The 53,923-nt window shown below is 64.2% G+C and carries 64 protein-coding genes and 3 pseudogenes (1 of these 67 cut by a window edge); 38 read left to right on the top strand and 29 right to left on the bottom strand.

Annotated elements, in window-relative coordinates:
- On the top strand, positions 1 to 85 hold the end of the coding sequence (locus DC31_RS00325) for a hypothetical protein (RefSeq protein ID WP_036275724.1). 914 nt of this gene lie to the left of the window's left edge; only the last 85 of its 999 coding nucleotides appear in the window; its start codon lies beyond the left edge, outside the window; the stop codon is at positions 83 to 85.
- Between the two features lie 28 nt (positions 86 to 113).
- Here DC31_RS00325 and DC31_RS00320 read toward each other — a convergent pair whose 3' ends face one another.
- The 6 genes from DC31_RS00320 to DC31_RS16685 all read right to left on the bottom strand — a co-directional run bounded on the left by DC31_RS00320 (position 114) and on the right by DC31_RS16685 (position 5,333).
- On the bottom strand, positions 114 to 1,853 hold the full coding sequence (locus DC31_RS00320) for an SIR2 family protein (RefSeq protein ID WP_051606264.1): 1,740 nt from the start codon (positions 1,851 to 1,853) through the stop codon (positions 114 to 116).
- A gap of 121 nt (positions 1,854 to 1,974) precedes the next feature.
- Positions 1,975 to 2,241, bottom strand: coding sequence for a hypothetical protein (locus DC31_RS00315; protein ID WP_036275723.1), 267 nt, complete (start codon positions 2,239 to 2,241; stop codon positions 1,975 to 1,977).
- Positions 2,238 to 2,690, bottom strand: a complete 453-nt coding sequence (locus tag DC31_RS00310) for a hypothetical protein (protein WP_036275722.1) — start codon at positions 2,688 to 2,690, stop codon at positions 2,238 to 2,240. The genes DC31_RS00315 and DC31_RS00310 overlap by 4 nt, the downstream gene beginning before the upstream one ends.
- Before the next feature lie 200 nt (positions 2,691 to 2,890).
- The gene (locus DC31_RS00305) at positions 2,891 to 3,172 is read right to left on the bottom strand and encodes a hypothetical protein (RefSeq protein WP_036275721.1); all 282 of its coding nucleotides are present in this window, start codon (positions 3,170 to 3,172) and stop codon (positions 2,891 to 2,893) included.
- Positions 3,169 to 3,360, bottom strand: coding sequence for a hypothetical protein (locus DC31_RS00300; RefSeq protein ID WP_036275718.1), 192 nt, complete (start codon positions 3,358 to 3,360; stop codon positions 3,169 to 3,171). Before DC31_RS00300 ends, DC31_RS00305 begins: the two co-directional genes overlap by 4 nt.
- Positions 3,361 to 3,371: 11 nt before the next feature.
- On the bottom strand, positions 3,372 to 5,333 hold the full coding sequence (locus DC31_RS16685) for an FtsK/SpoIIIE domain-containing protein (RefSeq protein WP_160173183.1): 1,962 nt from the start codon (positions 5,331 to 5,333) through the stop codon (positions 3,372 to 3,374).
- Between the two features lie 169 nt (positions 5,334 to 5,502).
- Here DC31_RS16685 and DC31_RS18320 point away from each other — a divergent pair, with 169 nt between their 5' ends.
- The gene (locus DC31_RS18320) at positions 5,503 to 5,853 is read left to right on the top strand and encodes a hypothetical protein (RefSeq protein ID WP_036275713.1); all 351 of its coding nucleotides are present in this window, start codon (positions 5,503 to 5,505) and stop codon (positions 5,851 to 5,853) included.
- 426 nt (positions 5,854 to 6,279) lie between these two features.
- On the opposite strand, the gene DC31_RS17925 is transcribed toward DC31_RS18320, so the two are convergent.
- From DC31_RS17925 to DC31_RS00235, 9 genes are all read right to left on the bottom strand, one after another.
- A protein-coding gene (locus tag DC31_RS17925; RefSeq protein WP_442921823.1) for an IS5 family transposase occupies positions 6,280 to 7,144 on the bottom strand; the annotation gives its coding sequence in 2 pieces (ribosomal slippage) (positions 6,280 to 6,798 and positions 6,800 to 7,144; 864 coding nt in all).
- Between the two features lie 61 nt (positions 7,145 to 7,205).
- The gene (locus DC31_RS00270) at positions 7,206 to 7,787 is read right to left on the bottom strand and encodes a hypothetical protein (protein ID WP_152545292.1); all 582 of its coding nucleotides are present in this window, start codon (positions 7,785 to 7,787) and stop codon (positions 7,206 to 7,208) included.
- Between the two features lie 91 nt (positions 7,788 to 7,878).
- Positions 7,879 to 9,141 carry a M23 family metallopeptidase gene (locus DC31_RS00265; protein ID WP_051606262.1) on the bottom strand — a complete coding sequence of 421 codons (1,263 nt, stop codon included), beginning with the start codon at positions 9,139 to 9,141 and terminating at the stop codon, positions 7,879 to 7,881.
- Positions 9,141 to 11,093: a hypothetical protein gene (locus tag DC31_RS00260; protein ID WP_036275710.1), complete on the bottom strand. Its 1,953-nt coding sequence runs from the start codon at positions 11,091 to 11,093 to the stop codon at positions 9,141 to 9,143. Before DC31_RS00260 ends, DC31_RS00265 begins: the two co-directional genes overlap by 1 nt.
- Positions 11,090 to 13,612, bottom strand: coding sequence for an ATP-binding protein (locus DC31_RS00255; protein ID WP_036275709.1), 2,523 nt, complete (start codon positions 13,610 to 13,612; stop codon positions 11,090 to 11,092). The genes DC31_RS00260 and DC31_RS00255 overlap by 4 nt, the downstream gene beginning before the upstream one ends.
- Before the next feature lie 11 nt (positions 13,613 to 13,623).
- On the bottom strand, positions 13,624 to 14,136 hold the full coding sequence (locus tag DC31_RS16680) for a hypothetical protein (protein ID WP_152545291.1): 513 nt from the start codon (positions 14,134 to 14,136) through the stop codon (positions 13,624 to 13,626).
- 69 nt (positions 14,137 to 14,205) lie between these two features.
- Positions 14,206 to 14,481, bottom strand: a complete 276-nt coding sequence (locus DC31_RS00245; RefSeq protein WP_036275708.1) for a hypothetical protein — start codon at positions 14,479 to 14,481, stop codon at positions 14,206 to 14,208.
- Positions 14,482 to 14,510: 29 nt separating this feature from the next.
- A complete protein-coding gene (locus DC31_RS00240) occupies positions 14,511 to 15,467 on the bottom strand; it encodes a conjugal transfer protein (protein WP_036275707.1) in 957 nt (318 codons plus the stop codon).
- The gene (locus DC31_RS00235) at positions 15,467 to 15,688 is read right to left on the bottom strand and encodes a hypothetical protein (RefSeq protein ID WP_036275706.1); all 222 of its coding nucleotides are present in this window, start codon (positions 15,686 to 15,688) and stop codon (positions 15,467 to 15,469) included. The genes DC31_RS00240 and DC31_RS00235 overlap by 1 nt, the downstream gene beginning before the upstream one ends.
- Positions 15,689 to 15,999: 311 nt before the next feature.
- On the opposite strand from DC31_RS00235, the gene DC31_RS00230 reads away from it, so the two are divergent.
- From DC31_RS00230 to DC31_RS00170, 13 genes are all read left to right on the top strand, one after another.
- A complete protein-coding gene (locus DC31_RS00230) occupies positions 16,000 to 16,224 on the top strand; it encodes a hypothetical protein (protein ID WP_036275705.1) in 225 nt (74 codons plus the stop codon).
- A complete protein-coding gene (locus tag DC31_RS00225) occupies positions 16,224 to 16,769 on the top strand; it encodes a hypothetical protein (RefSeq protein WP_036275701.1) in 546 nt (181 codons plus the stop codon). The genes DC31_RS00230 and DC31_RS00225 overlap by 1 nt, the downstream gene beginning before the upstream one ends.
- Positions 16,770 to 17,494: 725 nt before the next feature.
- Complete coding sequence (locus DC31_RS00220; protein WP_036275697.1) at positions 17,495 to 18,166, top strand: ParA family protein; 672 nt, start codon at positions 17,495 to 17,497, stop codon at positions 18,164 to 18,166.
- Positions 18,166 to 18,774, top strand: coding sequence for a hypothetical protein (locus DC31_RS18315; protein ID WP_051606260.1), 609 nt, complete (start codon positions 18,166 to 18,168; stop codon positions 18,772 to 18,774). The genes DC31_RS00220 and DC31_RS18315 overlap by 1 nt, the downstream gene beginning before the upstream one ends.
- A 3-nt stretch (positions 18,775 to 18,777) precedes the next feature.
- Complete coding sequence (locus DC31_RS00210) at positions 18,778 to 19,473, top strand: SAF domain-containing protein (RefSeq protein WP_051606259.1); 696 nt, start codon at positions 18,778 to 18,780, stop codon at positions 19,471 to 19,473.
- A gap of 5 nt (positions 19,474 to 19,478) precedes the next feature.
- Entirely contained in the window at positions 19,479 to 20,276 is a 798-nt protein-coding gene (locus DC31_RS00205; protein ID WP_036275686.1) for a hypothetical protein, read from the top strand.
- Between the two features lie 2 nt (positions 20,277 to 20,278).
- Positions 20,279 to 21,928 (top strand): CpaF family protein, encoded by a 1,650-nt coding sequence (locus DC31_RS00200; protein WP_051606258.1) that lies wholly within the window; start codon positions 20,279 to 20,281, stop codon positions 21,926 to 21,928.
- Entirely contained in the window at positions 21,925 to 22,797 is an 873-nt protein-coding gene (locus DC31_RS00195) for a type II secretion system F family protein (protein ID WP_036275685.1), read from the top strand. The genes DC31_RS00200 and DC31_RS00195 overlap by 4 nt, the downstream gene beginning before the upstream one ends.
- Positions 22,794 to 23,675, top strand: a complete 882-nt coding sequence (locus DC31_RS00190; protein ID WP_036275684.1) for a type II secretion system F family protein — start codon at positions 22,794 to 22,796, stop codon at positions 23,673 to 23,675. The genes DC31_RS00195 and DC31_RS00190 overlap by 4 nt, the downstream gene beginning before the upstream one ends.
- 103 nt (positions 23,676 to 23,778) lie before the next feature.
- The gene (locus tag DC31_RS18310; protein WP_036275683.1) at positions 23,779 to 23,979 is read left to right on the top strand and encodes a hypothetical protein; all 201 of its coding nucleotides are present in this window, start codon (positions 23,779 to 23,781) and stop codon (positions 23,977 to 23,979) included.
- A gap of 4 nt (positions 23,980 to 23,983) precedes the next feature.
- A complete protein-coding gene (locus DC31_RS00180; protein WP_160173182.1) occupies positions 23,984 to 24,400 on the top strand; it encodes a TadE/TadG family type IV pilus assembly protein in 417 nt (138 codons plus the stop codon).
- Positions 24,397 to 24,843: a hypothetical protein gene (locus DC31_RS00175; RefSeq protein WP_036276181.1), complete on the top strand. Its 447-nt coding sequence runs from the start codon at positions 24,397 to 24,399 to the stop codon at positions 24,841 to 24,843. The genes DC31_RS00180 and DC31_RS00175 overlap by 4 nt, the downstream gene beginning before the upstream one ends.
- Positions 24,844 to 24,845: 2 nt before the next feature.
- Positions 24,846 to 25,268, top strand: coding sequence for a pilus assembly protein TadG-related protein (locus DC31_RS00170; RefSeq protein WP_051606256.1), 423 nt, complete (start codon positions 24,846 to 24,848; stop codon positions 25,266 to 25,268).
- A gap of 17 nt (positions 25,269 to 25,285) precedes the next feature.
- Here the strand turns inward: DC31_RS00170 and DC31_RS00165 are convergent, their stop codons facing one another.
- Positions 25,286 to 25,465: a hypothetical protein gene (locus DC31_RS00165; protein ID WP_036275676.1), complete on the bottom strand. Its 180-nt coding sequence runs from the start codon at positions 25,463 to 25,465 to the stop codon at positions 25,286 to 25,288.
- A gap of 76 nt (positions 25,466 to 25,541) precedes the next feature.
- On the opposite strand from DC31_RS00165, the gene DC31_RS00160 reads away from it, so the two are divergent.
- The 7 genes from DC31_RS00160 to DC31_RS18880 all read left to right on the top strand — a co-directional run bounded on the left by DC31_RS00160 (position 25,542) and on the right by DC31_RS18880 (position 32,715).
- Entirely contained in the window at positions 25,542 to 25,889 is a 348-nt protein-coding gene (locus DC31_RS00160) for a hypothetical protein (protein ID WP_036275671.1), read from the top strand.
- Positions 25,883 to 26,914: a hypothetical protein gene (locus DC31_RS18885; protein ID WP_235201240.1), complete on the top strand. Its 1,032-nt coding sequence runs from the start codon at positions 25,883 to 25,885 to the stop codon at positions 26,912 to 26,914. Before DC31_RS00160 ends, DC31_RS18885 begins: the two co-directional genes overlap by 7 nt.
- A gap of 93 nt (positions 26,915 to 27,007) precedes the next feature.
- Positions 27,008 to 30,331, top strand: a complete 3,324-nt coding sequence (locus DC31_RS00150) for a LysM peptidoglycan-binding domain-containing protein (RefSeq protein ID WP_036275669.1) — start codon at positions 27,008 to 27,010, stop codon at positions 30,329 to 30,331.
- 207 nt (positions 30,332 to 30,538) lie between these two features.
- Positions 30,539 to 31,156 (top strand): prepilin peptidase, encoded by a 618-nt coding sequence (locus tag DC31_RS00145; protein ID WP_036275667.1) that lies wholly within the window; start codon positions 30,539 to 30,541, stop codon positions 31,154 to 31,156.
- Between the two features lie 120 nt (positions 31,157 to 31,276).
- Positions 31,277 to 31,849 (top strand): hypothetical protein, encoded by a 573-nt coding sequence (locus DC31_RS16670; RefSeq protein ID WP_051606255.1) that lies wholly within the window; start codon positions 31,277 to 31,279, stop codon positions 31,847 to 31,849.
- Between the two features lie 60 nt (positions 31,850 to 31,909).
- Positions 31,910 to 32,350, top strand: a complete 441-nt coding sequence (locus tag DC31_RS00135) for a LexA family protein (RefSeq protein ID WP_036275665.1) — start codon at positions 31,910 to 31,912, stop codon at positions 32,348 to 32,350.
- Positions 32,347 to 32,715: a Y-family DNA polymerase gene (locus DC31_RS18880; protein ID WP_081813639.1), complete on the top strand. Its 369-nt coding sequence runs from the start codon at positions 32,347 to 32,349 to the stop codon at positions 32,713 to 32,715. Before DC31_RS00135 ends, DC31_RS18880 begins: the two co-directional genes overlap by 4 nt.
- Here the strand turns inward: DC31_RS18880 and DC31_RS00130 are convergent.
- The gene (locus DC31_RS00130) at positions 32,694 to 33,083 is read right to left on the bottom strand and encodes a heavy metal-responsive transcriptional regulator (protein ID WP_036275658.1); all 390 of its coding nucleotides are present in this window, start codon (positions 33,081 to 33,083) and stop codon (positions 32,694 to 32,696) included. The two genes, DC31_RS18880 and DC31_RS00130, sit on opposite strands and share 22 nt — an antisense overlap.
- 104 nt (positions 33,084 to 33,187) lie before the next feature.
- Between DC31_RS00130 and merA the strand changes: the two are divergent.
- From merA to DC31_RS00105, 5 genes and pseudogenes are all read left to right on the top strand, one after another.
- Positions 33,188 to 34,608, top strand: a pseudogene (merA, locus tag DC31_RS00125) (mercury(II) reductase).
- A 51-nt stretch (positions 34,609 to 34,659) separates the two neighbouring features.
- On the top strand, positions 34,660 to 35,322 hold the full coding sequence (merB, locus tag DC31_RS00120) for an organomercurial lyase MerB (protein ID WP_036275655.1): 663 nt from the start codon (positions 34,660 to 34,662) through the stop codon (positions 35,320 to 35,322).
- Positions 35,323 to 35,643: 321 nt separating this feature from the next.
- A complete protein-coding gene (locus tag DC31_RS00115) occupies positions 35,644 to 36,171 on the top strand; it encodes a TlpA family protein disulfide reductase (protein ID WP_051606254.1) in 528 nt (175 codons plus the stop codon).
- 3 nt (positions 36,172 to 36,174) lie between these two features.
- Positions 36,175 to 37,092, top strand: a complete 918-nt coding sequence (locus tag DC31_RS00110) for a cytochrome c biogenesis CcdA family protein (RefSeq protein ID WP_036275654.1) — start codon at positions 36,175 to 36,177, stop codon at positions 37,090 to 37,092.
- 359 nt (positions 37,093 to 37,451) lie between these two features.
- Complete coding sequence (locus DC31_RS00105; RefSeq protein ID WP_200872836.1) at positions 37,452 to 38,429, top strand: arsenic resistance protein; 978 nt, start codon at positions 37,452 to 37,454, stop codon at positions 38,427 to 38,429.
- On the opposite strand, the gene DC31_RS16665 is transcribed toward DC31_RS00105, so the two are convergent.
- From DC31_RS16665 to DC31_RS00080, 5 genes are read right to left on the bottom strand one after another with little or no spacing between them, the layout of a single operon-like run.
- Entirely contained in the window at positions 38,398 to 38,955 is a 558-nt protein-coding gene (locus DC31_RS16665; RefSeq protein ID WP_152545290.1) for a hypothetical protein, read from the bottom strand. The two genes, DC31_RS00105 and DC31_RS16665, sit on opposite strands and share 32 nt — an antisense overlap.
- A gap of 5 nt (positions 38,956 to 38,960) precedes the next feature.
- Entirely contained in the window at positions 38,961 to 39,248 is a 288-nt protein-coding gene (locus DC31_RS00095; protein ID WP_036275649.1) for a hypothetical protein, read from the bottom strand.
- Positions 39,188 to 41,080 (bottom strand): hypothetical protein, encoded by a 1,893-nt coding sequence (locus DC31_RS00090; RefSeq protein WP_036275647.1) that lies wholly within the window; start codon positions 41,078 to 41,080, stop codon positions 39,188 to 39,190. The genes DC31_RS00095 and DC31_RS00090 overlap by 61 nt, the downstream gene beginning before the upstream one ends.
- Positions 41,073 to 41,429, bottom strand: a complete 357-nt coding sequence (locus tag DC31_RS00085) for a helix-turn-helix domain-containing protein (protein ID WP_036275645.1) — start codon at positions 41,427 to 41,429, stop codon at positions 41,073 to 41,075. Before DC31_RS00085 ends, DC31_RS00090 begins: the two co-directional genes overlap by 8 nt.
- Positions 41,426 to 42,544 carry a tyrosine-type recombinase/integrase gene (locus tag DC31_RS00080; RefSeq protein WP_051606252.1) on the bottom strand — a complete coding sequence of 373 codons (1,119 nt, stop codon included), beginning with the start codon at positions 42,542 to 42,544 and terminating at the stop codon, positions 41,426 to 41,428. Before DC31_RS00080 ends, DC31_RS00085 begins: the two co-directional genes overlap by 4 nt.
- Before the next feature lie 58 nt (positions 42,545 to 42,602).
- On the opposite strand from DC31_RS00080, the gene DC31_RS20045 reads away from it, so the two are divergent.
- The 6 genes and pseudogenes from DC31_RS20045 (at position 42,603) to DC31_RS16645 (ending at position 45,648) form a co-directional block, all read left to right on the top strand.
- The gene (locus DC31_RS20045) at positions 42,603 to 42,839 is read left to right on the top strand and encodes a Y-family DNA polymerase (RefSeq protein ID WP_081813638.1); all 237 of its coding nucleotides are present in this window, start codon (positions 42,603 to 42,605) and stop codon (positions 42,837 to 42,839) included.
- A gap of 34 nt (positions 42,840 to 42,873) precedes the next feature.
- A pseudogene (locus DC31_RS20040) lies at positions 42,874 to 43,524 on the top strand (DinB/UmuC family translesion DNA polymerase); the annotation flags it as partial.
- An 80-nt stretch (positions 43,525 to 43,604) separates the two neighbouring features.
- Positions 43,605 to 43,796 carry a DUF4113 domain-containing protein gene (locus DC31_RS16650; protein WP_160173180.1) on the top strand — a complete coding sequence of 64 codons (192 nt, stop codon included), beginning with the start codon at positions 43,605 to 43,607 and terminating at the stop codon, positions 43,794 to 43,796.
- A gap of 38 nt (positions 43,797 to 43,834) precedes the next feature.
- The gene (locus DC31_RS00070) at positions 43,835 to 44,266 is read left to right on the top strand and encodes an HD domain-containing protein (RefSeq protein ID WP_036275637.1); all 432 of its coding nucleotides are present in this window, start codon (positions 43,835 to 43,837) and stop codon (positions 44,264 to 44,266) included.
- Positions 44,267 to 44,366: 100 nt separating this feature from the next.
- Positions 44,367 to 44,984, top strand: coding sequence for a hypothetical protein (locus DC31_RS00065; RefSeq protein ID WP_036275634.1), 618 nt, complete (start codon positions 44,367 to 44,369; stop codon positions 44,982 to 44,984).
- Positions 44,985 to 45,111: 127 nt separating this feature from the next.
- The gene (locus DC31_RS16645) at positions 45,112 to 45,648 is read left to right on the top strand and encodes a hypothetical protein (RefSeq protein ID WP_051606248.1); all 537 of its coding nucleotides are present in this window, start codon (positions 45,112 to 45,114) and stop codon (positions 45,646 to 45,648) included.
- Positions 45,649 to 45,724: 76 nt separating this feature from the next.
- On the opposite strand, the gene DC31_RS00055 is transcribed toward DC31_RS16645, so the two are convergent.
- Together DC31_RS00055 and DC31_RS00050 are read right to left on the bottom strand one after the other, a co-directional pair.
- The gene (locus DC31_RS00055; protein ID WP_036275631.1) at positions 45,725 to 46,201 is read right to left on the bottom strand and encodes a DNA polymerase; all 477 of its coding nucleotides are present in this window, start codon (positions 46,199 to 46,201) and stop codon (positions 45,725 to 45,727) included.
- A gap of 213 nt (positions 46,202 to 46,414) precedes the next feature.
- Positions 46,415 to 46,726 carry a hypothetical protein gene (locus DC31_RS00050; protein WP_036275629.1) on the bottom strand — a complete coding sequence of 104 codons (312 nt, stop codon included), beginning with the start codon at positions 46,724 to 46,726 and terminating at the stop codon, positions 46,415 to 46,417.
- A gap of 50 nt (positions 46,727 to 46,776) precedes the next feature.
- Here DC31_RS00050 and DC31_RS18300 point away from each other — a divergent pair, with 50 nt between their 5' ends.
- Positions 46,777 to 46,938, top strand: a complete 162-nt coding sequence (locus DC31_RS18300) for a hypothetical protein (protein WP_160173179.1) — start codon at positions 46,777 to 46,779, stop codon at positions 46,936 to 46,938.
- 128 nt (positions 46,939 to 47,066) lie between these two features.
- Here the strand turns inward: DC31_RS18300 and DC31_RS00045 are convergent, their stop codons facing one another.
- The 4 genes from DC31_RS00045 to DC31_RS00030 form a co-directional block, all read right to left on the bottom strand.
- On the bottom strand, positions 47,067 to 47,657 hold the full coding sequence (locus DC31_RS00045) for a hypothetical protein (protein ID WP_036275628.1): 591 nt from the start codon (positions 47,655 to 47,657) through the stop codon (positions 47,067 to 47,069).
- Positions 47,654 to 48,232, bottom strand: coding sequence for a hypothetical protein (locus tag DC31_RS00040; protein ID WP_036275626.1), 579 nt, complete (start codon positions 48,230 to 48,232; stop codon positions 47,654 to 47,656). Before DC31_RS00040 ends, DC31_RS00045 begins: the two co-directional genes overlap by 4 nt.
- A gap of 283 nt (positions 48,233 to 48,515) precedes the next feature.
- A complete protein-coding gene (locus DC31_RS00035; RefSeq protein ID WP_036275619.1) occupies positions 48,516 to 48,707 on the bottom strand; it encodes a hypothetical protein in 192 nt (63 codons plus the stop codon).
- A gap of 133 nt (positions 48,708 to 48,840) precedes the next feature.
- On the bottom strand, positions 48,841 to 49,359 hold the full coding sequence (locus tag DC31_RS00030; protein ID WP_036275616.1) for a hypothetical protein: 519 nt from the start codon (positions 49,357 to 49,359) through the stop codon (positions 48,841 to 48,843).
- Between the two features lie 635 nt (positions 49,360 to 49,994).
- On the opposite strand from DC31_RS00030, the gene DC31_RS18570 reads away from it, so the two are divergent.
- Positions 49,995 to 50,303, top strand: a complete 309-nt coding sequence (locus DC31_RS18570; RefSeq protein WP_036275614.1) for a hypothetical protein — start codon at positions 49,995 to 49,997, stop codon at positions 50,301 to 50,303.
- Positions 50,304 to 50,306: 3 nt separating this feature from the next.
- Here DC31_RS18570 and DC31_RS00020 read toward each other — a convergent pair whose 3' ends face one another.
- Positions 50,307 to 51,143 (bottom strand): hypothetical protein, encoded by an 837-nt coding sequence (locus DC31_RS00020; RefSeq protein ID WP_036275611.1) that lies wholly within the window; start codon positions 51,141 to 51,143, stop codon positions 50,307 to 50,309.
- Positions 51,144 to 51,450: 307 nt separating this feature from the next.
- Here DC31_RS00020 and DC31_RS00015 point away from each other — a divergent pair, with 307 nt between their 5' ends.
- From DC31_RS00015 to DC31_RS00005, 3 genes and pseudogenes are all read left to right on the top strand, one after another.
- Positions 51,451 to 52,473 carry a hypothetical protein gene (locus DC31_RS00015; protein ID WP_152545288.1) on the top strand — a complete coding sequence of 341 codons (1,023 nt, stop codon included), beginning with the start codon at positions 51,451 to 51,453 and terminating at the stop codon, positions 52,471 to 52,473.
- 82 nt (positions 52,474 to 52,555) lie between these two features.
- On the top strand, positions 52,556 to 53,572 hold the full coding sequence (locus tag DC31_RS00010) for a hypothetical protein (protein ID WP_152545287.1): 1,017 nt from the start codon (positions 52,556 to 52,558) through the stop codon (positions 53,570 to 53,572).
- Between the two features lie 64 nt (positions 53,573 to 53,636).
- Positions 53,637 to 53,923, top strand: a pseudogene (locus tag DC31_RS00005) (helix-turn-helix domain-containing protein); the annotation flags it as partial.

Below are 53,923 nucleotides of genomic sequence, written 5' to 3'. Positions count from 1 at the left end.
CGCATGGCTCACATCAATCGGTATCAACTACGGCATCGATGACCAGGACCGCGAGTTCATCGCCTGGGAACGCGACCACTACTAAGCCCTCCCCAACGGGGATCAGCGGGACGTCACCACCGCTGGTATTGCTTCAAAATCGCGCGCTGGGCGATGAGCGCCTCATCGAGCGTGAGCTTGCCGTCCAACAGCGAGTCCCAGGGCGCCGCGTGACCGCGCTCGGCCTGCTTGCGCAACGCCAACTCGGCCTGCGGTTCCTCACCGCGCCACGCCCACTCGCCGACATACTCGCCGCTCATCGCGTGATGCCCGGGCGTGAACTCCTGGATCAGCCCGATCCGATACTCGAATCCGCGATACGCCGCCAGGAACTCTTCCTCATCCGGAATGAGATCCGTGAAGAAGCGACGGATCTCAGTCGTGAACAAGTGGCTCGTCGGATAGACCCAACCGTTCGTGCCCGCCCAGCGCGGCAGACTCTTCGCCCAATCGTCCGAGAAGAACCTCTGATAGTGAAGAAGCTGCGCGGCATTCGCCCGTTGCTCGAACCCGGCGTGGGTCTGGCCCTCCACCTCGGTCGCGATCGTGAGCAGCAGCCCCTCCCGATTTCGTCGCGTCGCCGTGATCGAGATGACCGCCACGGCCACCAACGCCGGAATCAGCCGGACCGAGCGCAGCGCCTGATTGAACTGAGGCGGAAACGCCGCACCGGCATCGACCAGTCGCTGCACCACATCGACCCACAGGCGGTCGTGCACCCCGTCGGAGTCATGCCGAACTCCTTCGATCAGCAACGGCGCGAGCTGATCCATCGAACGGACGTGAGCGTCGATCGCGTCGTCCACCGTCTGCCAGGTGACTTCCGCACCGTCCACCGAGGTCACCGGCTGCGCGGCGATCGAGTCGACCACACCGTCGACGACACCCATCACTAGGTCGTGCAGATCGATTCGCCTGACTGGGTCCGGCAGATACCGTTTCAGCCGCGCGACCGCCATCGCCGTCGTCAACGGCGGCGCCGACAACCGATCCAACGCCTCCAGACTCTCGACCAGCTCGCCGAACAGGTCGTCAGCGCTCGACGCGGGAAGCACGATCCCACCACGCCCCGCCAGCAACCGCTTCGCCGTCTCACCGCGACTGCTGCGCTGATCCCAATACAGCGGATATCGTCGCGACGTCGACTGCTCCAACGCGCCGACCAGAGCGACATCCCAGTCCGCGGACCAGCCCGACACGATCAGCCCGTACTCGTCAAACACTTGCTCCAGCAGACCCGTCCACTCCGCGGGATAGTCCGAAAGCTCGGACGGCGTGTTTCGGGTCCCCAGATCCCGGTAGTCACCATGCAGCTTGATGACCGTCGCGTTCGAATGCGCCAGCGGCGCCATCCCGTTGACCGCTTCCGGCCGTGAAATCACCTGAGGAGACACCCCCACCGCATCCAGGGCCTGTTCCATCAGACGGTCGAAGTTGGTCGTGACGATGACCTTCACCGACCCGCGGCGCACCAACTCCGCGATCGCGCGATGCGCCCTACTCGGCTGCCGCACCGGCGTCTCGTCATCTGAGCCGGGCTCGAAGAATCCCGCGAGCAACCCTTGCCGAGCCGCCGCGGACGGAGCCAGCTGCTCCAACAACGACGAATACCCCAAATCACCCTCGCCGTTCTCGCTCCACCACAACTCAGGGTCAGCCCGGGCAGCAGAAACGGCATCGGCATCACCCGGAGCCGAGGCAGCCGCGACACGAGCCACGAGCTCCGTCACCACACCCCAGCCGGTCAGCAGCCCGGCGCCGGTCGAGACACCGGAACCCAGCAGCACGGCATAGACACCTGGCTGCGAATGCATCGACGTCGCCAAAGACACCAGCGGGGACAAACCTCTACTCGCAACCATGCGGCAAGCCTGGCAGTCTCCGCCGACACCTGAGCACCGCGCTTCGGGCGCTAACCACCCTGACTGGAGCTAATCAGTCGTTCTCGACAAGCACAGCAGAGAAGCCGTCGCCGGTCTCAACCGCATGGACCGCCTCGAGCACAGCATCGAGGACATGCCACAGCGCGTCCACCTCAGCCTCGAGCAGCACCGCCCGACGATACGCGTCGAGATCCTCGCCGAGTTGCCCACGAGCATCCGCGCGCAGCTGGCGTATCTCTGATCGCCGAGCCTCGAGCGACTCATAGAGCGCGGCCGTGATCGGCGCTTTGCCGGGGTCCAGGACATCCTGCAGGTTCATGGCACGAACCTAGACGGAGGTTCGTCGGCATTCAGCCGCCCAGCGACGGCCTCAGCCACGTCCTTCATCGAGATCGGACTATCCGCGATGGCCACCCACACTGACGTCGCGTCGCCCTCCCGCGGCGCCGCAACCGCCAGCGCATAAAGCAGGCGCAGGAGCGTCTCGGCAGCATGGTGACGCACCGAGACCGCATCGACCGCGCGTTGACGTCCACGAGCACTATCGCTCGTTTCAAGCGGGTCAGGGTCCTCTGGAGGAATGCCAAGACGGCGCCGGAAAGATTGCACGGCTTCGCCGTCGTGATGCGGCTCTTGGTCACCGGCCGATAGGAGCTGCTCAATACGAGGCACAAAGTATTCGAGCGGCGATGACCGAAAGAACTCAGCATCCAAGCGAGATGCCTGATCGTCGCTCAGATTCAGACCCTGCGGACTAATCGTCAACATGGGAACCCCCTTCGTCGACCGATTCAACCGCGATTAACGCGGGAACGTTTACCTCGGCGACGGTCTCCCTCCCGACGCGGGCATGAGTTACACCGCAACTGAGAACCAACGAATAGTTCCCGCTGCCACAAAGCACTTGCACCAGACCGTGATGGTCATTTGCTCATCCTCCTCTCTTTATTCGTAGTTTGCGAGCAACATCAGACACGCTCGCGAGCGCGTCGACGGAACCAGACGCTCATCACGACGAGAGCGATGACCAGGCCGAGTGCAACGAGGATCTGCGCCCATCCGAAACCGATTCCGTCGACGAACGGAATGACCACCTGATCGTCGGTGGCGAGCAGGTGGTATTGCACCATCCATTCCCGCACTGGGTTGAAAAGCACACCGAACGAGAACATGCCCGTCGCCGCTCCACCGCAGAGCATGAACATCAACGTCAGGAGATCGTCTTCGTTCTGAGCGGCAGACTGCGTCATGAGAACCACACTTCCTCGGGCGTCGGATCGGCCAGATCGGGATATCGCACTTCATGAGCACGGTCCTCGAGAACGCACACGTAGTCATCAGCGAAAGCCTCGGCCGCAGTGGGGGAGCTCCCCTGGTCCTTTGCGAAGGAGAGAGCACCCGCACGGGCGAGCTCGATCCGTTCCTCCGTGTTCTGCATTGACGTTCCTTTCATGCTGCTTCGGGGTGCCGGTAGGTGAGTACTTCGTTATCGGCGACCGTCATGAGTCCTTCGTCGCCGGATTCGAGCTCGCGGTACTCGATCGCCAATGCGTCGTCGTCAACGATGTCCGGCTCCACCGATTCCACGACGACCCACAGGTCAAGGCTCGGATCGGTCAGCACCAGGTCTCCGACTTCCAACTCCCCCGCGGCACCCTCGCAGATCTCCCCATATCCGCCTTCGTCGACATCCGCAGCCGATTCCACGTCATCGGGCTCAGGCACGGGCTCGAACCGAACCGAGGCTTTGCGCGCGCCGAGGGCAACAACGTTGCTCGGGAGCACTACGGGTGGCGTCACGACAACAGAGTCCTCGATGCCGTCGAACAGGGTGATCCGCGTGCCGACCCAGTCGTCGTATGTGGGAGGGATCTCATCGTCGCCGGAGATCAGCGGACTCGCCTCTGTGATCATCTTGCGAGGGTGATCGGTCTCGGCCGGAGTGAGAGAGCGCAGATGCTCCCAATCGGCAGCGTCTGACTTGTCGAGCTTCGCCGGATCTGGGGTGTAGGCAGCCTGGATCTCGACGGGCAGGGAGTCCGCGCTCAGGGTGACGCCACGGCCTCGCTTGTTGCGCGGCAAGGCAACACCGATCGCAGGTGAGTCCCACATCATCATCGCGCCCTGGGGAGAGAGACGACCGAGCGAAAGACGTGCACCGAAGTTGTCGCGCATCTCACCACCCAGAAACTCAACGTCAGGGCGCTGGATGCCGAGGAGCATATGAATCTTCGCGCTACGGGCGAGGCGAGCCAGATCCGAGAGGAGCTCAAGAACCGGAGCCTGCGTCGGGGCACCCTTCGGCTTCACCGTCTTGTACCATCGCTGCACTCGCGCCTTGAACGTCGCGTACTCGTCGATGATCAGCGCGAGCGGCTCGAAGTCCTCGAGACGAGCGGTGCCGCGCTCGAGTTGGGTGTATCGCTGCTCCATCAACTCATGAGCAGCGTGCAGCATCCGCACCTGGTGCTCAACACGCGCAGCGACAAGCTCCACGTTGGGCCACGTCCGGAATCCCGCGAACTCGATCCGCTTGCCGTCAAGCACCCATACTCGCCACCGCGCCTGCGCCAGGTGAGTGAGCACTGTGTGCTGGAAAGACGTCTTTCCCGATCCGGTGCCACCGATCACGAGCATGTGCGGGGAGACCGAGGGCTGCCAGCACTGCATGGAGCCGTCCTCGTCGACACCGATCGGGATCTTGAACGACTTGTACTCCGAGTGCGTCAGCTGCTTCGTAGACGGCGCCGGCTCATGCAACACCATGTCAGGCATCGGTGGCCGGATCTCGAACGTGACCTCGTCACCTTCCAGATCCCAGTGCGCACGCCATCGGCCCGGCAACATCGACGAGATCACCTTCTCAACCTGCATCCGCCGGATGGGGATGGCCAGGCGTGGCCCCATGTCGTGCTTCACCTGCACTCGGCGAACTTCCCCGCTGTCAGGGTCGGTCGTGATGTCCACCTTGGAGCTTTCTCCGAGTAGCAGCTTCGCTACTTGCTCGGCACGTTGCCGCTCCCGAGAGACGGGGGTTGATGGCGGCGCGAGCTCGAGAGTGAGAACACACCGACGAGGGACATGCTTCAGCACCCGGTACTCCTCCCCCAGCCGGCGAGAGAACGACGTCACGATCTGTTCGACAAATCGAGGATCCTGATCGTCAATGTGCGAGGCGTACCGGATCACGACTCGGCGAGGCACGCCGACCCATCCTCGAGTCCAACGAGCAGCCCTCACCAGATCCCGTGACGGACGGGAAGCCCCCAGCGAAGGAAGCACCGCCTCGATGCCCGGATCGAGACGACCCTGCTTCTGGAACGCACGCACGCCGGAGATCAGGAGGGCCGCGGCGACTGCCATCGCCACCACCCACACCAGCGCGATCGCGTCTGTGAACTGAGCTTGCACGTTCACCCCACTCACGACGCCGCGGCCGCTAATGCCACGACAGCGGGAACCACCCCCGTCAGCTGACGGCGCGGCAACACACCCAGCGGGGAGAACGAGCCTGCTGCCGTACGTGCCGGCGACCGCACTACTCGAGTCGCCATCACAGCCCCCGCACCCGTCGACACAGATGCCCGAGCTTGACTCGACCACCACAGCGGTGGCAACGCACTCGCAGGAGATATCGGCAGCCGGGGCAGAAGTTCCATCGCGAATCGAAGCTCTCGCCGCACCCTGGGCATCCCTCGGTGCCAGCGCCGTCGCCATCGATCGACCGCCCCAGCAAGGTGCTCGCGTATTCGTCAATGACCGCAACGGGATCGACCGGGACCGATGCCTGTATGCCACCCGCCGCACCGACCGCGAACGGTCGCTCCCGATCTTTACGCGCGGCGCTCCGACTGTGGGGCATGCGCAAGATGCTGAGCTTCCTCATGATCCAGGCCTCCTGAGTTCGGATGCGGATCTCGCATCCTTCTGAGTCATATAGGCCGCACGGATCGGTCTTCGCGGACAGAGGCTCTGGAGATTCCTTCTCTGACGCACTTATGGTGTCCCCGGCATCGAGGGTGTTCAACGCGAGAGTTGGAGCTCTACCGATGTGGTGTTGCGCGCAGATCATCACCACATCGGCGCAATATCGCCGCCACCTCCGCACTTGACACCCGTGGTAGGCTGGCCCCGCCAAGCGACCAGCGGAAGCGGGAGCGGGGCCAGACCTCCCCCAGCTGTAAGTAATATCCAGGGGCGCTATATCCTCACAACACCGCAGCTAGAGCACCCGCGACATCGAGGGAACAACTCGATCCCTCGGACTTGCCGGTATTCCGCGGATCTAGTTGTGTAGCGCTGACCTGCCGCTATAGCTGTGCAGCATGAGCGGTGGCATGCCCACTAGGCCGTGTTGCTATATCCATTGGAGTGCTGCGGCGAGGTTGAGTCCGGCTGCGTATGAGGTGGCGGTCTTGTCGTAGCGTGACGCGAGTCCTCGCCACTGCTTGATGAAGCTGAAGCATCGTTCGACGACGTTGCGGCCCTTGTAGCGTTGCTGCTGCTCGAGGCCGAAGTTGATCGGGCGACCGGGTCGCTTGCGTCGGTGCGCGATCTGGTCGTCGCGCTCGGGGATCGTGGCCTTGATGCCGTGCTCGCGCAGCCACGCCCGGTTCTTCTTTGACGGGTAGCCCTTGTCCGCGAGCACCCGGTCGGGTCTCGTGCGTGCAGGGCCTCGGCCACGGACGTGGATCTCGTCGAGGGTGTCGGTGAACATGCTGGTGTCTGCGATCTGCCCGCCCGTGAGCACGAATGCCAACGCCCGCGCCTGCCCGTCGCAGACGAGGTGGATCTTCGTCGTCAAACCGCCTCGTGACCGGCCGATCGCGTGGTCAGGAGGTTCCGGCCCGTACTTCTTGTAGTTCGCCGGAGCCCCCCGTGTCGCGGGGCAGGGTCGCGCCGTGCTGGTGGACACGCGCGATCGAGGAGTCCACCGACACGACCCAGTCGATCTCGCCCTGCAGAGACGCCCGCTTCTGCACGTGGGTGAGGAGGTCTTCCCAGACACCGTCGGCCGCCCAGCGACGGAAGTTCTTGTACATCGTGTTCCAGTTCCCGAACCGCTCGGGCAGATCACGCCACGCCGTCCCCGTCCGGAACCGCCACGCGGTCGCCTCGACAACCATGCGTCGATCGACGGGAGGGCGACCACGCGTCCTCGCCGGCGGAAACACGTCCTTGATCAGCTCCCACGCCTCGTCTGTGATGACATCTCGCGACACGCTTCAAGGATCGCCCGCCAAGCGGAACAGGATTTAGCAACACGCCCTAGATCACTCACGCTCAAGAGTCGGTCGTCGCTTCTCCACGACGTGTCTCCCACTCTCGGCGCAACCACTCACCCTGCCGGCGGGCCGCTGCCACACTCACGCCACGAGCCGAGTCCGGCGCAGGTGAGAAGACCTCGCCTGCGTTATGGCTTCCCTCGAGTCGGCTCGCCTCCTCGACGAAGACTCGCTCGACGAGCGCCGACAGTGTCGGTGAGGTAGCGCTGCGCGTCGCCCACCATGCCGCTTTGAGCCGCGTGTGCAGGAGCGCGGGGAGGTAGTAGGCGACGTAGCGGTGATCCTCTGATGACGACCCTCGGTGCCCTTGAGCTCCACGCGGCGCCTCGGGAAACGGAGCTCCGGCGTTGTGCTCTTGCTCGAGTCGAGAAACCTCAGTGACGAAGATCCGCTCGACGAGCGCTGATAGCGTCGGCGCCCCGTCGACGAGATCGCGAGTCGCCCACCACGCGGCCTTGAGCCGCGCATGCAGGGATGCCGGGAGGAAATACGACACGGAACGATAGCCGGTTGCCGTTGTGCGTGCTTGCGCACTGTTCTGGGCCGGATCATTGACGTCGGGGGCGTCTGGATCGGTCACAATCACCGTCTGGATAATCAGAAAATCTTGCGGGTTTGGGGGTCTTTGTAGACTACCCGCTCGATGATCCCGGAAGCCTTGGTGGCAACAGCTATTTACAAGTGCCGGCGGGGCAAAGCTCGACTCCCCAGAGGGCGAAGAAGTCTTCCGGGTTGACGTAGTTGTAGTTCCAGGAGTCTCGCGCGGGTGGGATCCGCGTCTCATTCTGCGAGAGGATCAGTCCGGCTACATCCGGGTTGGTGTTGTTCTCGACATTGATCCGAAGATCTAGGTGGCATCCGCTCGACGGCTGCACGTTGCCTGTGACCCCGACCTGCTGGCCAGCCTCAACGGTGTCGCCGACGTCGACGAGACGCTGCGATTTGAACATGTGCAGGTAGGACACGACGTAGCCGTCTGCGTGCTCGATCGACAGCCAAAGGGCACTCGAAAGAACGACCTTCCCGGGCAAGATCGCGTAGACCGGATCTCCGCACGGGGCCGGCCAGCGCTGCAAGTCGATCGCGGCGTGCCAGCTGGAAGCACCAGCGACTCCCGCGTTGCGAGGGCCGTAGTCGCTGGTTTGGTTGTAGTCCGACTGCAGAGGCAGCGCGATCTCTCCGGTGACACCCCCGCTGCAGTCGGCAACGCCAGGTCCCAGCGTGCTCATCAGTTGCTCGGCCGCCGCCTCCCACTTGTCGTACGCATCCGGGAACGCACTCACTTGCACTGTCTGCGCGGCTTCGCCCGGATGCATGCTCTCCCAGCCGCTGACATCGAGCAAACCGCGTGGGGAGCCGCCGTTGGGTCCGTCTGGACCGCCGAAGAATGCCTTTATCGAGTAGTCGAGATTCATGAGTTCTGCAACGCTGCCCCATCCAGACGAGGGGCGTTGCTGGAAGGGATTCACGCTGTCGTGGTCACTGCCGACCCCGTCGTGGGGGTAGTCGAGGGACTCCGGTACTCGCGAGCTCGCCAGCATTCTCAGGCGTGATTCCTGCAGGGCAGTCATGAACGCGACCTTGATCCCCTTGTCTGAAACACGCAGCTGGCTGCCAATGGCGATGATCCGCGACGCGATCGCTAGTTGCTTTGCGTCGAGTGTCACTGTTCCGTTTTTCCCGTACGGGATCTCCATCGAGTCAGGTGCCGCGGCGGCTGATGCCTCAGATGAAATACCCGCCCACCCCGTCGTCGACTGCGGCACGCACTGGGTCTCATCGCCCACTGCACCGGCCGCTGCGGCGATAACGCCCATGAACACGGCGAAGAATCCACCGACCACAAGCACGAACACCGCTACGAGTACCAGGCCGATCGCAAGGAGCTTATTCCAGAGCGATCCGCTCTCTTCGTCGACGGCGTCGGTGGACATCAGTTGGCCAGCGCCTTGGGTCGGTATGCCTCAAGCTGCTGGCGTCGCTCGAGTGCTCGTGTTGAGGGTCGCTGCACCGGCCGTTGAGGCAGAGATGAGATGTTCTGGACCGGGCTCGTCGTCTTCCGGCGCGCCGTAGCCACGCCTCGGGAATCGACCTCGATCCGGCTTGGGGTGGACTCGGCGCTCTTGACCACTTTGAGCTCGCCGACATCAACCGGGGCTGCCTGTGGCGTCGTACGACGTACTAGGGCGTTCGTGGCTGCAGAGGCCGCCTTACCTGTTGCCTTCCTCGCAGCCGCTTTCCCGACGACCACCGCACCCGCGGTCGCGGCACCCGCCACTCCGCCTGTGGCGGCACCCCTGGCAACCGCTGTGGCTGCACCAGCGGCACCGAGAGCCCTGTGCGCACCGGTTGCACCGATTGCTGCCCTGGGAGCCCCTGCGCTGCCTCCGGAGCCTCCTGGGGGCGAGCCAGGGGTACGTACTTGTGTGAGGTTGATGGGCTCTTCCGGAACCGGCGTCTGTGGCAGCGGCTTGGCCTCGAGCCCGGGGCTCTTCGAGGGGAGCCGTTTGAGTAGACCGGATGCGGTGTTCGCCATGCTCGCGATCGCGCTCATCTTGAGTAGTGCGTTGGAGTCCTTCGGCATCGGACGCATGCCGAGGCCGAGCTTGCTCAAGTGCTGGGCGACTCCGTGGCCGGCGCGCAGTGTTGCCCGGCGGGCGCGGAAGATCAGGATGATCACAATGATCAGGAAGAGGATCAGGAACACCATCCGCAACTGATGCGGCAGCCCGCCGGTCTGGCCCATGATCCAGGTAGTGAGTTTGAGATAGAGCGCTAAGCAGACTGTCATCACCATGAGGCTGATCGCTCCCATGTACATGTCCGAGAGCGCCTTCCACAGCGGCTCGCGGTTGATCGGGAGGATCGCGAGGTAGACCATGAGCATCGCCTTGATCGCGGCGATCAGGAAGAACACCACAGAGATCATCAGCAGCGCAGCGATCACCATCCCAAAGATGAACATGACGGTGACACCACCACCGTTGACCATCGCGTTGAGGATGTTCATTCCGCCAGGGTTATCGTGGGCGAAGACCGCAGCCTCCGGGGCGCAATCACGTAACGACGCTTGCGGCTCGCCGGTCTGGATAAAGGTGTCGAACGATCCTTGGCACTGATCTGGCAGCACCTGCGCGTAGGAGATCACCTGAAACGGGATCCGCACGAAGACATCCATGAGCGTGGCATTCACGGACGCCGACAATGACGTGTCATCTGTTTGTGCATCAGCATCCACGACGATCGATGTGGCCAACTGCCCACCGAAATCCTGCGCCTTATCCAGAACGCCGCCTGCAGCAGTCAGGGATGCAACGGGGTTGGCGAGGACACCAACTGCCAGCACCGCGATGACGGCCGCGATGAGCATTTCCCAGAGACCGCCCGAGACTCGGCCGACGAATAGCGCGAGGCCGCCGACGAGTGCGCTGATCATCAGGGCGAAGGGGATCCAGTTGAGCTCACCGAGTTGTTCCTGCAGCCACACTGCGAGGGTGTTGAACGGGGTAGACAACCATGCCACCCACTCGAAGCTGAGTAGGAAGTCGAACAGCCAGAGGATCACGCCTGTTGCGAAGTACTGGATCGACCAGAGCAGCTGCACGACGAAGTTGACGACGACCTTTCCGGGGCTCCACACATCACCCGCGTCGATGTCGATAGTCGTGTACTGCGAGAAGGCGTTGCCGTGAGAATCGGTGTAGTCGACACCATCGGGGAGGAAACCGGCCGCGTGTGCTGCCCTCGCCTGGGCGAAGACGAAGTACCCGACCAGCAAGACCACCGCGAGGACGCGCGCGCGTGCAGGGTGCTGGTGTGCCCAGATGCGAGCTCGCCAGATCCACCCGCCCATCGTGCGGAAGGCATCGGCGTAGTACGTGATCATGAAATCTCCACGGTCGAAGTGGATGGAGTGGAGAGCACCGCCTGACGGCGCTCGGGGCGGGCGGGGAGCGTCTTGCGAAACTTCCCGTAACGGCCACGGACATCACGCATGATCCCCTCGCCGCGACGCTCGACGGGCACCTTCCGGTCAGCGCCGATCGGGCTCAGATTCGTCATGACCTCGCGCACCATGTTCTGGTCTGCGGGCAAGCCCAGCCATTCCAGAGCGCGCTTGGCGAGTGTCTCGTCCCGCTGGCGCATAACGAAGCGGATGGGGATCAGTCCTCGAGTGACCTCGTCGCCGAAGTCGTGGGGGTCGTGAGATCCGATCGCGGCCGCGGCGTCGTGCTTGCGGCCGTCGCGGAAGAATGTCTGCAGTTCGGCTTCGCCGTCCCGTGAGGCAGTGATGTGGTGCGCCTCGTCGAAGATCGCAAGGGCGAATCGTCCGCGCTCCAAGAAGCACACCTCGCGGGTCAGCTGCGCGAGCATGGCGTACATCGCTCGGCCGACGATCTTCTCGATCGGCATCTGCTTGAACAGGTGCTCGTTCTCAACCTCGGAACGGTCTGGCAAGTTCAGGCCGCGTGTGGTGAACACGATCGCGTCGGCGGCGAGATCCAGGGCAGGAATGGCTGCATCGAACAGGACGGCGCCGAAGTCTTTGCTGGCCACCACGCGGATGAGGCCGAGCAATTCGGCTGCGATGGGATTCTGCTCCCCCAGCTGCGACAGGTGCGTCATCAGCGTGCCAAGGCTGTTGATCTTGTTTGTTTCCATGTAATCGGCTTCGAGCAGCCCAGACAGCTGCACCCCGCGAGTGTCCATCGTCTGGATGCCGAGCATCAGAGCGAACAGTGACTGCACCATGCGTGCCCCCTTTCGAGGGCCAAGTACTCGCAGCGGGTCCAGGGACCATTCAGGCTCGAGGAGGTCCACGACCCGCACCACCTTGCTGTTGAGCGACTCCGCGAATGTCGCGTATTCTCGCGCTACGGTGCGGTCCAGTGCGACGATCCGGCCGCCACGATCCAGCACGTCGCCGGCCACCGACTTGAGCAGCACGCTCTTGCCTGCACCGAGTTCCGCGACCACGCCGAAGCTTCCAGAGGAGTCAGCGCGAATGTTCCCGTGCAGGTCGATGAGGATCGGCGTGTGCCGGCCGGTCGTGACGTTGTCGCCAAGGCGGATGCCGCGGTCATCACCAAGGGTGTTGCTGACGATCGGCAGTCCAGATGCGAATTCTCGGCCCGTCGTGATCTGTGCCAAGTCGCGTACGATCCGGGACGTGGGCACGCCGGGCTGCATCCCCCACCAGAGCTCTTCCTGCCCGCCAACAGGCGCCTCGAGGAGGAAGTCGCTGGCCTTGTAGTCTGCGGCGACGTAACGTGCACGGGCCTGCGCGATCTCCGGTGTGGGTCCACCTACGGCGTAGATGACGGTCGCTTGAACCTCGACCTCCTTGTCGCTGGTGTTGAGCGAGGCGTGATAGGCCGCGAGGGATTCAGCGACTTGAGCGAGATCCGATCCACTACCGGTGATTGCGAGCGTTCCTGATTGCTGATCGACCTGGTCGAGCAGCTGCTCCTCAGCACGCTTGTTGCGGCGCTTCACCGCCTCGGCACTAGTCACGGTGAGACGGATAGCCCAGTCGACGTCGAGCTCGTACTGCTCAACGCGGGAGATCCACTCAACGCCGGGCATCAGCCAGCCCCCCTTAGGGCCGCCGACAACGGCCTGCAAGACCTGATAACTGGGTGCCTCAGAATGCGGGCTCTGCACCTTGAGGTAGCGGCGATTGAAGGGCAGAAACCGCTTGAGTTCTGACGGTGATAGGTCCGACTGGCCACTCTCGTCGAGCCACGGGTTCGGCATTGCGGTGGGCAGCTGTGTGGCAGGAACCTCGGCGATCCCGCCGAGCGCGTCAGTCTCGGGAACCGAGCTATCTATATTCAACCCGCGGTGCTGCGAGTGAAGCGCCATCCATACCTGCTCGGCGACAGTGGAAGGGCGTGCGTTGAAGTCTGCGGGGATTCGGTTCTCGATCTCCTTCGCCGCGACCATCGCAGATGCGACCTCTGCCGGTGAGGGAACGATCCTCGGCAATGCCAGCTGCTCCCGAAACTGCTCGACGCCCGCACGGACGGTAGCCCGCGATCGTGTACGCCAATTGCCGGCAGCCAGTGGTACGGCCAGCCAGAACGCACGCTCACCCAAAGAGATCTCCTCGAGGGAGTCCAAAGTCAGCGCGCACTCCTCTGCCCAGATGGGCTGCTCTCGGATGTCGACGCCGGCGAGCATCTTGTCGACGATGTCGACAGGGTCGGTCGTGGCACACAAGCCGATCAGCAATGCCTCCCCGCGCAGCGACTGGAAGAGCGCCTGGTGCTGACCGAGCACGAGGTACTGCAGTTCTTCCGTCCCATATCCGTGAGGAAGCCCCTGTAGACGCCATGTCGCCCAGATCGTTCCGGTGCGAGTCCACATCAGGTGTCCGGCGAATGACGCGGCGGGAATACGCATGATGGATGCTCCTAGTGGTTGTTCTTGGTCTGCTGCAGCAGGCGCTCGACCGCACTGACGGCGGTGCGCGCAGGCGCCTGGGATGAGTGCGTCGCAGGGATGGGTGCGGTCGTCGCCTGTTGTTCCAGCGATATGAGCTCAGGCGTAGAGGCGAGAGCGGGCATGATGTCGGGTTCTTCTGCGGGCTTGCTCTCACTCATGGGGGTAGGCATCAGGGTCGCGCCGATCGCCTGGTGCGGTCGGTTGAGTCGGATCGTTCGTTCCTGATACCTCCCCCCGTGAGGCTTGAGCATCGCCGCAGCTGCATCCACGAATGCGAGGACGAGGTTGCGGCGGGTCATCGGTATCAGGCCGACAACCCAAGTCACACCCCATGCGACACCGACCGTGAGGGCCAGATCGAGGAGAGTCGCGCCTGTGCTCCACAGAGTGCGCGTCATCATCAGCAGCATGAGCGCAACGCCACCGAAGCCGACCTGGGTGAGCGTGTACGGCCCCCCAGGAATCCGAGATCCATCGGTCATCCGACCGATCATCTTGGGGAATCGGCGTGACCGCGTGTAGAAGCGAGCGATCTCCTCTTTGGACATTGGTCAGGCAGCCAGGTCGTAGTTGATCAACACTGTCACCGAGGCCGGTGCAGCGTTGGTCTCGTTGTTGATGGTCTGCGAGAACCAGCCGAGTCCGTTCATAGTGACGGCCCAGATGACGAAACCGGCCACCAGTGTTGTGACGAGGAGCTTTCCCCAGGCGAGGCGGGTGACGATCGCCACGACGATGACGAGGATGATCGATGCGAGCAGCGCAAAGCCCTTCACCACGTCGGTCCAGGTCGAGAACAGGTCGTTGAGGTACTCAGAGAGAGACATTTCAGTTGATTCCTTTCGGTGCGTCTCTGTTAGCGAGACGTGGTTGTGGGTGTGCTTTCGAGGGGTGTGAGATCGACAGATGTCGTCTCCCAACGCCCATCACGCGCTGTCAGCGTGAGGGCGTAGGTCGTGGTCAGCCGCTGGTCGCTGGCACTCGAGACCTCAGCGGTCGCGAGCACATGCACCACCGACCCGGTGCTGGGGTCATCGGACGGCTCGACGTCGCCCTTGACGTCCTTCACCGTGAGATTCATGTATGGCGCCGGCGCAATCGCGGAGATCTCTGCCCCAGGCGTGATGTAACGGCTGATGTCACCAGAGCCGGCAAGATATGCCCCAAGGAAGGCTTCAACGGTCTGCCGGGCAGTCGACGTTGGAAGGACAGTCTGGTTATAGGCCAGGCGGATCGCACTGTCTTCCTTCGCCGGAGCAGCGATTGGTGCAGGCAGCCCCACAATGCTCATTCCTGCCTCGGTGACGCGTACGGTCGCAGCGAAGTAGCGACGTGGCCAGATCGTCGCGCCGCTCTCGCTCTCCATGTCGAACTCTTCGATGTTTGCGGCAACCACCACGCGGAGCAGGTCGGAGTCATCCGTCTTCCCGATCGACACCACAGCCAGATCTCGGTAAGTCCACGCTGTGGCAGACAGCTGCCCGATCGACGAAGGGTTGATGTACTCAGCGAGGTTCCCCTCGTCATCACTTGTCGCACTCAGCCACGAAGCAACGAACGCGGCCCCGTACTCCCCCGCTGACTGCTGTTGTGCAGTGAGCGGCTCGTCGACGACGGCATGAGCGACTGCCGGCTTCGATTGGCTGTTGACCGATGCCGTGACCAGCGCAAGCGGTCCGCATGCCACTGCGACCAGCAGCGCACCTGTGATGGCCTTCTGCCCGAATGCGCGGCCAGCTGTCCATTCACTCCCCCGAGCTGGCTGTGCGACTTTCTGCTCAGGCGTTTCGGTCTTGCGCTTACGCAAGCCCATCACGCACCCGCCGCAGTCAGCCGGGAGACGCGCACCGCTGCTGGTGCAGCCGCGCGAAGCTCCTCGAGTGCCGATTCCACACCGCCATAGGTCTGGGTGTCGAAAGGTCGATCGAGGGTACGAGCTACCGCGTCCTCGAACTCCTGCGTCGCTCGAATAGCACGGGCAGCATCGGGCTTGAAGCTCTCCCAGGTCTGGTCATCGAAGCTGTCATCTGCCACGTTCCCGGTCCTTCCTGTCGTAGTCGTCGCGCCCCGACGTGGGGCTCTACGTCATATAGGCCTCGGAATCCTCCATTCCCGGACACAGCCGGCGAAGATTTCTTGCGCGAATATTGCGGACAGGTAGCGGCAGTCCTTGAAATGCGGCTGACCAGGTGTTTTCCAGGGGACTGATCCCGCACCTACTACCGGCACCTTCGCCCGCGACCAAAGCCCATTTCGCGAGACCGCCTGGCTTATCCAGACGTTGACCCTGGGTGTCTGAGGAACGTGGCCCACGTCATACCGACGTAGCGACGAAGGGCCATTTCATGCACGTCTCCAACACAGCCACCCCGCTCGAACGGGCTCTACTCAATGAGTGGAACTCGACCCTCGCCACCGCGCGCCACAGCTTTGGCGCACTCGGTGAGCTCACCGGCGACGAGGCGGTGAACCTCATCCGCCAGCCTCAGCCTGCTGAGGACCGCGACCGTATTCTGATCCAGCTACTCACCCTCGAACACGACGCGACGAGATCGCCGGCAAGGTCGTAATGAAGTCCTTCCTCGCCCTCGCATTCCGTCTCGCTCGCACAAGCGCGAGCGTCCGCGACATCTGGCGGCACTCCCCCATCGACGCGACTGCGACGACAATCGGCGCCCTCTGGGAGATCATTCGCTGCTACCCGTTGCACCGCACCAACTCCGTCGCTGGCAACATTCGCCTCGAGTGCGTGAAGCTGCTCGAGAAGGGGTTTGGCGCGGTCACTGAGGTCGCCTGGACTGCCGTGGATGACGAGACCTTGGAGCACCTGGTGGACACCAACACCGAGCCGACCAATGACCCCATCCGCGACCTCGTGACTCTCTTCACCTGGGCGATAGACAACGGGACGCTGACAGGCGATGAGGTGCGCCTACTCGCCCGCATCGAGCTCGCTGATGGCAACCCCGGCAAAGAACGCGAACTGGCAGCCGAGGAGCTTGGAATCAGCCGAGACTCCCTCAACCGGCGCGTGCACCGCATCCGCACCAAGCTCATGACCGCCGTCTGCGGCGACGTCACCGAACGCGCACCCTACGCGCCACGCCGCAGATAGCCGCCCAACTCTCCACATCCGCTGAGCAGAATATCTGACTGCGGCCCAGCGGCCCTTATAGCTGACAAAGCCTCTGGATGGCCCCCAGAGGCTTTGTCTACGTCTTCCAAGCCCTTCACGCGCCTTTAGCGCCAACAGGCCCTCAGAACGGCTCTGGCGCACCCTCCTCATCGGATGGCACCCGGCAGCGCAACCGCCCCATCCCGCTCTTGGCACACGATCGCTGGACTACTACGTTGATAAAGCACCACACCCCAAACACAGTTGCGCATCACCCGGCGCAGTCTTCGCGCCATGCCTGCGCTCGCTGACTGCACTTCTATCGCTGTATCTATGCTGTAACTGCGCTATATCCGCGCTGTATGTGCCTGTCTTCTTGCGCAGTTATTGCACAGTCGCAGCGCCGCAGTTGCGCCGATCGGCTGTCTATCGCTTTCTACATATAGCGCTGTTATTGCGCAGTCCTAGCATCGCAACTGCACATGTTGAAGCGCATCACGAGTGCTATGCCGGTGCGGTACTCGTGCCGGTCTTGCACTGCACTTGCGCTGATGTATCTGCATAGTTGCGCACTTGTTACGCATGCCTGCTTGCATACCCCCTGCACCTAAGCGCTAGAATGCAGCCATGACTGAGCACATCTGCCTACCTATCAGCGGCACTACGTCGCTACTGAAACAGCACACCAGCACCCGCGTTGCGGCGATTATGCGCGGAGTTGACCGATGAAGGTCATCGGAGTCGCGCAGCAGAAGGGTGGCGTAGGGAAATCCTCGATCACCATCAACCTCGCCGCGTGCCTGGCACGCACCCACCGCGTGATCGTCATCGATGTCGACCCGCAGGAAACGTCGACACAATGGGCAGAGAACGCAACAGACGAACTGCCTTTCGAAGTCTTCACCGACCTCGACCCGGCGAACCTCGTGCGGATCCGCAACCTCGCCAACGAGTACGACTATGTACTGATCGATACCCCCGGCAGCCTTGCGGACACGGCCGTTCTCGGCGCCGTACTGGATGTATCGGACTTCTGCATCCTGCCGATCATCCCCGAAGGTCCAGTCGTCGGCCCGCTGCGACGCACAATCCGTGAGCTCGTCGAGCCACGCAACGTTCCCTACCGCGTGCTGCTAAACCGCATCGATCGCCGCATCTACGGGCAACTCGAGGATTGGGAAAACCTTCTGGACGACGGACTCAAGCTCCCACGCTTCGTCGGCCACATCCGCACCAGCAAGAGCGTGGCCGACGCCTTCCTCGATGGCTCGGTCGTCACACAGTTCAGCGATACCCGTGGCACTCGCAACGCGATCTCCGACTTCACCACTGTCGCCCAGGAACTCCGCGAAGCTCTGGATGCTGTACCCGCCCATGACTTGAAGGGAACGAACTAATGGCACGCAAGAACCTGAGTTCGCTGACCGCAATCGGAAGCGACAGCGAATCAGCGCCGACCCCGCCCGCTGCACCGGCACCGACACCGGCACCGGCACCGGCACCGGCAGATGCACCCGCAACACAGCCTGCAGTCGCACCCCACGCCGAACCAGCACCTGCAGAGAACGCACCCCGCGCCGCAGCGAAACGCAGCACAGCGACGTCCAGGGATAGGGGAGTGGCAGAGACCGCGAATAAGGGTGTTCCCGTGCACCTAACCGAGGAGCTCAACGAACGCCTACAGGCATACATGGCACGCAAGCGTTGGAGTCACCAGACCGTGCTTCTGGATGCGATCGAAGCGACGTACGCGAGACTGCCTCAACTCATCGACGAAGCGACTCACGCCAACGAGGAGACCGTCGAACGCACGCCCCTGTTCGACCGCCCCGCACGGCCTGTTCACACAGCTACAGGAGACGCGCGCGTCAAGCACACCGTCCGCATGACCGACAGCAACCGCAAGACCCTCGACGACATCACCGAAAATCTCGGCGCACCCAGCCGGAACTTCCTCATCACCGTGGCCTACGAGGCCTACCTGCCAACCATCGAAAAGAGCTAGCCCATGACTACAACCGCCCCTGAGACCACGAAGAAGCGCGCACGCAACAGCGGCAGCAACGGCGAGAAGGTTCCGCCTCGCCCTGCAGCAGTGGGGCAACCCACTAAGTCGCGGCGCCGCATATGGATGATCGCGCTCGGCATCACCATTGTCCTCATCGGCGCGTTGGCTACCTGGTACGTCACCACCACCACATCCCAGACAGTCTCCGTGCTCACCATCAAGAGCGATGTGCAACGCGGAGAAGCGATCACACAAGAAGACCTCACAACGATCTCCATCGCCGGCGGGCAGAGTACAGACACCCTCACCGCTTCCCAAGCCTCAACTGTTGTCGGACAAGTAGCGGCCGTCGATCTGCCAGCAGGATCTCTCGTGACATCCGCCAATGTGCTCGACACCCTCCCAGTGCCCGAGAACCACTCGATCGTCGGGATCGCCCTCACCACCAGCCAGCTGCCCTCCTACCGTCTCTCAGCCGGCGATGCCGTGCGTCTCGTTGATACGCCGGTCGCACAGGGTGAGCCGCCGACGGAAGACCCGACCACGTTCAAGGCCACTGTATTCACGAGCACCTACGACGAGACCAACCAGGTCTGGATTATCGACGTCGTCGTACCGACCAGGGAAGCCGCTTCCATCGCAGCGCGAGCCGCCACTCAGCGCGTCTCGATCGTGCTCGACGGCGTAGGGGAGTAGCCCAGATGTCGATCATCTACCTCACCAGCACGTCCGGGGCACCAGGAGTATCTACCCTTGCAGCGGCCCTGACACTCAACTGGCCGCGCCCCGCATTGCTGCTGGAAGCCGACGTAGCCAAGACCAGCCATCTGCTGGCTGGCTACCTCCGCGGGCAGTACAAGCACACCCACAGCCTCACTGAGGCCGCGATCGCTAACCTCCGCGGCGGCCTCGATGGCGAAACCCTCTTCGGGCAGACGATCAGCCTCGGAGAAGGCCGCTACGCGATCCCAGGGTTCAGCGATATCGGCGGCGCACGCGGCACCACCAGTGCCTTCTGGGCGAACATGCTCCGCGCCATCGATCAGCTGCCGACCGCTGCTGCCGCACCCGATCTCGACATCATCGTCGACGCAGGCCGCTTCGTCCCCGGGGATCCTCGTGGCCCGATCATCGCTGCAGCCGAAGCCGTGCTGCTGGTCACAGGAACCACGCTCCCTGACATCCACGCGCTCTACGCAGCTGAGCCCGCGTTCATGACCATGCTCGAACAAGCCGGCCATGCCGACTACCTCAAACTCGTTCTCACCAAGAGCCCGCTCACTACGGTGACCCGGTATACACAAAGCGAGATCTCACCAAAGACCGGCCTCGCCGTTGCCGGCGCACTCCCGTGGGATCCTGCCGCCGCCTCGCACTACTCGCACGGCGCCGCCGCACCCTCGAAGCGCTCTGGCTACACCAAGGCGCTCGCCGACATCATCAGCACGACCGATGCCGACCTCGCCGGCCGCCGCTACACGCCGACCGGACAGGACTGACCATGACTACCAGCAACCAAACCCCCGACCCGGCAGATCTCTCCTCGCTGCCCCTGTTCGATCGTTCACAGCCCCAGCCGGCCAGCGCAGCAGCAGCCAACCTGCTCCGGGCAAGTCGCCCGAAGTTGCCCGCAACGCAGCCGACCACGGAGGAGCGGCCCGACGCGCACAGCGCCAGTGGACTCACTCTCGACGCACACGCTGTTGCCGGCCCCGTGCCGACGCTGCTGCACGAGCTCGCCGACGCACGTCCCACTGCGACCACTCGCCGCAGCGCTGCAGACACTGTCGAAGATCAGGGCCGCATCCCCTGGGAGGTCGTGGCCGAATTCCGCGACGCGGTCTCGGTGATCCTCGCCGACGCCGGTCAGGCCGATCCCACACTTACCGACACTGCGCGCGAGAACCTCGCCCGCCAGCACACCGGAGAGCTCCTGCGCGCACGGGTCGACGACCTCACCCGCCGCGGCGAGGAACCGTGGAGCGCCGACCTGCAGAAAGACATCGCACAGGCCGTCTTCGATGCGATGTTCCGCCTCGGGCGCCTGCAGCCGATCGTCGATATTGACGGCGTAGAGAACATCGACATCGTCGGCTACGACAACGTGTGGCTCACGCTCTCCGGTGGCGAACGGCGCAAGTACCCGCACCCCGTCTCGCTGAACGACGACGAGCTCGAGCGGGAGATCAACTTCATCGCCACACGCCGCGGCGAAGGCGCACGCTCGTTCAACGCCTCACGTCCATCACTGCACCTGGACTTGCCAGGCGGGGCACGACTGGCAGCACTGGCCCGCCCGATCGCTGACCGCCCCTCAATCACTATCCGCATCCACCGTCACGTCGATATCTCCCTCGACGACCTGGTCGCCACACACACCCTCACGACCGTCGCCGCGTCCTTCCTCGATGCAGCCGTGCGCGCCGGACTCAGCCTCGTCACCAACGGGTTCCAGTCCAGTGGGAAGACCACACTGCTGCGCGCACTCGCTGATTGCATCCCACCCTCGGAGAAGCTGGCAACGATCGAGATGGAGCGAGAGCTCTACCTCCACAAGAACGCCGAGAAGCATCCACTGGTCATCGCATTCGAGTACCGCCCCGGTGAGGGCGAGCCGGGTGTATCGGGGGAGAGGGCAGGAGAGTTCCCCTTGATCCGTGGGCTCGAGGACTCCCTGCGCCACACCACCGATCGGCTGATCGTCGGTGAGGTTCGCGGCTCGGAAATCAACGCGATGCTGCAGGCGATGCAATCCGGAGTCGGCTCGATGAGCACCCTGCACTCGCAGAGCCCCGAGGACGCAATTGAACGCATGGTGACCCTAATGATGAAGGACGGATCGAACGCGACACCGGCGTACTGCTACCGCCAGATCGCGCAGAACATCGACCTGATCATCCAAATGGCGAAGATCCACGACCACGAGACCGGCCGGTCTCGCCGCGTGATCACGTCGATCTCCGAGATCCAGCCAGGCGAGGACAGCTACGGAGTGGCCCGCCCCACTATCAGCAAGCTCTTCGTGTTCGACAAGGGCACACAGACCCTTGAGCTCGGCCAGCTGCCGTCCCGCGAACTGCTCGACAAACTCGCCGAGGTCGGCTTCAAGGAGCGCGAGCTCAGCCCCTACACGGGAGAGGCAGCGTCATGAACAACGCCGGACTCCTCATCGCAATCCTCGTCGCTGCCGCCGGCGGCATCCTCATCGTGCTCGGTCTGGCCTCGCAGGCACCAGACCCCACGATCGCGAAACCAATCCGCGCCAAGCGCACCGCAGCGATGTTCAGCCGCCAACAGCAGGTGTGGGCTCTGATCGGTCTCGGGGCCGGCGCACTCCTGTTCGCATACTCAGGCTGGCTGATCATGCTGCCCATCGCCACAGTCGCCGGCGCCACACTGCCCCTGTTCCTCAGCAAGGGGGACGCCCCGGAGAAGATCGCACGCCTTGAGGCGCTCGAGACGTGGACCCGCAGCCTGTCCGGGTTGACCATCGCCGGTGCCGGCCTCGAGCAGACGCTGACCGCGTCACTGCAGTCAGCACCCGAAGCGATCAAGACTCAGGTCGGTTCCCTCGTCGCACGACTCAACGCCCGTTGGCCCACCCGTGACGCGCTCGAGGCGTACGCACGTGATCTCGATGACCCGACCGCAGATCTGATCGTCATGCACCTGCTGCTCAAGGAACAGGCGCGCGGTGCCGGTCTCGCCGAAGCGCTCGACGACCTCGCCGAGATCATCTTCGAGGAGGTCAAGGTGCGCCGGCAGATCGAGACTGACCGCGCCAAGCCCCGCACCCAGGTCCGCATCGTCGCGATCGCCACTCTCGTCGTGCTCGCCGCTCTGCCGTTCCTCGGCACGTACACAGCCGCGTATGCGACGCCAATCGGCCAGGTGTTCCTGGCGATCTGGGTTGTCCTGTTCGGCCTGCTGCTGGTCTGGATGCGCTCGATCAGCATCGGCAAGCCCGCACCACGGCTGCTCGTCGCACCCGAGACAAAGGAAGAGGCCACCGCATCATGAACCTGTTCGCACTCGTGCCCGGTCTGATCCTCGGCCTCGGCGTCGCCACGATCGTCAGCGCACTCATCCCACGTCAGGCACACCTGTCTGCAACCCTCGACCGGCTCCACGAAACAACCATCACCGTCCACGCACCGGGCGATGACAGCATGCAGCATCGCGTCGGATCATGGATGTCAGAGCACCTGCCCAACCGCTCCTGGCTCAAAGTGCCCACCACGGATCTCCGACTAATCGGAATGTCCGTCGACAAGTACTACTACGACAAGACCCTCCTCTCCCTTATCGGGCTGCTCTCCCCGCTCGTGCTCGGACTCTTCGCTCAGGCGATCGGGTTCATGCCGTTCTACATCCCCGGTCTGCTCGGGCTGCCAATCGCGTTCTGGCTATGGGTGAGCGTCGACCAGGACATCCGCAAGAAGGCGGACGATGCCCGTAGCGAGTTCACCCGTGCTGTCGCCGTCTACCTCGAAATGGTCGCAGCTGAACGCAAACGCGGCGCCACCGCAGCCCGAGCGCTCGAGACAGCCGCAGCAGTCGGTCGCAGCTGGGTATTCCTCCGCATCCGGCAGGAACTCACCCGCGCACGCTACGCAGGCGTCGCCCCCTGGGACGCGCTGCACGCCCTCTCACAAGAGATCGACGTGCCAGATCTCGCCGACGTTGCCAAGATTGTCCGCCTATCAGGGGAGGAAGGAGCCTCGATATATGAGACACTCAGATCGAGGGGAAAAACCCTCCGGCACAAGCTCCTCGCTGAGGAGCACGAGAAGGCAAATAGCGCGAGCGAACGGATGCAGATGCCTCTGGCCACGACATTGTTCGTCTACGTCGGGATCATCATCACCCCGCTCATGCTCAACCTCCTCTCCGTCTAGCGACAGCGGCATAGTCCGTCACAGGGCTTCGCTACCCTCCTCCGCACGTAGTTAACTCACACCGAAAAACCGCACAACCCACCACCAAGGAAGCGAGAACAACATGACCATCGCAGAACGCCTCACCGTAGCCATCGAGTCCACCAAGGCTCGCTACCGCGACCTCAAGGAAACGCCCGAAGATGGTCTCGAGACCGCGGAGAAGATCTTCCTCACGGTCGGCGCTGTCATTCTCGCGGCTGCAGCGATCGCCGGCATCACGGCATTCGTCAACGGTCAGATCGCGCTGCTTCCCAGTAACTGACCTCATGGCCATGTCTTCGATCCGCGCTCGTCTCCATCACTCGTTCCGGCGAGTGATGAGGGACGAGCACGGCTTCGAGACAGCCGAAACCGCAATCGTTCTCCCCGTACTGCTGCTGCTCATCCTCGGCCTCGTCCAGGGTGGCCTCTGGTATCACGGCACCAACCTTGTCCAGGCTGCAGCCGTCAACGCTTACGAGTCCGCACGTCTGTACGGGGCGACTACAGCTGACGGCGTCAACGCCGGCAGCACCACCGCCGAGCAGACCGGTGGGATGCTCACCGACGTCACTGTGACGGTCACTCGCAACGGCACCGAAGTCACAGCCAGTGTCACAGCCACCACGCCCGGACTGCTGCCCGGCGTGAACACGACCGTCACCAAGACCGTCACCGGCCCCATCGAACGGTGGGTGCCATGATCAACCGAATCCGACGCCGGCTCTTCTCTGATGAGCGTGGATCCAACGCCGCCGAGATCGTCATCATCGCGCCTGTCATCGCGATGCTCATCCTCGTCCTCGTCGCTGCCGGCCGCACAGCCCTCGCTGACAACGCCACGCAGAGCGCATCATTCGCCGCCGCCCGCGCAGCATCCCTGTCCCGCGACGCCGGCACGGCCACCACAGCCGCTAAGCAGGCTGCGCAGCGCGCGATGAACCACGCCGGCATCGCATGCCTCACCCTCACCGTCGACATCGACATCAGCGGACTCAACACCCCGCTCGGAACCACCGGTGAAGTCACCACCAGTGTTCACTGCAACGTGAACCTCTCTGACATCTCCCTCCCTGGCATCCCTGGCAACCGCACCATGAGCTCCACCGCCACGTCACCCGTCGACGCCTACCGGGAACGAGGCTGACCATGAACACCATCCGCCGCATCATCCACAAGCTCCACAACGACGAGCACGGATCAATCACCCCTATGTTCGTCGTCTTCGTCCCCGTCCTCGTCCTCGTCATCGGCCTCGTCGTCGACGGCGCCGGCAAGATCCAAGCGAACGAGAACGCCCAAGCGATCGCCTCCGGGGCCAGCCGTGCAGCAGCCAACGCCGTCGCCTCAGAAGTCATCGCCAACGGCGGCATCAGCCTCGACAACCACCGGGCACGGATCGCAGCGATCGACTACATCGAGACTTCCGGCATGACCGGAGCGGTCACGGTCACAGGTAACGAGATCCGCGTCACTGTGAAAACCTCATACGACACCAAGTTCATTTCCATCGTCGGCGTCACACGCCTCCCGGCCGAAGCAAGCGCCACCGCTGAGATCATCACGCAATAGGAGCCTCCACATGAGCATCAAGCGAATCGCACTCGTCGCATCGTCGCCGCAGCACTGACGCTGACCGCCTGCGCCCCTGCCGAAACGACCAGCCCAACAACAGCACCCACCGAGAGCGCAACGCCCAAGCCCACGGCCGCCACTTTCGACCCGCCTGCAGACGAGGCCGAAGCGATCAGCCGAGCCGAAGACACCATCACCCGCCTTCTGCAGGCTCAGAGCGAGATCAATGCAGCCGGCGGCGCCGGCGCTGAGCGCTACGACGACCTGGCGATGGGCAAGGGACTCGAGACATATAGGGGAAACGCAGAGCGTATTGCCAAGGGGCCACTTGCTAACGAAGCCGGCAAGAATGTTGAGGGCCAGGCTAAGAGTGAAGGCATCATCGTCTTCGACCAGGAGACCGCCTACGGCCAGGAGTTCAACGGCATCGCCAACGGCCTAGTGCTGCTCCCTGGTTGCCTTGACATCTCGGGTTACCAGATAACCGCCGCTGACGGCACACCGTCGTACCGACCTGAATTTGACAGGAACAAGGTCGAGTTCCAGGTCACCTATGACGCAGATCGGAAGATGTGGCTGGTCTCGAATTTGATCGAGTTCCCAGGAGAGACATGCTGAGACGCACCCTCGCCGCACTCGTCGCCGCTATCGCCCTCATCGCAGGCACACTGGTCGCTGCAGCGCCCGCATCCGCCGACGGTGGACTCTGGTGCAACGCGAACGGCGACTGCTACATGACGCTCAGCTCGCGTCCGACAGACCCGCGCCCGAACCCTGACTCAAATGGGTGGACGCCCGGAGCGCCGTCCTGCTGGGTCGAGATCACTGCTGATCTGGCTGACAGCCTCGGATACGAGCCCGAGGATCTCCGTGCCTGGACAGGCGGGAACGGTGTGACGTTCTATGCGACCATCGCCTGCAGCAGCCAGGCGGGCTATTGGTCGAACAACCGCCAGTGCTACGTGCATATGGTTGACGGCGTCTGGCCGCAGCGCCCACCGAGCTACAAGCAGGATGCCGGCTACTACATGTGCATCCAGCCAATGATGTTCGGCGCTGGTGTCGTCAGCTACTTCTGGTCCAACACAGTCCCACCGGGATTGAAGGTCTATACCCCAGGCATGGCAGCGATGAAACTCATCGAGACGTTCCAACTCCGCGGGATCGATATCGGCATGGCGCCCGAGGTAAACCCCGCATGGGGACACCGCCGCTCCTACGTCGGGATCCCGGTCTGGTTCTGGGTCAACAACCCACAGCCGCTGACCTGGGGCCCATACTCAGAGACCGCAACTCTCGGTGGGCAGACAATTACGGCCACAGCCAAGGTGACGTCCGTTCGCTGGTCGACCGGCGACGGCGGATCCAAGGTCTGCGGAGGTCTCGGCACGGCCTACACGTCGGGCTACGGCGTCACTGACTCACCGACCTGCGGTTACCGATACCAGAGCACCAGCCAGTCACAGGCGGGGGACAGGTACACCGTCACCGCGACGAGCCAGTGGGTTGTGACGTGGACTGCCCTGAGTGGTGCAAGCGGCACCGTCAATCTCACGTCCTCGAGCACGGCAAATCTCGAGGTCAACGAACTGCAGACCGTCAACACCGGAACATCCGGCAGTGACGGCAACAACGGCGGGTGAAAGCCACATGTCCGCGAACACCGGAATCTGCGGCCTATATGACGTAGAGACCGCATCGCGCGGACATTGACGCCGGAAAACGAGGAGATCATCATGAAGCGAGTATCCGAAGGGCTCGGAGCGCTCATTCTCTCTGCAGCGCTCCTGGTTGGTTTGCCGGCCGCGCTGATCTTCCTAGCTGGCAACCCGATCCCGTCGTGGGATCGCCTCGTCGCCGCTCTGACGATGCCCGACTACGGCGGAGAGTTCCTTGTCGGCACGGTCATCCCGATCATCGCCTGGATCGCATGGGGGACTTTCGCGATCGGCTACATCGCGGAGATCCCGAATCAGCTGCGCATCGCCGCCGGCGGAGGCCGAGCCAAGCGGGTGAGTCTGCCCGGCTTCGGTCTGCAGCAGAAAGCAGCCGGCGTCCTCATCGCTGCGATCCTCGCGATCTTCGCCCCAGCCGCGGCGATGGCTGCAACGCCCACCACCGCCGATACGGCGCCCTCCACCGTGGCAGCGAGCGTCCTCACCCACACCGAGACCACGCGGGCAACCGAGACCCCCGACGTCGCGGCCGCTACGGCCAGCACTGAGCGCACCGCGCAGACGTACACCGTCCAGTCCGGGGACTCCCTCTGGGCGATCGCGCAGCAGTACCTCGGCGACGGCAATCGGTACGAAGAGATCATCGAGCTCAACCGCGATACCCCTCAGCCTGGCGGGTACACCGTTGGCCAGCGCAGCGGCATCGACCCGGGCATGATCCTCACCCTCCCTGCAGCGGCAGCCACCGACGCTACACCTGCAGCTGCACAAGCTGACGAGGAGCGCACCATCGTCGCGGGTGACACTCTCTGGGACATCGCCGAAGACGAGTTGGGGGCGGGAGAGCGCTACACCGAGATCTACGACGCATCCAGCCTGATCACGCAGGCCGATGGTCAGCACCTGTCTGACCCGAACCTGATCCTCCCCGGCTGGACCGTGGTGATCCCGGCCGAGGCTGGCGCTGCCGAAGCCGCACCCGTCGTCCAGGAGCCCGTCTCAGCACCTCCTGCCGCTGACACTCTCGTCACGCCCGATGAGGCCGAGAACGCACCCGGCGCTTCCGGCGTGGATGCCGACAAGGCAACAGCTACGGACACTGGCGCGACCGTCGACGAGGTTGTCGCTTCCGAAGGCGATGCGACAACCGGGCTCGGATTTGTCACTGGCGGCGAAGAGATGCCCGCTGAGGAAGCTCCCGCGGCGGCTCAGGACGTCACAGCCGCCGACGTCGACGATGACGCTGACGCCGCGGCCGGCGGCGATTGGGTCGACATCGTCACCGACTGGCGGACGCTGGGTATCGGGGGAGTGCTCGCCGCTGGCCTGCTGGGCTTCCTCGGCCTGCGCCGCATCCAGCAGCGCCGCAACCGCAAACCTGGAACGCGCATCGCTCTGCCGAGCGACGACATCAACACCGTCGAGCTCGAGCTTCGCGCTGTCGAGAACCCCCAGGGCATGGAAGCCGTCGACCACGCGCTGCGGATGCTCGCGCTGTGGGCACAGGACACCGGGGCAACGCTCCCAGCGTTGTACGCGCTGCGGCTGTCCGAGACTGAGATCTCGGTCTTCCTCGACGAGCCTGCCCAGCTGCCGGCTCCCTTCCGCCAGAACACCGATGACGAAATGGCATGGTCGATCGGCTTCGACGATCTCACCCCGCTCGAGCGCATCCCCTCGGCGCCGTACCCTGCGCTGGTCACCCTGGGCCACGACGAGACGGACGCTCACCTTCTCGTTGACCTCGAGCGGCTCGGAGCGCTCAACATCGACGGCACCCCGGAACTCGAGAAGGCAACGCTCACGGCACTCGCGCTCGAGCTTGCCACCAGCGCCTGGGCTGAGAACCTGCAGGTCACGCTTGTGGGCGTCGCCTCCGGTCTGCCCGAGGCGATCGGCTCAGGCCGGGTCCGTCACGTCGACACCATCGACACACTGCTGCACAACCTGCGCGCACAGGCGGAGGAAGTTACCGCGACCCTCAAGCAGGCGGGCATTGCAAGCCTCGAGCAGGCCCGCACAGCCGGCCCCCTCGCGGAGTCCTGGACGCCAGAGATCATCGTGCTCGGCCAGCTGCCCGACGAAGAGACACGGGCAGAGCTCGCCGAGCTCGTCACCCGTGTTCCGCGCGTCGGCATCGCCGCGATCGCTGCCGGCCACCTGACCGGCAGCTGGAACTTCCGAGTGACCGACCGCAACACCGCTGAGCTCGAGATCCCCGACACGGACGGTGCAAGCCTCGCCCTCACGCCCCAGGTCGTGACGCAGGAAGAGTACAACCGCATCCTCGCGCTGTTCACCGTCGCGAACGAGGAACCAGCGATCGAGCATTCTGCAGCATCCGCGGAAGTCAGCCTCGACGAGATCTTCGCTTCGCTCGAGCACGAAACTCCCACACCGGAACCTGCCCCGGCCGCGGATGCAACCCCGACCGCACCGGCTGCAGCCGATGAGGAGCTTCCCACTGAACACCTGGTCGACGGGAACCCGAGCCTCGTCGACCAGGTACCCACACCCGACGCCCCCGTGCAGATCTCCATCACCCTCGATGACCAGATCACACCCGACGCCGAGGACGATACACACCTGGCCTCGATCACCCCGCTGTTCGACGCCCGGACGCCACGCCTGCAGATACTCGGCCCCGTGGCCGTTCTCAACCCGCAGGGAGAGGCACCCAAGAATCTGCAGCAGTGGAACTCGCAGCAGCTGCGCGCGATCGAGCTCATCGCATTCATCGCTACTCACCCGGACGCTCGCACCGAGCAGGTGCACGAGGCGCTCTGGCCGGGCAACGATCCTGCAGTCGGCACGGGCTCGCGCAACCGCCTCACCACCGCAGCGCGACGCTGGCTCGGAAAGGATGCCGCAGGACACAACTACCTGGTACCGGCAACTGGTGGCGTCTACAGCCTCACCGAGTCGTTCACGAGCGACTGGGACGACTGGCGTGCCCTCGTGGGCACTAACGCCACCACCGCATCCACCGAGAACCTGGTCCGCGCTCTCAGCCTCGTCAAGGGGCAGCCGATCTCGGGTGTCAAAGAGAAGTACTACGTCTGGTCCGAAAAGCTCCGACAGGACATGATCGCTGAGATCGGTGATGCCGCCCACGAGCTCGCCACCCGAGCTCTGCGCGACGGAAACACCCGCAACGCCCGGATGGCAGCAGCGATCGGCCGCATGGTCGATCCCATCAACGAGGTCTTCTGGCGAGACGCACTGCGCGCCGAGCACATGGCGGGCGACATCAACGGCGTTGAGCGCCTGGTCACGCAGCTGTCCCACGCGCTGACTCAGATCGACCCCGACTACGCCGAGCCGGAGCAGGAGACCGAGGAACTCATCACGCAGCTGCGCCATCGTCACGCGATCGCCAGCTGACGAGAGAGATCACCATGACCACGCTCACCGCACCTACCGTTCGGGGCTCACTCACCTGGCGTGAGGAAGCTTCCCAGCTGCACACGCAGTCACCTGACCAGGCTCAGGCCTGGCGCAACCACAACCTCGATGTCACCCCGATCACAGACGCGACGAGATCGCTGCCCTCATCGCTCGCGAGGACATCGTCTGGGTTACTCCGCAACGATGACGACCACACAGCAGCCCGCGGCCGCGCAGCGCCCTCAGGGGCTCTCCGCGCGTCCGCGGCTGCTGTTGCTGTGCCTGGCAGCACTGGTGGGCGCGTTCGGGCTCTCAGTGGCCCTCACAGCGCTTCTCCCGGCCTTTCAGCGAGCCGAGGCAGGGGAGTGGGGCGCGATCATCCTCTTCGCCGCCGCGGCGATCCCGCTGGCTGTCATCGACGCACGCACTCGCCGACTCCCCAACCGCGGCACCTTCCCTCTTGCCGCCGCAACCCTCGGCTACTGGGCCGGGATCGCGATGACCACAGGCTCCTGGCAGCTGCTCATCCAAGCCATCGTCACCACCATCAGCATCGTCGCGGCCGTCTTTCTCATCGCCCTGTTCGGCACCCTTGCCGCCGGCGACGTGAAACTACTGATCGCGATCGCGCTGCTCACCGGCTGGTTCAGCTGGATGCTGCCGGTGTACGCACTGTTCGCCAGCTACCTGCTCGCCATCCCGCACGCCGCGGCGATCCTTGCACGCCGCCGGCACCACGACCGCGACACCCGCCTGCCCTTCGGCCCCTACCTCGTCGCCGCGGCGATCCTCGCGGCAGTCGCAGCGAAGCTCTTCACCTGACGCCAACAGATCGGCATCGCTCTTGTCCGCGAACACAGCGATTCGTGGCCTATATGAGTAGCCATAGTTCGACTACTCGAGGAAACCAATCATGATCACCACGCGTGTGGAGAAACATCGGTGAGTGCCGCACCAGGCGGCTCGACTCCCGGCTCCGTTACCCCGCAGCAGGTTGCCTCTCGCATCGGCCATCGGCTGCAGCCGGCACCACACGTCACCCCTGCCGGGCGGCGATTCTCGCGCAAGGCAGGAGCACAGGTGCAGGAGCTCAGGATCTCGCCAGTCGACGTCGACGCGACTCTTGACCACCCGCACTCGACCGAGTCCACCCATCAGCACAACGGCACACTGTTCGTTCGTGGCACGCTCGGCGTGATAGTCCCTCGCGACGACCCCGGCATGGTCGTCGCGTTGTTCCGAGTCGCCGAGATCGCGCAGCCCAAGCCCCGCGCCCGGCGCGCCGGTGGTGGCCCCTCCCGTACCGTCCCCGGCAGCCTCTCCGAGTGTGAGCGGATGCTGCGCTCGCACGGTTTCGAGATCTCGACCGGAAGAGCGCACAGCAAAGGCACTCACCCCGATCACCCCGGTGTGACCATCACGCTCCCGCACACGCCCAGCGATCACCGCAGCTGGGCCAACCTCACCGCCGACATCCGCCGACGCACCGGGATCGACATCACCAGCCGTAGCTGAACTCACGCCCTCGCTTAGACTCGATGGATTCTTGTTCTAATCTGAGAGGCGGTAACGAGAATGAATGTCGTATCTGTTTTCACTCTCGCGGAACCTCTCACCACACTGCAACTGCATGCAATGTTCGAGTCTGTGCATGCCGGGTTCCCTAGCCCCGCCCAAGACTTCGATGAGGGACCGCTGGATCTGCTGCGCATCCTCATCGACGATGAAGCGGCAACGTTCGCGGTACGCATCGCCGGTACATCCATGATCGACGCGGGGATCTACGACGGCGATGTCGCGCTCGTCGACAAGTCGAAACGACCCCAAGACGGTGATGTCGTAGTCGCCTATCTCGATGGCGAGTTCACCATCAAACGGCTAGTGCGACAGCGTGGCACCTGGGCGCTGCGCGCCGAGAACGCAGACTGGCCTGACGTTGTAGTCGATGAGCTCTCCACACTGACGATCTTTGGCGTGGTGACGGTCAGTTTCCGCTTCCACCGGCTCCGCAAATGATCGCGTTGATCGACGTCAACAGCGCCTACGTGAGCTTCGAGCGAGTCTTCGATCCATCCCTCGAATCAGTGCCCACCGTGGTGTTGTCCAACAATGACGGCATGGTGGTCGCTTCATCGCGTGAAGCAAAGGCTCTCGGTCTGGATCTCGGGCGCCCTGGCACGAGCTCAAGCCCCACGCACAGCGTTATTGGTAACTCGCGGTGTTGCGATTGGCGGTATTGCGAGTCTGAGATGCGTCGATCGCTTCTCCGAGAGCGGCGTGTCGGAGCATGGTCGGATTTGCCTCCTCGGCGCTTCGATCACCCGCTCGCAGGCCGAGGTGGTCGACCCTGTTTCCGTGTTTACACGTATCTGCAGATCTGATCCGGGTTGCAGGTGTCCGGTTCGGGGTGCGCTGCGTTGTCTCGGAGATCGACGATGGTGTCGCGCAGCGCGGAGAGTTGCGCGATCTGCAGTTCGATGTCGCTCAGGCGGGTGTCGAGAAGGTCGCGCACGTGCTCGCACGGCGCGCGGCCGTGGTCGCGAATCTCCACGATCTGACGGATCTGCGCGAGGGTGAGGCCCGCCGCCTGGCCGCGGTGGATGAAGTCGATCCGTGCGGCGGCGTCCGGCGCGTAGTCGCGGTACCCGGACGGTGTCCGTTCGGCCAGGGGCAGTAGTCCCTGGTCCTCGTAGAACCTCAGCGTCTTCGCCGTGGTGCCTGCCTGCTCGGCGAGTTCTCCGATCCGCATCGCTGTCTCCCTCTGCTCGGCGCGCCGCGCTTGACCTTCCCCTGTACTGGAAGGTCCAGTATGGCTGAGACGGAGCAGGAATCCAAGTGTTGACAGGAGCAGCGATGCCTACGAAGTACGACCTCGCCATCATCGGATCGGGCGGTGGCGCGTTCGCCGCAGCCATCCGCGCAACCACGCTCGGCAAGTCGGTGGTGATGATCGAGCGGGGCACGTTCGGCGGCACCTGCGTGAACACCGGCTGCGTGCCGTCGAAGGCGCTCATCGCCGCGGCGGACGCGCGTCACGTCGCGGCGGACGCTTCGGGGCGGTTCCCCGGCATCGCGACGACGGCGGCACCGGTGGATATGCCGGCGCTGATCGGCGGGAAGCAGGACCTGGTCGAGGGCTTGCGGGGCGAGAAGTACGTCGACGTCGCCGAATTCTACGGCTGGCAGGTGCGGCAGGGCGAAGCCTCATTCGCCGGCACCCCCGATACGCCTCTCCTCGCGGTCACCGGGAACGATGGCATCGCCGAGACGATCGAGGCCGACCAGTACCTGGTCGCTACCGGCTCCCGCCCCTGGGCCCCGCCGATCGACGGGCTGGAGGAGGCGGGCTACCTGACCTCCACGACGGCGATGGAGCTGACCGACGTCCCCGAGTCTCTCCTGGTGCTCGGTGGCGGCTACGTGGCGCTGGAGCAGGCCCAGTTGTTCGCCCGGCTCGGGTCGAACGTGACCCTGCTGGTGCGCTCTCGCCTGGCGTCCAAGGAGGAGCCCGAGGTGTCCAAGGCCCTGGCCGAGGTCTTCGCTGACGAGGGCATCCGTGTGGTGCGCCGCGCGGTCCCGACCCGCGTCGCCCGCAGCGCCGACGGGCAGGTCGTCGTGACCGCCGACGTGTCCGGCGGAGCGCAGGAGTTCCGCGCCGACCAGGTACTGGTCGCCCTCGGACGCCGCCCCGTGACAGACTCCCTGAACCTCGGCGCGGTGGGGGTGAAGACCGGCGACGCCGGGCAGGTCCTGGTCAGCGACCAGCTGCAGTCCTCGAACCCGCGGATCTGGGCCGCCGGCGACGTGACCGGGCACCCCGAGTTCGTCTACGTCGCCGCCCACCACGGCACGCTGGTCGCCGAGAACGCCTTCGCGGACGCCGAGAAGTCGGTGGACTACGCCCGGCTGCCGCGGGTGACGTTCACCGGCCCGGCGATCGGTGCGGTCGGCATGACTGAAAAGCAGGTCCTCGACGCGGGGATCCGCTGCGACTGCCGGGTCCTGCCGCTGGAGTACGTGCCTCGCGCCTGGTGAACCGGGACACCCGCGGGTTCATCAAGATGGTCGTCGACGCCGACACCGGGGAGATCCTCGGCCTCACCGCCGTCGCCAAGGACGCCGGAGAGCTCGCCGCGGCCGGAGTCCACGTCCTCGGCAAGACCGTTGCGGAAGTCGCGGATGCCTGGGCCCCCTACCTGACCATGGCCGAGGGCATCCGAATCGTGGCCAAGTCCTTCACCACCGACGTCTCGAAGCTCTCCTGCTGCGCGTGAGAACCGCCGCGACAGCACACCGCCCGCATTAAGAAACTGGAGGAACCCGCAATGTCCGACCTCAGCACACAACTGCCGAACCGGTTCGACCGACCTGAGGAGACCGGCCTCGACCCCGGCCTGCTCGTCCCGCTGCTGCGACTGCTCGCCGACGGCGACCCCGTCACGATCGAGCAGCTCGCCGTGGCCGCGGGCCGCACCCCCGATCAGGTGCGGCGCGGGCTGGCAGCAGCGCCGGACACCGAGTATGACGAGCAGGGCCGGGTCGTCGGCCAGGGACTCACGTTGCGCCCCACCCCGCACCGGTTCACCGTGTCAGGAGAGGAGCTCTACACCTGGTGCGCCCTGGACACCCTGATCTTCCCGGCCCTTCTCGATCGCCCAGCGCGCGTGGAGTCGGTCTCCCCGGTCAGCGGCAAGACGATCCACGTCGTCGTCGATCCAGCCGCCGGCGTCACCGGCGTCGAGCCCGCGACCGCCGTGGTCTCGCTGGTGAACCCGGAGCAGATCACCTCGATCCGTTCCTCCTTCTGCAACCAGGTGCACTACTTCGCCTCCAATGACGACGCCGCCACTTGGCTCGCCGAGCATCCCGGGGCTGAGACAGTGCCGGTAGCCGAGGCCCACCGGATCGGCATCGAACTCACCACGCGCCTGCTCGACCGGGCCCAGGCCGAGATCTCGGCGGCTGACGACTGCCACCGCTGCTGCTGACGCGACCGACCCCCGAGGAAACGAGAACACCGATGACCACCAGACGTGACCACCGACCCGGTGGCGGCCTGCTCCTCGGGGCAGGAGCAGTACTGCTCCTGGCCCTCTGCTGCGCGCTGCCGATGCTCATCGCCGGCGGCGTACTGGCCGGCGTGGGCGGGATCCTCGGCAACCCCTGGGTGATCGGCACCGGCATCGCACTCGTGGCGCTCGTCGTGCTCGTCGTCGCCCTCCGCCGCACCCGCAGCGACCACACTGACCACGACTGCTGCCCGCCCACCGAATCCGCCCCCCGCACCGACCCGAGGACGACCAGAACCGATGATGACCTCCCTCACCCGCCGCGCGACGCTCTCCCTCGCAGGCGTCCTGCTCGCAGGGGCGCTGACCCTGACCGCCTGCGCCACCACCGACGCGCAGCCTTCCTCCGCAGACCCCGGCTCACCCGCGACCGTGACCAGCATCGACGGCCAGCAGGTCAGCCTGCCCGCCGCAGGGAAGCCCACCGCGGTGTTCTTCTTCTCCGTCGGCTGCGGCGAATGCGTCGGCGGCGTCCGCTCCCTCGGCGAAGCCGCCACCAGTGCGGAGGAGAACGGCACCGAGGCCGGGTTCCTCGCCGTCGACATGGATCCGGGCGAATCCAAGGAGACCATCGAAGGCTTCATGGAGTACGTCGAAGCCGAGCACGTCCCCGCGGCCATCGACGAGGGCGCAGCCCTGTCCCAACGGTTCGAGGTCGCCGCACTGTCCACTCTCATCGTTGTCGACGCCGACGGTCGGGTGACCTTCCGCGCTACCGATCCCGACGCCGAGACGATCACCGCCGAGCTTGAGAAGGCCGGGGCCTGAGCCATGGGCGGACTCCTCGCCCTCGCCTTCGCGGCCGGCATGATCGCCCCGGTCAACCCCTGCGGCTTCGCGTTGCTCCCGGCTTGGATCACCCATGCGCTGGGCGACGCCGCCGCCTCCCCGGCACCCGTGCGCCTCCTGCGGGCACTGCGGGCGGGCCTGGCCCTGACGATCGGGTTCGCCGGCACGCTCGCACTGGCAGGCGTCGCGGTGAGCGCCGGCGCTCGGGGCCTGATCCAGGCGGCTCCAGCGATCGGCCTCGTCGTGGGCGTCGTGCTCGTGCTACTCGGCGCGGCGATGCTCGCCGGCCGCTCGTTCTCACTCCGACTGCCCAGCATCCCCGACCGGGCCACGGAACGGCTGCCAGGCACTGCACGCATGGTCGTCTTCGGGGTCGGCTACGCGGCGGCGTCACTGTCGTGCACGTTCGGCGTACTTCTCGCGGTCATCGCCCAGGCCCAGGCCACAGCCAGCTTCGCCGGCATGCTCCTCGTCTTCGCCGTGTACGCCGCGGGCTCCGCCACCGTCCTACTGGTCGTCGCCGTGGCCGCCGCCGCGGCGGGCTCGGCGCTCTCGCGACGCATCACCGCACTGGCACGCTACGGCCCCAAGATCACCGCCGCGGTCCTCGTCCTGACCGGGGCCTACCTGGCCTGGTACTGGTACCCGGCAGCCACCGGCGACGCCCCCGCCTCCGGCCGCACCGATGTCGTCGCCGCAGTCGCCACTTCGGTGTCGGACTGGGTCCAAGGGCACATCGGTGTCGTCGCCGGAGCGTCTATCGCAGCCGTGCTCGTCGTGCTGCTGATCGGGATCCTCAACATGCGCCGCCGCGCCTTCAGCCAGAAGACCGAGGGAGACTGCTGTGACGCGGATCCGTCGCGCTCACTGAGAACACCAAACGACACGAATCCGCTGTAGGAGCGTTCTGTCACGTTGGGGAGGAACCGGGCGGAGACCTCGCCTCCAACGCCGTCGCCTGCTCGGAGGAGTGCGGTTCGGGGCGCGCCTCCCCGCCGCGAACTCCGCGGGCAGCGCCAGCACTCATCCCGCCGTCCAGGTTGCTGCCGACACGATTGCGGTCGCCTGACGGGTTGGCGTCTAGGGATCGGGAGGGGCATGCCGACTCGTTCGTCAGTCCAGCGGCCTGTCGGGCGCGGTGTCGACGAGGGCGGCGAGCACCGCGGTGTGCGCTTGGGGAAAGGTGACGGTCATCACGACCGCGTCCGGGCCTCTGTGAATGTGTAGGTCAAGCACGCGGGATCTCTAGGCTGGTGGGCATGAGCGCAATGGTGGAGTGGTGGGAACGGCACCAGGTGGCGCTCTATGTCGCCGCGATCGGTGCCGGCATCGCCATCGGGCTGATCTTCCCGGCAGTCGCGCCGGTGCTGTCCGGGGCGACGAATCCGGTGCTGGCGCTGTTGCTGTTCGCGACGTTCCTTGGCGTGCCGCTGATCGAGGTCGGTCGCGCGTTCCGCGACTTCCGGTTCCTCGGGACCGTGCTGGTCGTCAACTTCGTGGCCGTCCCGCTCATCGTCTTCGGGTTGTCGCGATTCGTGGTCGATGATCAGGGGCTGCTGATCGGGGTGCTGCTGGTGCTGCTCACCCCGTGCGTCGACTATGTCATCGTGTTCACCGGCCTCGCCGGCGGTGCCCGTGCCCGGCTGCTGGCCGCGACCCCGCTGCTCATGCTGCTGCAAATCGTGCTGCTGCCCGGCTATCTGTGGCTGTTCGCCGGCGGCGACACGGTCGCCCATATCGACCTCGAGCCGTTCGTCGAGGCGTTCCTGATCCTCATCGTGATCCCGCTCACCGCGGCCGCGATCGTGCAAGCCCTCGCCCGTCGCCATCGAGTTGGGCGGGTGATCGAGGAGGTCTTCGCAGCGGCGATGGTGCCGCTGATGATGGCGACCCTCGCCGTCGTGGTCGGCTCGCAGATCGCCGGCGTCGGCAGCCAAGCCGTCGCCTTGCTCCGTGTCGTGCCGCTGTATGCGGCGTTCCTCGTGCTCATGCTGCTCATCGGGGTCGCTGCGGGCCGGGTGGTGCGACTGCCGGTCCCGGAGACCCGGGCCGTGGTCTTCAGCGGCGCGACCCGCAACTCCCTCGTCGTGCTCCCGCTCGCCCTCGCCCTCCCCGGCCCGCTCGCGATCGCGCCGCTCGCGGTGATCACCCAGACCCTCGTCGAACTCGTCGGGATGGTCGTGTTCCTCCGACTCGTTCCCGCGCTCACTCCTGTGCGAGTCGACACGAAAAGGTGATGATCGGGTGCGCAGCGGTCAGGTCGCCGCCGTCCTCGAATCCGCATAGCCGGCCAGTAGTGCGCTCACCGTCAAAGGTTCGGGATGGGCATGCCGATCCGTTCGAGGACCGCGGCGGCGTATGCGTTGCTGTTCGCGCCGATCGCGTTGGACCACGCGATTGCGAGGTGATGTCCAGTCCGGTCAGTCGGCTGAGCACGACGGGTGGGAGTTCCTGCGCGAGAGCGATCAATGCGCTGGTGCGCGCCAGTCGCGGCGGGATGCCGACGGCGCGGAGCCGCGCGTTGAGCGTGTCGGGGGCCATGTGATGGCCGGCGCGGGCTCCTGGATAGACCCACTCCTGCTCGATGCTCTCCACGAACATCCGGGGCGCGGTGCGGTTGCCGGCCGCTCCAGCAGCGGCCGGTGCAAGCTCGGCGGGAAGCACGAGAGGTTCCGCCCCGAGACGAACAAGCACTGTGTCCTCGGTCACGGTGACGTCCTCGGCGCGCAGCTGGACGATTTTCGCTGCGCGGATGCCGAACATGAGCATCAACCTGCGGCGAACTTCGTGTGCGGATCGATGGAGGCGTCGGAGGTGACGTCGGCGAACAGCCGCCAGCGTTCGTCGTCGCTCAGCGCCTGCGGATTCAGCGTTCCTGACGGCGGCCTCGGGGCGACGAGGCGTCGAGACGCGCCGTCTCGTCCCGCCCATTTCAGGAAGTGGTGCAGGAACGGGCGGGCGCCGCCGGTGAGCCATTCGTCGACGTCCGCCTGGGTCAGGGATGCGAGGGAGCCTCCTCGGGAATGGATCCATGTGAGGAGCTCGATGATCCCCATGATCTCGATCCGTCGCCAGGACAGTTGCCCGGAGCGGGAGGCATCGTGTTCCGTCGTAGCGCGCGAAGGTGTCGCCAGCGCGCGTATTGGGTGACGGTGCGTCGCTCGCCTGGGTCGGGGATCTCTGCCAGCACGTCGGGGAGCCAGAGCTCGAACCGGGCGAGTAGTTCGTCGCGGGGTGGAAGCATCTCGTGGTCGATGAGCACGGACCGCACTGCTCGAGTCTGGTATTCGGATCCGGCCTGGTCGAGGTAGGCGTGGGTGCGCAGGGTCGGGTCTGTGAGCACCAGTGTGATCAGGGTGCAGGCGACGGTGCCGCGCTCGAAGGCGTGGATGATCTTCGACGGCGCGCCCTGGAACCACCGCTCTCGCAGGTGGGCGATGCGAGTGTCGGAGGCCGCGAGGTCGTCGGGGATCATCTCGCGGATCATCTGGTCGGCGCGGCAGCGTGGGCAGAGCTTCGCGATCAACCTTGTGACGGTCCCGCAGTTGGTGCAGGGGCGGAAGGACTCCGGTTGGCGGGGATAGCAGAGCGGGCAGAACGGGCGACCCTCGATCCGGCCGTTCACGATCCGGTCGTCGCCGCAGCTCGTGCAGGTCTCGATGATCGGCGCAACGCAGGCCCAGCAGAGATATCCAGAGCCGTCCTCGGCGCGTCGGTGGCGCAGTCGGATCTCCCCGCAGCTCACGCAGGGTTCGCGAGGGTTGGAGCACTGTTCGCAGGCTGCGCGTGCGGTGCCGGGCCAGCGGCATTGCCGCTCGTTCCCGCAGATCGTGCAGATGTCGACGCTCGCCTCGTCACTGCAGGGCTTGCAGATCGCCTTCGCGCTGCCATGGAACAAGCAGGCGGTGATCGCCCCGCAGACCGTGCAGGTGTCCAGCTGTGACGAGCCCCGACAGGTCGAACAGAGCGGGCCGTCAGGGCTCCGGTAGGCGATCAGGCGATGGTTCCCGCAGCGCACGCAGACGGCGTTCTCATCGGGGAGCTTGTTCGTGCAACGCTGGCAGATCCGGCGACCATCGGAGAGCAACCGCTCCAAATTGGTGACGTCACCGCAGCTGTCGCAAGGGCTGTGGTGTGCAATCCGGTAGCAGCGCCGGCAGCTCACCCGCCCCTCGACGCGTTCGGTGAGTGTGCGCGTGGTCCCGCAACCCCCGCAGCGGCGCTCCGGGAGGCGCGCGCCCTGCTGGTGCAGCAGATCGTAGAAGGTGCCGAACAGGACCGATCCCGTCGCGGGCTCTGCGAACCAGTCCTCGCCATGCACCCGCAGTTCGAGCAGGAGGCGGACCCGGCGGTCTCGGCCGGCAGCCGCCATCTGCGTGAGCGCGTGGCGGATGATTGCGGCCGCGACCCGGCGATGCCGGCGGACCTCGTCGATGATCCGGTCGGACGCGTCAGCCTTCATGTCGACCCAGCAGCGCTTGCAATACGCCGTCTCGCCCGGCCCGGCCTGCAGGCGGCGCGTCTGACCGCAACGATCGCATCGCCCGGTCCTGGCAGCGAACCGGCGAACGCAGGGCGCGCAGATCCGGCCCGTCGTCGTCACCTGCAGGAGCTTCCGCTGAGCTCCGCACTGCGCGCACCCCGGCGGCTGAACGGTGCGCGCTCCCGCCTCGTGAAGGCGCAACAGCAGACTCGCCAGCGCCGGCGGGGTCCGCGGGTCCGCGGCCGTGAGCAGCCTCGGAGTCGCGGTCACGAGGTCAAGGGTCCGGCGAGCGACGGGCAGCTGCCGGAACGACACTGTCACGATGTCGGCGATCCGTTCGTGGGGGAGCGTGCGTTCGACGGCGGCGATCTGTGCGGTCAGAGCGGCGAAGACCGGGTCACGCATCCGGCGGAAGAATCCGGGCCCTGCGCGGCTTCAGGCCGGAGTCCCGGAGCCGTTTCGTCGCCGAGTCGCCCTTCTCCGGCGCGGCGTCGGCCGTGCCGGTCGCCGCGACTGCGCCGCCGAGGACAACGCGGGGCGCGAGCTCCTCGAACGTGCAGTCGAAGATGTCCAGCAGCGCCACCAGCGCCTGCATGTTCATCCGCTCCGGCTTCTCCGCCGCGAGCCGGTAGACCTGACTTGTCGACAAGTAGACACCGCGCTCTTCCAACAGCGGGACCAGCTTCGTCGTGGAGAACATCCCCGCCGCCGCCATCACCTCCCGCAGCCTCCACTCAAACCCAATCAATCTCATCGCCCTGCTCCTTCCTCATCGCTCGGCCTCAGCCGTGTCCGTTCAATCGCCTGACTCATCATCGTGTTCATGTAGTCAGCGCTCACCCCGGTGTAGATCGCCGTCGTCGACTGATGCAGATGCCCGACCTGGCGTTGCACGAACGCGGGATCGACGCCCGACTCGATCAGATGCGTCACGTAGGAATGACGCAGCGCATGCGGCGTCAGAACCTCATCCAGGCCAAGTGCTGTCCGGTAGGTGGCGAACCTCGTCTCGAGCTCCCGAGTGCGGAGCCTCGTGCCGCGTTCCGACAGCCAGAGCGCCGTCGAGCCGTCACGAACCATCAGTGGGCGCACCTGCTCGACATACTCCTGGAGAGCGTCGACCGCCCAGTCGAACAACGTCACGACGGCGCGCCGCTTCGGTGGTCCGCCGCGCGAGGATTTCCCGTGACGGATCTGCATCACCCCGAACTCCCCGAACTGCGGTGCCTTCGGGTTCCGGTAGAAGTCGGTGATGTCCAGCCCGACCGCCTCGCTCGCGCGCATGCCCCAGGCGTAGACGACCTTGAAGAGTGTCGCGTCCCGGAACGCCGGCAACGCACCCTTGCGGTGCTCGTCCAGCAACCGCGACACCTCCGCATCCGCATGATCCAGGAGGCGCTGCAACTCAGACCTGGTCAACGGGCGTCGGCCGGGCTTGCCCTCGTAGTCCTGCAGGTGCGCGAGCGTGTTCCACTCATGACAGACCTGAACCGGATGCGTCCCGAAACGCTCCATGCACTCGGCGACCCAGCCGTAATGCGGCGAACAGACGTAATTGCAGAACGTGCGGACTGCACCCTGATACGACCGGATCGTCGACGCCTCCACCTGCCTCTGCGACACCAGCAGAGTCATCCACTCGTCGAAGTCTCCCGCCGACCACTCCCACGGCTTCTTCCCGGCGTAGGCCTCGAATCTCCGCACCACGCCCAGCGCCCGAGCCACCGAGTCCTCCCTGAGCCGGCGGCCACCGACCTGCTGCATCCGCCACCCCTCGAGCATCGCGTCAAAGACGGCTTCGTGGGCGTTAAGGAACGACACCCCGCTCGCGAGATACAACGACGACGCACCATGCGGAATCCGACCCATCGACAATCCAATCCATCCGTATAACGCTCTAATCATGCATTAAACGCGAACCCTGAGGATGGACGCAAGACTTCCCCGCGGAATGTTGCGCGGTAGATCGAACGCACCGATAGTGTTTCCGACACAGACGACGACTCGGATCCTGCATCGGATGCAATACCGCGGGGAACTGGACTTGACGGCACTCTCGTCGAATTATGAGCTCTATCAGGATTGCTCAAACAGGGTCATGGAAATCCTGTCACGCTTCACCCCCGACTTAGAGCAATACAGCATCGACGAGGCATTTTTTTGAAGTGAGCCCCCGGATCGCGAAAGATCCTGATGCGATGACAGCCCTCGGCCGAGACATCAAAGACACCCTTCGTTGGCTGGTGGGGGTCCCGGTGTGCGTTGGGATTGCTCCCACGAGAACTCTTGCGAAGCTTTCAAATAAAACGGCCAAGCGCCTCGAGGTGTTCGATGGAGTGTGTGTGTGGTCGTCGACCAGACCCGAGTGGCGTCATGCGCTCATGTCTCGACTGCCTGTCTCAGAGGTGTGGGGCATAGCCTCGCGCCTGGAACGTCGTCTGGCCGGTATTGGCATTCGGACGATCGCAGATCTCGCGGCCGCGGATCCCGTCCTCATTCGCAAGGCATTGAATGTGGTGGTGATGCGGACCGCGCTTGAGCTGCGGGGAGTGCCGGCGATCGTCGCGGAGGAGGACCGCACCGGGAAGAAGGATCAGCTGATCGTGTCGCGTAGCTTCTCGGAGAAGATCACTACGCGCGATGGGATGCGCCAGGCGTTGTCGATCTACGCGCAGCAGGCATCCACCAGGCTGATGAGACATAAGCAGGTGGCGAAGATCCTCACCGCGTTCGCCGGCACGAGTCATTACACCGAGCAAATCCGGTATCCAACACAGATGGTTCGGCTGCCTTTTCCGACTGCAGACCCTGTGGAGCTCACCCGCGCAGCTCACCGGCTACTCCCTCAGATCGAAGAGGGTGTCCGGTGGGCGCGCGCCGGCGTCATGCTCACGGATCTTCGGCCGCAGCGGTTATTCAGCCGTTGGAGTTGTTTCGTCATCCACATGAAGACGCCGGCATCGCCACCATCATCGACCAGGTGCAGAAGAAGGCTGGCCGGGAAGTCCTCGGACTCGGCTGGGGTGGCATGCGCCCTGGCCCTTCATGGCAGATGCAGCGCAGCATGCTCTCGAAGCGAGCGACCACGCACTGGGATGAGCTCATCGTCGCCCGAGCCTGAGCCTGAGCAATGTCGTACCCCCTCCCTAAGATGAAGGTATGAGGGGACGCATCATAGAACAGGCTGAAATCATCGCCCGAGCTGCGCACGTCGACCAGGTGGACAAGAGCGGGCATCCCTACATCGAACATCCCGCCCGGGTAGCTGCCCGGGTGCGAGGTGACGAGCTGCTCGAGGCGATCGCATGGCTTCACGATGTCGTCGAAGACACGGACGTGCAGCTTTCAGACCTCCAGCAACGATTCCCGCTTGAGGTGACCGACGCTGTCGATGCTCTCACCCACCGCGCCGGGGAACCGCGTGTGGACTACTACGCTCGCGTTCGTCGCAATCCTCTCGCGCTGCTGGTGAAGCAAGCAGACATCGACGACAACACAGACCCGGCCCGCATCGCCCAACTCGACGAAGCGACCCGCACCCGTCTCGCAGCGAAGTATGACGCTGCTCGGAAAGCCCTCGCTCGTGTGTAGATCATGCGACGAGGGGGGACGACGGTGTCTGGATCACCGACACCTGCGGGCGGTCGACGTCGACGACATTCGCCCTGCAGCAACGGAGGATGCTCCGGACGTGAATTGGGGCGATCGTCCGGCATCGACCGAGGATCTCTATGACCAGTACGGGTCAAATGTGGCCGGCGCCGCAATCGCCGAGCTCGAGCGCGTAGCCGCCATCGAACCAGAGATCACAGCGGCGATCGTCGCCGCTGCACCGCACGACTGTCGAATGCATAATCTCGAATTTCGGATGAAGTCACCATCATCACTCGCAGGCAAGATCGAGAACAAGATCCTCACTGACCCCTCTCAAACGCCACGCGAGATCACCGCTCATCTCACCGACTTCGTTCGGTACACCGTCGTTGCGCCGACACCGGATCGCGTCACCGATGCGGCACGCGAAACCCTCAGCGAGCTGAAGGCGAAAGGTTGGGACGTCAAAGAGATCGAGCACTCCTTCGTCGACGGCAATCCATACAAGGGACTGCACTCGGTCGTCGTGCACCACAGTGAGTCCGATCAGGACGTCGAGATCCAGTTTCACTCTGAGGCTGGAGCGGCGGTGAAAGACCAGTACCACCACGACTACGAGACGCTGCGCGATCAGGGTCAGCCGTACGCGGAGCGCTCTGTCGCTTTCAACACCATGGTCGCAGCCTGGAACGAGATACCAACCCCACCAGGCTGATCGACTTGCACATCGGCGACGTTGTGGCTGTTGAGAAGGCCTACGGTCCGCCCACGCCTCCCGCACGCCCTACTAAGACAAGCTAAGATGAGCTAAGATAAGAGTGTAGAGAGAACGGAGGACATTCATGAACCTCTACCTGGTGCGCAACACCACTGGTGACGCCATCTGGATTGCGCACGAAGACGACGAAATGCGTATCTGGAGCTATGTCCCGAACACGGGGAAGTTCCATCTGAACCAGGGTCTCTATCTCGATTTCTTCTTTGAACACAAGAACACCTACGAACCGATCACCGTTGCTGCAGCGCAACAGGCCATTCGTGATGGCATCGGCAAGCTCGATGGCCGCACGCTCAGTCACCTGATCGAGCGCTTTCAGGCAGACCCGAGCGCCCGCACTGTTGAAGACGTTCTTGGCGCAACGCCGATACCTACAACGCGTCAGCAAGCCAGCGCCCGTGCGCGCGCCCTCGCTGCAGCACCCGCGGGGCAGTGGATGACGTGGAAGAGCTATCCCCGCGAGAGGAAGCAGCTCGCGCATGTCGCAGTGACTGACATCCGATCCGGCAAGGTTCGCGCCCTCCGCGAGCTCGGCAAGGTCGACGTGCGTCTTGAGGACGTCGATGACCAGGTTCAAGTGCTCGTAGCTCGAGCCTCATAGATCCGCACCGCACACAAGGAGAGGGCCGGCTGCTTAACGCATCCCGGCCCTCTCCTTGTGTGCAGCAAGCTCTCAATTAAGCCTCAGGCAGCCGCACACCTCGGTAGATGAGAACCGCGCGGAGAACAGGATGAGGGTGCTCCTCAAACAGCCGCTGTAGCGCGGCAGTTGCAACAGAGGGGCCTCGGGACGTCTCGGCAGACGCGGGGAGTTGGAGATCTCCGAACAGGATCTCCTGCAGCTGCTTTCGGTTCTCCAGGTCAACCTCGCGACCCAACAGGCGTGATACCTCCCGCGCTGCCGCGAGCGCGTGGGTGTCGATCGCGGTGGCGCGGACCCGGCCCTTTTGGTTTTCGCCGGCGGTGCGTCGGCCGGCGATGAAGACGTCTGCTTCTAAGCGGTTGAACAGGGGTGTGCGGACGCGACGGGGGGTGATTGGGTCTGGGAAGCCGGGGATGTACTGGCCGCTGGTTGGGGTGCCGTACTTGTATGCGGTTTTGAGGGTGACGTGGAGCTCGCGTGCGATGTAGGCGTAATCGACGACCTTGTCCATGTCGATCTTGATCGGTGCAGGCGTTGTGATTTCGGCTGCGCCTTCGCGGCGGTGGGCGGCGATGTAGCGGTCCGCGTCGCTCGGCGAAACAGCGGCGAGCGCTGTTTGGGGTTCACGGGCTTGGGGAAGTCGGTGTGCCGGTGGCGGTATTCTCGGGCGGCTTTGGTGTGGAGGAGTCCGAGGCCGGCGGCGATGTATTCGTATCCGACGAGGTCACGGCTGGCCATGGTTGTGCTCCTGGTGGTTGGTGAGGGATGGGTGGGCGTGGATGGTGGGTCGGCGCCAGTCGGCGTGGGTTTCCTCGAGGTCGCTCGAGGTGAGGATCAGCCGGTTGGGGTCGGTGGTGCCGCGGTTGAGGCGTTCGCGGATGGTGATCCCGAGGCGGTCGATGTATCGGTGCGCGGGGGAGTCGGGCCAGCCGTCGTGGGTGCTGCAGATGTCGATGTAGGCGAGCCGGGTGCGTTCGATCTGCAGGATGAGGTCGTCGACGAGTGTGGGTGTGAGGAGTTCGGCGCGGGCTGCCACTGATAGCTGTTGTTATCGGTGGGGGATGCGGCGAGCGCGGTGGTGAGCATTTGGCCGAAGGTGTCGGCTGCGGTGACGAGTGCCTGGGGGTTGTGCTTCAGGTCGTCGTTGTCGGTGAGGCTGGCGATGGCGGCGGTGACGAGGAGGTCGATGCCGTCGTGGTGCATGTGCATCAGTGGGTTCCCTTCGTGATCGGTGGTGGGGTGCGTTGATCAACGAGAGAAGCGGCACCCGGCTGGAGCTGTTGCGAAATGTCAGGTTCACAACATGCAGGGACCACCGTTCCGCGCGAGGCGGGGGTGCTCGACAGCCGGGTGCCTTGGTTGATCATAGTGAGATTTCAGGTTTTGGGGTTCGTGAGCACGTGCATGGTGCTCACGTCAGTGATGGGGATGAGGTTGTTGGTGCTGTCGATGCTGCCGGTGGGTTTGCTGGTCCTCACGGTGAAATCGTCGCCGTAGGCGCTGCGGTTTCTCTCGACGGTTCGGATTACTCTTCGCTTCCAGGTGTGGTCGGTGTCGTCTTGAATGACGACGTGTTTCCCTTCGTCGCTGAAGCTGACTGCGGTCGGTTCAAAGAGAATGTCGAGGATGGCTGAGATCGGTCTTGCGGTGGCGTGCGCGGTGGGGCGGTCGCCGAGGAGCCGCTCGAATCGGGTTGGTGTCGTGGTGTGCACGTCGTTGTCGACCCGGAAGTACAGGGCAGGTGATGCGAGGTGAGCGGAGTAGCCGTCACCCCAGAGGGAGACGCGGGAGGAGGATCCCGTCTGGGATATTTCCTGGATGCCGCCAGAGGCGATTGTGTTTTCGTCGATGGCTAGGACGAACTCCCCGGGCGCGAGGTCTTCTACCGTCACGGGGTTTCCGAGGGCACGGAGATCGATGCCGAGTTGAGCGGCAAGATTCAGGGGAGCTCGGGCGGGGATTCTCATTTGGTTCCTCCGGATATCGTGAGGGCGGTTCGAGCGTCGGTGTCGTCGTCGTGAGGGATGTCGATTCCGAAGATGGACTCAGGTGTGGGGCGGTTTGGGGAGCAGGTGAGGATCGTGCCTGCGGCGAGCGCTGTGTGGTCACTGTCGATTCCGTTGGGAGTGGTGCAGTAGAGGGTGGCTTCGTGTCCTTCGAGGCCCGCGTACTGGTCGCTGTCGTCTTCGTTGACGTTGAGGAGGATGTCGAGGTTGTCGGTGAGTCGGATTCCATAGCCGCCGCGGTTGAGGGGGCTGATTGAGTCGATGGTGCCGGTGGCTTCGATCTGGGTGTGGGTGTTGGTGTTGGTGACTCGCGGGGTGATGAAGCCGGGAATGATGAGTCCCAATCCCACGATTGCGATCGTGGTGCCGGTGATCCAGGCCCAGGCTCTTCGTTTTGTGGTGCGTGTTCCTTTGTCGCCGGCGATCCAGGCGGTGGCGAAGAGGCCGCCGAAGAGGATGAAGAATCCAACGACGAGAGCGCCGATGGCGAGTGGGTTTGCATCGTCTGATGTCCACGTGGTGGTGATGAGGTCCATCAGGAATCCTTAGGTGCGTCGTGGTCGGCGGAGTCTTGGGGTGTGCCGTCGGGGGTTGATGGGTGGCCGGCCGGCGTCTTCCCAGCGGCTGATGGCTGCCCAGTCGTGGGGGTCGTTTGGTGGGCGGGTGTAGCTCGCCATCATGGGGTCCTCCTCTGGTGGGATGCGGCGAGCGCCGCCCCAAATCGTTTTTACTGTGAACCTGACATTTACAGTCTAGCGGGTGCCACTGACATTGGGAACCCCTGAGGGCGGATTTTCTCCGCCATTTCGGGGTGATCGGCTAGGCGTCCTCGACCTCCCAGATGGTCGTGTTGTAGGTACTGTCCGCGTCTGCGCCGATGCCGTAGATGCTGCCTTCGTCGGCGTCGGTGAGCCACGTTCGGAGGTTCTCGGCGATCTCTTCACGCGAGGCAAATTTTCCTGATTCGCGTTCGATTTCGACGTTGACTTTGAAGCTGAATGAGTGAGCCATGGTGCGCCTTCCCTGTCGATGGGGATGCGGCGAGCGCCGCTCCCGTTCTGTATCTGTGAACCTGACATTTACAGTCTAGCGGGTGCCGCCGACATTTGGAACCCGGGGAGGGGAACCCCCTCCCCGGGCGTGCTCAGGATTCTTCGGTGCTGTACACCTCCGTTTCGAGGATCTCCAGCGATCCGTTGCGGGCCGCTTCGATCAGGGCGTCGATGGAGAAGTCTTCGATGGCATGGTCGCCCGCTTCGTCGCCATCCGAGCCGCGTGCGCTCACGTCATAATCGATGGTGAGGCGCAGTGTCACGTCGTAGTCGCGCTCGCGGCGAGGGCCGTTCATGGCCTCTGCAATGCGGTCGTACTCCTGGCAGAAGTCCGCTGCATCTGCGATCCGTCCGGCACGCTCCCAGAACGTGGTGAGGCGGAAGTCTCCGCCGTCGGTGATCTGCTCGTGACGGATGGTGGCGAGCGTCTGGTCGCGCTGCGCGATCATGGCATCGCGCTCTGCGATCACTCGCTGCGCTTCGGCAAGCTCGTTGCGCGCGCGATCCAGCTCGCCGCTGAATCCGACCCGGCGATCAGTGACTGTCGGTGCCTGGGGGAGCGCCATGGCGCCCTCTCCGAGTCCCGCCGTGGTGGTGGTGATGTCTGTCATGTCATCCTCCATTGTTAGTTGTGAACCTGACATTTACAGACTACGGCGGGCCACCGACATTAGGATGCGGAGCGTCTCGCCAAGGTGCTGTACGTTGCTGGCGGGCAAGGGAGAGAAAGAAGCCATCTAGTGAGCGACACACCGCAGCCGGCTGGCGCTCTCGTCGACGCGCCGAAGCCGTCGTAGATGAGGATGTGCAGCCGGTAGGGAGCGCAGCTGGTGAAGTATCGCCGTACGAGTTGCCCGGCCGGGCCGGCTCGTGAACGCCCGCAAGCACGACGTGGGCACTACGCGCTCAGGCTGACCGGAGCGCCGTCGACGACCCGACAGGCGACCGTTCTGAACATCGCTCTTGTCCGCCGCGCGGTCATTTTTGATAAGAAGCCCAGGGCAACGAGGGCGGGCACGTCGAGCTGGTGCGCGAGTTGGGGCAGGGGGAGCCGATTCGGTTCACCAGGACGGCTCAGGATCGCGCCTGAATCTGCTTGATCCGCTCATCGTGAACCAGATCGGGATGCAGGCACCTATCGGCTGCTGCACGCGATCGTGCGTATCGCGCGCGACGGGGGTACAGCTCGACGCCTGGGGCCAAAAGGCCGCTCGCACAGTCCTGTCCCAGACGCTCGCCTCATTCGATGAGGACCGTCGCAACGCCACACTGGCTGACATCCTTCCGCGGCGACGATGCCGAACAGCGCCCGCCCCATTGGTGTCGTCGTGTCGATCAGGGGCTCGGGGGGACTGACGGTATTCACCTGGCGCGCGTCGAGATCCAGCAACGTCTCAATCAGGCCGCGCTTGGCGGACGCCCGAGCGTGATGACGCCCGAGCGGATCGTGACCGCCGAGCGGATGCGCGCTGAGCGGCAGAGCTGGGAGAGCATTGGGCGCGTACTTGGTGTGGGAGCATCCAGGGTCAGGCGAGCTCTCGCAGATCCGCAGTGACCGCTAGGCATCTCGGTAGTGGAGCGGCATGAGTGGGGAGTGAAGGTCCAGTTTTGGAATCTGCGTCCCGAACTTTGACCAGCGTCCGTTGCAGACATGCAGACCCTCTGTATCGGTAGTGCCGCCGTACTGGTAGATGAGCCATAAATGTAGATCGGCGAGCGGCGGATTGAGCCGTGGAGGCAACATCTCGAGCAGGATCGGCGGGAGCGCGTAGTGACTGAGCGCTGCCGTCAGGTTCCCGGGCGGACCGAACGGGTACATCACCAAGTGCTTGTTTGGGTACCCGCTCAGCTTCTCAGCGAGCGCCTGCACGCCGCCTCGATGTTCCGTGTCGATAATGTGCAGCGACCGCCGTACCAACCTCCATGGATCTTCCGGAGACGGCGCGTGCACCACAGGCCAGCTGATTTGATGAGGTTCAACGTTCGAGTGTCGGCAAACCTGAACACACATCACTCGGATCCCGTCATCGTAGGACCGCAGACCGAGAATCGGATCGGGGTTGTTCCCCTTGAGCAACTGCTCTCCATCGTGTGACAACCAGTGGTAGTCACACCCGGCTTCCGCTGTCCACCGGAGAACGTCCGCTTTAATGCTGTGGCGTACGCCCTTGGTGACACCACCCAGCCTCGGGTACGGAATCGTCACCCATACACAGTGAGGTAGTCGCGACTCATCTAAGGGATCGAGGTGCTGTTCCGCCTCCCGAACGGCGGGCAAAGAGGTCGTAACCACCTCTGCCACGTGCTTCCTGTCTGCCGACAGTAGGTCCGGCATGCTCGACCTAGAGCCGTCGTCGTAAAGGAGGAACTCCAGTCCCAACTCGCCGGAGAGCATGAGCCTGGCGTGCTCCTCTTCTCCCGATCTTGACAACCGTCTCCCCTTTCGTGGCGCCATCGACTGAGGACATCCCATCTAGTCTGGCTCACGCAGGCGTGCACTGACCCTCGAGCACTGCGCCGGACGAGGTCGCCCGGCCGCGAGCCTAGGGATCTCGAACGCAGAGCGATTCGCTCGTTACGGGCGATAGTCTCCTGCATCGCTAGGCTGTTGCCGGAGGTGCATGTTGAACGCAACACCAAACACCCGGGATGACGTCTTTCTGGACCCGCGCGACCTGAAGCTCGATCTTCAGAATCCGCGCATGCCCGATTCGCACTTTAATGACGAGCTGGAGGCGATCCTTTATCTCGTGGACACTGCCGATGTCTCCGAGCTGGTGCAGTCAATCACTACCTCGGGGTGGTTCGACTACGAGCCCCTGATAGTCCTGAGGGACTCTCGCGTCGTCGTCGAGGGCAACCGCCGGATGGCAGCCCTCCGAATCATTGGCAGTCCCGAGCTGCAGGCGGAATCTGGCATCAGCGTCCCTGAAGATGCCGCCCCCTACCCCGACGAGGTTCGCGTCCGGCTCGTGGAGTCGAAGCGCGAGGCGCGCAGCTTCATCGGCTTCAAACACATTAATGGAGCCTTCAAGTGGGACTCGCTAGCCAAGGCGAGGTTCGCGGCGGAATGGTTGGCTGACGAACCAGATGTGAGGAAGGTGAGCCAAGAGCTCGGCGACAATCACAGCACGATTTTGCGTCTCGTGAATGGGTGGAGGGTGCTGGAGCAGGCCGAGGACGAGGGCCTGTTTGACCGTTCGAAGAGCGACAAGCGGGTGTTCGCTTTTTCTCACCTCTATACCGGACTCACGCGACCCGGCATGCGAGACTACCTCGAACTCGAAGCCGGCGAAGATGGGCTCCTCCCGGAGAAGCCCATCAAACAAGCGAGATACCAGGAGCTCCGCCGCGTCACCTCTTGGCTTTACGGGCAGCCCGGCGAACCGTCGATTATCCGAAGTCAGAACCCCGACCTGAAGCGGCTTGTCGAGGTACTCGCCAATTCTCGGGCGCTCTCGACTCTTGAGCGCACTCGAGACCTTACGAAGTCCTACGACGAGGCGGAAGACAAGACCGCTCGCTTCGCCGAAATCGTGTACGGCGTGGTCGACGACCTGGAACAGGCATTGGTCTTAGCCAGTCAGGGATACGACGGTGACAGCGAGGTTCGAAAAACCGTGGGGGACATCTCCCGCACCGCCCGAGCGATCAACTTGCTTGTGAAGCAATATGACGAACAGCAAGCCGCTGCTCTTCGTGGGGACGACGAGGAAGATGACTAAGGTCTTCACCCCGACTGATTCTCGCGCGCGCATTGCGGACTGGGTGGAGCTACAAGCCTTGATCTCGACGCACCCTAGGAAGGTGACGAGCTCTCGTTTAGTGCGGGCGGTGAACATCATCGATGACCCTGTTCGCGATGACGACGATGAGGACCGTGAGGGCGATGTCGAACTCGACGACGACCTTCGCGGTGATCGCGGGATCCTGAACACTGTCGATGAGAACCTGTCGCTGCGGGTCTTTGAAGAGCTGGAGTTCCGATCCAACGCTCTAGGTGATAGCTATCCATTTGTTCTGGAGGTCGTCGGTCAAAACTGGTTCCTGATCCGACGCGAGCGACCCTTCCAGACCCCCGACGGGTTCGCCCATCTGTTCTACGTGGCTGCGTTACTCATCACTGCAATCAAGTATGAGTACGTGACGATCGCCGAGGACCACGAGCTGCGAAAAGCTATGCCCGAGCTGATGCAGGTCATGGCCGTTCTCGTGGCCGCGGAGTATGTCCACGGCGACGTCTATTGGATGGGCTGGCCCAGGCCTGACGAATCAAGCAAATTTCTCGATGCTCTGAACCGCTTTATCTCGCGGATCTCCGTCGGCCGTTTGATCTCCTCGAACCCGGCTTATGACCCCGCGGTCGTCAAGGATGGCTCGGTCGACCTCATAGCCTGGCGCTCATTCAAGGATGGCAAGCCGGGCAAGACGGTGCTGTATGGTCAGGTCGCATCCGGCAAAAACTGGCGCTCAAAACCGCTAAACGCCACGATGGATCCGCACTTCGTCGGATGGTTCCAGAATGGCCCCACGAGTGAGCGCCTGCTGTCCATGTTCATTCCGTTCATGCAACATGAGGACTGCAAGCCGAAGAAGGAGCAGGTATACGACGATCTGTCGCTCGCCCTCGCAGAGAAGGATGAAAGGGCGATGGGGATCATCTTCGACCGCCTTCGGATCACCGAACTTGCGTCGGCGGCGAACGAGAGACTGATTGAACTTAGCGGATCAACTGGTATTGACTTCGTCGCCTACGTCGCCCGCATCCACGCGTGGCAGGACGAGTTACTAGCTGTAGTTCCTCGGGAGGTTGTGAACGCGTGACATAGGGAAGACCTCCGGCAAGGATGTGGGTTACCACACTCGCATCTCTAAACCGGAGGTCTCCATGACACACGCTAATGCTCCGTTGACTCCTGAGGGGCGCCGGCGCCTTGCCCTGTTGATAACTCAGGATGGATGGTCGCTTCGCCGCGCTGCGGAACGGTTTCAGTGCTCGCCGGCGACAGCGAAACGGTGGGTGGATCGGTGTCGGGCTGGGCTGCCGCTGACGGACCGCAGCTCGAGGCCGCGGAGGTCACCGAGCCAGCTGCCACGCAAGACCGAGCGGCGCATCGTCGCGTTGCGGCTCACGCGCGGTGGGGCCCCGCACCGGGATCGCGTATCACCTGGGGT

Source organism: Microbacterium sp. CH12i (genome assembly GCF_000685355.1).
In the GTDB taxonomy this organism is placed as follows: Bacteria; Actinomycetota; Actinomycetes; order Actinomycetales; family Microbacteriaceae; genus Microbacterium.
This window is presented reverse-complemented; position numbering and strand designations above follow the sequence as displayed.

What these genes read in the sequence shown, in the direction of transcription:
- DC31_RS00080 (WP_051606252.1), bottom strand. Translation starts at nt 42,544, where the DNA reads ATGGGTCGGATTCCGCATGGTGCGTCGTCGTTGTATCTCGCGAGCGGG.
- merB (WP_036275655.1), top strand. Translation starts at nt 34,660, where the DNA reads ATGTCCGACCTCAGCACACAACTGCCGAACCGGTTCGACCGACCTGAG.
- DC31_RS00300 (WP_036275718.1), bottom strand. Translation starts at nt 3,360, where the DNA reads ATGCAGAACACGGAGGAACGGATCGAGCTCGCCCGTGCGGGTGCTCTC.
- DC31_RS00145 (WP_036275667.1), top strand. Translation starts at nt 30,539, where the DNA reads ATGACGACCACACAGCAGCCCGCGGCCGCGCAGCGCCCTCAGGGGCTC.
- DC31_RS00305 (WP_036275721.1), bottom strand. Translation starts at nt 3,172, where the DNA reads ATGACGCAGTCTGCCGCTCAGAACGAAGACGATCTCCTGACGTTGATG.
- DC31_RS00160 (WP_036275671.1), top strand. Translation starts at nt 25,542, where the DNA reads ATGGGCAAGGGACTCGAGACATATAGGGGAAACGCAGAGCGTATTGCC.
- DC31_RS00150 (WP_036275669.1), top strand. Translation starts at nt 27,008, where the DNA reads ATGAAGCGAGTATCCGAAGGGCTCGGAGCGCTCATTCTCTCTGCAGCG.
- DC31_RS00110 (WP_036275654.1), top strand. Translation starts at nt 36,175, where the DNA reads ATGGGCGGACTCCTCGCCCTCGCCTTCGCGGCCGGCATGATCGCCCCG.
- DC31_RS00020 (WP_036275611.1), bottom strand. Translation starts at nt 51,143, where the DNA reads ATGCTCTCCGGCGAGTTGGGACTGGAGTTCCTCCTTTACGACGACGGC.
- DC31_RS18315 (WP_051606260.1), top strand. Translation starts at nt 18,166, where the DNA reads ATGGCACGCAAGAACCTGAGTTCGCTGACCGCAATCGGAAGCGACAGC.
- DC31_RS00205 (WP_036275686.1), top strand. Translation starts at nt 19,479, where the DNA reads ATGTCGATCATCTACCTCACCAGCACGTCCGGGGCACCAGGAGTATCT.
- DC31_RS00320 (WP_051606264.1), bottom strand. Translation starts at nt 1,853, where the DNA reads ATGCATTCGCAGCCAGGTGTCTATGCCGTGCTGCTGGGTTCCGGTGTC.
- DC31_RS00030 (WP_036275616.1), bottom strand. Translation starts at nt 49,359, where the DNA reads ATGACAGACATCACCACCACCACGGCGGGACTCGGAGAGGGCGCCATG.
- DC31_RS00130 (WP_036275658.1), bottom strand. Translation starts at nt 33,083, where the DNA reads ATGCGGATCGGAGAACTCGCCGAGCAGGCAGGCACCACGGCGAAGACG.
- DC31_RS00055 (WP_036275631.1), bottom strand. Translation starts at nt 46,201, where the DNA reads ATGGACAAGGTCGTCGATTACGCCTACATCGCACGCGAGCTCCACGTC.
- DC31_RS00225 (WP_036275701.1), top strand. Translation starts at nt 16,224, where the DNA reads ATGAAGTCCTTCCTCGCCCTCGCATTCCGTCTCGCTCGCACAAGCGCG.
- DC31_RS18320 (WP_036275713.1), top strand. Translation starts at nt 5,503, where the DNA reads ATGCCCGAGCTTGACTCGACCACCACAGCGGTGGCAACGCACTCGCAG.
- DC31_RS00220 (WP_036275697.1), top strand. Translation starts at nt 17,495, where the DNA reads ATGAAGGTCATCGGAGTCGCGCAGCAGAAGGGTGGCGTAGGGAAATCC.
- DC31_RS00090 (WP_036275647.1), bottom strand. Translation starts at nt 41,080, where the DNA reads ATGCGTGACCCGGTCTTCGCCGCTCTGACCGCACAGATCGCCGCCGTC.
- DC31_RS00310 (WP_036275722.1), bottom strand. Translation starts at nt 2,690, where the DNA reads ATGTTGACGATTAGTCCGCAGGGTCTGAATCTGAGCGACGATCAGGCA.
- DC31_RS18310 (WP_036275683.1), top strand. Translation starts at nt 23,779, where the DNA reads ATGACCATCGCAGAACGCCTCACCGTAGCCATCGAGTCCACCAAGGCT.
- DC31_RS00175 (WP_036276181.1), top strand. Translation starts at nt 24,397, where the DNA reads ATGATCAACCGAATCCGACGCCGGCTCTTCTCTGATGAGCGTGGATCC.
- DC31_RS00045 (WP_036275628.1), bottom strand. Translation starts at nt 47,657, where the DNA reads ATGAGAATCCCCGCCCGAGCTCCCCTGAATCTTGCCGCTCAACTCGGC.
- DC31_RS00115 (WP_051606254.1), top strand. Translation starts at nt 35,644, where the DNA reads ATGATGACCTCCCTCACCCGCCGCGCGACGCTCTCCCTCGCAGGCGTC.
- DC31_RS18885 (WP_235201240.1), top strand. Translation starts at nt 25,883, where the DNA reads ATGCTGAGACGCACCCTCGCCGCACTCGTCGCCGCTATCGCCCTCATC.
- DC31_RS00035 (WP_036275619.1), bottom strand. Translation starts at nt 48,707, where the DNA reads ATGGCTCACTCATTCAGCTTCAAAGTCAACGTCGAAATCGAACGCGAA.
- DC31_RS00240 (WP_036275707.1), bottom strand. Translation starts at nt 15,467, where the DNA reads ATGGGCTTGCGTAAGCGCAAGACCGAAACGCCTGAGCAGAAAGTCGCA.
- DC31_RS18880 (WP_081813639.1), top strand. Translation starts at nt 32,347, where the DNA reads ATGATCGCGTTGATCGACGTCAACAGCGCCTACGTGAGCTTCGAGCGA.
- DC31_RS16680 (WP_152545291.1), bottom strand. Translation starts at nt 14,136, where the DNA reads ATGACCGATGGATCTCGGATTCCTGGGGGGCCGTACACGCTCACCCAG.
- DC31_RS16665 (WP_152545290.1), bottom strand. Translation starts at nt 38,955, where the DNA reads ATGTTCGGCATCCGCGCAGCGAAAATCGTCCAGCTGCGCGCCGAGGAC.
- DC31_RS00255 (WP_036275709.1), bottom strand. Translation starts at nt 13,612, where the DNA reads ATGCGTATTCCCGCCGCGTCATTCGCCGGACACCTGATGTGGACTCGC.
- DC31_RS00180 (WP_160173182.1), top strand. Translation starts at nt 23,984, where the DNA reads ATGGCCATGTCTTCGATCCGCGCTCGTCTCCATCACTCGTTCCGGCGA.
- DC31_RS00015 (WP_152545288.1), top strand. Translation starts at nt 51,451, where the DNA reads ATGCCCGATTCGCACTTTAATGACGAGCTGGAGGCGATCCTTTATCTC.
- DC31_RS00210 (WP_051606259.1), top strand. Translation starts at nt 18,778, where the DNA reads ATGACTACAACCGCCCCTGAGACCACGAAGAAGCGCGCACGCAACAGC.
- DC31_RS00165 (WP_036275676.1), bottom strand. Translation starts at nt 25,465, where the DNA reads ATGGTGTCTTCGGCTCGGCTGATCGCTTCGGCCTCGTCTGCAGGCGGG.
- DC31_RS00265 (WP_051606262.1), bottom strand. Translation starts at nt 9,141, where the DNA reads ATGTCCACCGACGCCGTCGACGAAGAGAGCGGATCGCTCTGGAATAAG.
- DC31_RS18570 (WP_036275614.1), top strand. Translation starts at nt 49,995, where the DNA reads ATGAGGACCGTCGCAACGCCACACTGGCTGACATCCTTCCGCGGCGAC.
- DC31_RS00230 (WP_036275705.1), top strand. Translation starts at nt 16,000, where the DNA reads ATGCACGTCTCCAACACAGCCACCCCGCTCGAACGGGCTCTACTCAAT.
- DC31_RS00315 (WP_036275723.1), bottom strand. Translation starts at nt 2,241, where the DNA reads ATGAACCTGCAGGATGTCCTGGACCCCGGCAAAGCGCCGATCACGGCC.
- DC31_RS00085 (WP_036275645.1), bottom strand. Translation starts at nt 41,429, where the DNA reads ATGAGATTGATTGGGTTTGAGTGGAGGCTGCGGGAGGTGATGGCGGCG.
- DC31_RS00105 (WP_200872836.1), top strand. Translation starts at nt 37,452, where the DNA reads ATGAGCGCAATGGTGGAGTGGTGGGAACGGCACCAGGTGGCGCTCTAT.
- DC31_RS00260 (WP_036275710.1), bottom strand. Translation starts at nt 11,093, where the DNA reads ATGATCACGTACTACGCCGATGCCTTCCGCACGATGGGCGGGTGGATC.
- DC31_RS00170 (WP_051606256.1), top strand. Translation starts at nt 24,846, where the DNA reads ATGAACACCATCCGCCGCATCATCCACAAGCTCCACAACGACGAGCAC.
- DC31_RS00195 (WP_036275685.1), top strand. Translation starts at nt 21,925, where the DNA reads ATGAACAACGCCGGACTCCTCATCGCAATCCTCGTCGCTGCCGCCGGC.
- DC31_RS00040 (WP_036275626.1), bottom strand. Translation starts at nt 48,232, where the DNA reads ATGGACCTCATCACCACCACGTGGACATCAGACGATGCAAACCCACTC.
- DC31_RS00200 (WP_051606258.1), top strand. Translation starts at nt 20,279, where the DNA reads ATGACTACCAGCAACCAAACCCCCGACCCGGCAGATCTCTCCTCGCTG.
- DC31_RS16645 (WP_051606248.1), top strand. Translation starts at nt 45,112, where the DNA reads ATGAACCTCTACCTGGTGCGCAACACCACTGGTGACGCCATCTGGATT.
- DC31_RS00190 (WP_036275684.1), top strand. Translation starts at nt 22,794, where the DNA reads ATGAACCTGTTCGCACTCGTGCCCGGTCTGATCCTCGGCCTCGGCGTC.
- DC31_RS00245 (WP_036275708.1), bottom strand. Translation starts at nt 14,481, where the DNA reads ATGTCTCTCTCTGAGTACCTCAACGACCTGTTCTCGACCTGGACCGAC.
- DC31_RS20045 (WP_081813638.1), top strand. Translation starts at nt 42,603, where the DNA reads ATGGACGCAAGACTTCCCCGCGGAATGTTGCGCGGTAGATCGAACGCA.
- DC31_RS00070 (WP_036275637.1), top strand. Translation starts at nt 43,835, where the DNA reads ATGAGGGGACGCATCATAGAACAGGCTGAAATCATCGCCCGAGCTGCG.
- DC31_RS00095 (WP_036275649.1), bottom strand. Translation starts at nt 39,248, where the DNA reads ATGGGGATCATCGAGCTCCTCACATGGATCCATTCCCGAGGAGGCTCC.
- DC31_RS00135 (WP_036275665.1), top strand. Translation starts at nt 31,910, where the DNA reads ATGAATGTCGTATCTGTTTTCACTCTCGCGGAACCTCTCACCACACTG.